The sequence below is a fragment of the Bradyrhizobium sp. WD16 genome, from assembly GCF_024181725.1.
In the GTDB taxonomy this organism is placed as follows: domain Bacteria; phylum Pseudomonadota; class Alphaproteobacteria; order Rhizobiales; family Xanthobacteraceae; genus Bradyrhizobium_A.
In genome coordinates, this window is the sequence record NZ_CP028908.1 from 5,272,348 (window position 1) to 5,329,510 (window position 57,163).

Consider the following 57,163-nt stretch of genomic DNA (forward strand, 5'->3'; position numbering starts at 1 on the left):
ACCGCGAAACGGAAACCAGCCCTCCCGGCGCAATCCTTCCACGATCTCGATGGTGGGGACGTAGACGTAACGCTCCGACCGGCTGTCATGCGCTTCGCGGGCGAACACTGAGGGGACGTGACGAAAAAGAGCTTCGTTGTCGAGGGCTTCGCGTCCGCTGATCTGGTGAGAGTTGCGGCCGAACCGGGTGGCGAGATGGTGATACATGATCTGTCTCCCTTGGGGCTGGGTTGGAGCGCAGCGCTGCGCTGCAACCCTGGCCGTCGCCGAGACCGGGGTAGCAAGGTGCAAGGGCGGCCGAGCCGGAGGGGGATCGCCCGGCCTGCACGCAATGAAATGGAGGAAGGCTGGGGATACCGGCCCGGACGAGCGCCAGCGATCCCTTGCACCGCGCGGGGGCGGAGCCCTTAGCCAAGCTCACCTGGCATGAGCAAAGCGGGTGCCTCGCTAAAAGATTGGATCGGGATGCGCGCAGCAACCGAACCTGAAAACCGCGCATCCTGATTTCCGCATTTCCTGAATGGCTGCCGTAGCAAGCGTGACGAAGCCCCGCGTGAGAGCGGGGCTTCGGAGGTGTTCGGCCTCAGTCGCCGTTGCGGCGGGACCAGATGAGGTTGTGAGTTTCGCCGCCCTCGTCCTCGACCAGGCTGGCGTAGATCGGGGCCGGGAAGCTCGGATCGTCCAGCTTGACCGAGAGATAGTCGCGGCCGGTCTCGCGGGCGGTCTTCTTCCACGCCGCGCCGAACTCGGTGGTGCCGGCGAAGATCCGATAGTCCGGGCCGCGCTCGCTGTCGCCCTCGGTGGGAACGAACTTGGCCTTGACGTTGAGGGTTAGGGTCTTGACCGTGCCGGTGATGTCGCCGTTCGCGGTCTTGGTGAAGGTGCCGATGGTCGCCATTGCCGTGTCTCCGTTCTTCGGGCCGCGCCTATCGCGACCTCGATGGTGGTCGTGCGACCGGGGACGATCGGCCCCGCACCCGGAGGGCTGAAACGAAGTGAAAGGCGGCCGGCGACGGCTTTTTTGCCTCGCGATGCAACGCCGAAGGCGGCGGAAAAAAGCTGGCGACGGGCGTTGCGAGAAGACGAGCGAGGCGCAGCCGGTCTTCGGTCAGACCCAATCCATTCGAGGACGCCGTGGGTGTGGCCGACAGAGAAATCCGGAGAATACGACACTGGTGGCGGTCGACCTCCGCAACAGACATGAAACGCTGGCGAACCTCCGGTCTCGTCAACCTTACCCCTGATCCTCAATGGCAAGGCTCGGCCATCGTCCACGGGGGACACGGGTGCTTCCCGATCTTTGTCTCCTTCGCAGCGCCGACATTGGCCGGCCGGAGACGATTGTCCGCCGAGCAGCGTGACTTCTCTCACGAACTGGCGACATGCCCTCACTTCCGGCCCGGGCGGGAAAGTCGGCCAGCTCTTCGGCGTCGCCGCGGGCGTGTTCGAACTCACCAAGATCGGCTCGCAGGCCTGGACGGTCGGCGCGCTCGTCTACTGGGACGATACCAACAAGCGCTGCACGACGGTTGTGACCGCCAACCTTCTGATCGGCGTCGCGGCGGCGGTCGCAGGCGGCGCGGGCAATCCACCGGCCGCGTTCGGCTCATTGCCTCGTTCCGGGCGAATGATCCGTGACGGACGCATTTTTGCTTCGACCATCGATGCGCTCTTCGCCGATCCCAATATCGGCGAGGACGCGCTGTGGAAGGCGGCAGCGTTGGCGCTGGCGTCGCCGTCCGCAAGTCGACCGACCGCATGGCGAAGTTCGGGGACAGCCGCGCCGTGTTGCCTACCGTCGGTATCGATATCCGCCGCTCGCAGGCCGCAACGATCACCGAGGGTGATCTGATCCTGATCGGCGCCGAGACGCTCAAGATCATCGGCGAACCGATGGGCGATGCGCTTGGATTGGTATTGCAATGCGAAGCAGCTAAATAAGCCTGACAGTGATCGAATTGCGAGGGAGCTTGTATGGCTACGAAGAAGAAAACGAATGTGCCTGGCGCAATTCTGGACAACAGAGTCCGAGAACAAATCGAACTTGAGGTCATATCCAGTGAGGCAAGGCTTCGTCTTACTCGCGTGCTTCGCCAGTCGGTCAGAACCAGTCACGGAGAAGATTCCCACCAGATCGAGTTGATTCGTATTAATCGGATCGTAAATCTGGCAAACACCGCCCTAGGCAGACCAATTTATACGCTTGAGCTTGGTGATTGGGATTATGAACCGGCTGAGTATGCATGGCACAATGGCGAGTTAGAACTTGTAATGAGACGGCCAGATACCGCTCAATTGGTAGAGATATTGGTCGATCTAGCAGATGCCGGATGCATTAGGGTCGGAGACGTAAATGCAATCTTGAAAGCCGATAGCAGTGGAATACGATTCAGCGAGGGCGATGACGGGACCGAAGTCGAACTGACAGACGTTGCCGATCTGCCAGAGGCTCCGCTGGCCACAGGCGAACATGCAAACGTTAGGAAGCTCGTCGAGCGCATGGATCGCGCAATGCAGGATCGGGACTGGTCACTTGTGCTGCATACAGGCGCGTCAATATTTGAGACGGTAGCCAAACAGGTCGTTCCCAACCCCAATGTCCAAAATCAGAGTTTAGGAAGCTGGTTCAGTCTTTATCGGAACCACTCGAAGCTCGCGACTCCACTTTTGGATACGATCGAGGGTATTTTCAAGCGGCGAAATATTGAGCCGCTTGCCGGTCATGGGTCCGCATCTGATCCCTCCATCACCGAGGAGGAGGCCGTTCAAGTTCGTGAACTTACGATAGCCTTCGTTCGATTGGAGAGAACGTTGGCAACCGTTACGGCAACCCGCCCTGCAACCGCCAAGAAAAAGCAGGGAACGCCCTGATACTCATCGTCACGACATCGGCCGTGTTATGCGCTTCACCATCCAACGGCCCGATCTCGGCAAAGCCCTTGCTGAAACCGAGAAGGATATCGAACGAGCGGTCACCTCGGGGATGCGCGACGCTGCCGACGGCCTGAAGCAGGATCTCCGCGAAGATGTCATCGCGGCCGGGCTCGGTGAACGGCTGTATCGGACATGGCGGGGAAAGACCTTCCCCGAGTTGGGCGAGAGCGCCGAAGCCGCAGCCTGTGTCTGGTCGCGCGCGCCGAAGATCTCCATAACCCTGATGACGATTGCCGTCATCGGACAGTCGAGGTCAACCGGTCGCGCGGTGAACGCCGCGCGACCGGAATTTTGTGTTGGACGGGGAGGAGGCCGGGACCGCTCGCACGATCCCGGCTCGTCCTCACTCGGCAGCTTGCACAAAAGCTTCGGCATCCGACTCCGTGTCTCGCGACACAGGCCGCGCGGTGCGCAGTACGGTCGGCAGCCAGCCGGTTCCAGCGAGAAGCTGTTCGGCAGCCTGCGCCATCTCTGACTTCTTCAAACCCGCGATCCGCTCGGCGGCGTCATGGCCGACCGCTTCCCGCACGGCGGCGAGAATGTGCGCCTTGGTCACGCGACCGAGATAGCTCTGCACGGTCGGGGTCCAGTGTGCCGCCATGTCCAGCGTCACCGCACTCGCCAGCTTTTCCGCCGTCGCGCGGGCATTGGGCTTCTGCTCCCACGGTAACCTGACTGCGTTGACGGTCAGCGCGGCGCAATGGGCGAGCAAGGCCATGACGCTCGCATTGTCCAGACCGGTGATGAAATCCCACAGGTCCGCCACATCGCGCGGCATGTCCGACGCCCACCCAGCGTGACGATCCGCCAGCGCCTTCGCGGCGGGCATATCCTCGATCCCGTCCGCGTGGGAGGCGAGAGAAGCGCTGGTCAACCGGACTTCGAGGCAAGAGGCTTCCTCGCCACGATAGAAGGTCTGCGCCGCCAGCGCATGGACTACAGCGACAAGCGCCATATCCGGCTGCTCGCCAAGGGCGAGGCGCAGACCCAGGGTGCGATGGGCGGTCAGGTCGCGGATGAGAAGCTCCGATAGCGGCTTCCCCGCATCCTCGGCTTCCTCGTCCTCCGGCTGCGGTTCGGCGTCCTCGCCGTTCCCCTCGTCCCCGATGATTTCGCCATCTTCCGTGATGGTCGCCCCCTCCACGTCCGTCGATTTCGGGGCCTCGTCTTCGGCGCGGATGAAGCCGCGTTCGATACGGGCCGTACCGTCGTGGTTCAGAATGACAAACACACCACCGCGCGCGATTTCGTCGGTGTCATAGGCGTGGCGCTTGGCGTCGATCCGCTCGATCTCCGCTTCAAGCTCGCCGAACCGCCGATCCGCCTCATCCGGCAGTTCTTCGTAACCCTCGTATTCCGACGACAGGCGGTCGTAGTCCTGCTGTGCCGCGCCATAGGCTGCAGCGTCTTCCTCCGACAGGTCCACCGGATGCGGATAGCTGCGGCGCATCCCATGCGCGTGGGGGAAGTCGATGTGAACGGAAGCCCACTTCCATCCCTCCGCTGCCTGCACCTCAGCCGCGATCCCTTCCAGCTTGTCGATGACCAGCCTGTCCAGCAGCGTGGCGTCCTCGAAATAGCCGCCTCGATCCTCGGTGAAGAGGTCGCGGATGATGGTGCCGCCCGCCTCGGCATAGGCGTCCGCGCCGACGAAGATCGCGCGCCGGTCGGTCGCCGCGACATTCATCCTGGTGAGGTCGCGCCGGATGGTGGATGGGTCGCGGTTCCACGACAGGTTCTCGTAGACCTGCTCTTGCCGGTCATGATCCTCGGTGATCGCGAAGGCCATGAGCTGGTCCAGCGACAAACCGCCATCCCTATAAACCTGCATCAGCTTGGTACTGACCGCGCCAAGGCGAAGCCGCTGCCGGACGACATGGGCGCTGATACCGAACCGGGCGGCGATTTCCTCCGCGCCCCATCCGCGATTGTCCGCCAGTTCGCGGAACCGCTCGAACTGGTCGGCGGGGTGCATGGCCTCGCGGGTAACATTCTCGTCGAGGCTGATCTCTGTCGCATCGTTCTCGGTATCCAGAACGCAGCGGATCGGCTCCGACTTCTTAATCTGCTTGCGCTTTACGCGCAGCAACTGCGCCAGCCTGCGGCCTTCGCCGATGGTCACGAAATAGCTGCCGGTCGGCTCGCCTTCGGCGTTCGTTTCCGGCTCCACCACCAGATTTTGCAGCATCCCCTTGGCAGCGATGCTCGCCGCCAGCGCCTCGATATGGGCTTCGCTGTGCGGGGTCTTACGGGCGTTGCGGGGCGACTTCTTCAACTTGTTCAGCGGCACGAACAGCACCGCGCCATTCTCGGTAGCGGAGGCTTCGGAAACAGTGGTGGTCGTTTCGATGATGTTGGTCATGGTCTTGATCCTTTGGCTTGGCTTGGGTTGGAGCGCAGCGCTGCGCTGCAACCCTGGCCGTCGCCGAGACCGGGGGGTGCAAGGTGCAAGGGCGGCCGGGCCGGAGGGGGATCACCCGGCCTGCACAAGCGGATCGAACCTATGGGCGGGCGTCTGAAACACGCATCCGCGCGGAAGGCCGGGGAAACCGTCCCGGTCGAGCGTCAGCGATCCCTTGCGCCGCGCCAGGGGGCAGCGCCCCCAAGCAACTGCCCGGCATGAGCCCCAGCGGGTGCCAAGCATGAAAACCGGATCAGGATGTGCAAAGTCGTAGAACCTGAAAGCCGTGCATCCTGATCGCCGTCTTTCCGCCTCCGGACGGATCATGAGCACGACGAAGCGCCCCGCCCAAAGGCGGGGCGCGGTTGTGATCGTCAGTCGGTGACGATCCTGCCGGATTGGCGGGCGCGCCCGGCATACCAACTCAGCGGATGCTCGGCCGTGAAGAAGAGGTCACGTTCGACCGGAAGCCGGAGCCGGCCGCGCACCGAGCGGATTTCGGCAAGACTGACGTAACCGAGTTCAGGTTCGCCAACACCGAGATCGCAGAGGCCGAACAGACGGTCGGGGTCTTCGGGATCGGCTTCGGTGAGAAGCCAGGTGGCACCAGCGTCCGGCATGAAGAGCTTGACGACGGGGCGCGGATCGATGTCCTCACCGGCGGCGCTGCGAGCACCATTGGCGAGAAGCCGAGCATAGAGGTCGTCGGTGAGGAGTGCTGCGGCCATGTCGGCCTCCATTCGATGTCACCCTCCGATCGAGGGCGAGGAGGCGTTCGGCCGGCGCAATCGAGCGGCGCGGTCAGGCCCTACACGGTCTGGTGCGGGCCGGGCTTGACCGTGTCGCGGCGGCGGCCAGCGTTACCCAAGCTCGTTGAGAGGGGAAGATCGAACCGGCCGCGACGAAGCGCTCCTGCGAATGGACTCGTGTTGCTGGTTCACTGCGCTTCGGCTCTGCAGGGCAGCGGTTGCGGATAACGCAGCAAGTTCTCGGCCATGAACGAGACGAAGGCGGACAATTTCGGCGACGGGTGGCGGCTTGCCGGCCACAGAATATGGAACGCACCCACATCGCGGATGTAGTCGTCGAGCGCGCTGACGAGCGTGCCGCGTGAAAGCTGAGTGCGCACGGCGAACTGCGGCAGACAGACGAGGCCAAAGCCTTCCTCGGCCAGGCAGATCTGGGGTTCCAGCGTGCTCGCCACCAGCGTGACCGGCAGAGCCATATCGAGGTCCACCCCGTCGCGCGCGAGCGGCCAGCGCTCAAGCTTGCCGGTCGAGGGATATTTGTGATGCAGGCAGGCGTGGCCGGCGAGATCTTCCGGCACCTTCGGCACACCATGCGCGGCGAAATAGTCCGGCGAGCCGACGATGCGGTGGGAGAAGGCGCCGACGCGGCGCATCATCAGCCGGCTGTCGCGCGCCTCGCCGGTGCGGATCACCGCGTCGAAGCCTTCGTCGATCACATCCACCAACCGGTCGGTGAAGTCGAGATCGAGCTCGATCTCGGGATAGGCGCGCATGAAGGCCATCACCGCCGGCATCATCAGCATGCCGATGAGTGGCAGGCTGACGCGCAGCTTTCCCCGCGGCGCCGCGCGGGTCTGCGACAGTTCGAGTTCCGCCGCCTCGATTTCGCAGAAGATGCGACGGCAGCGGTCGCGGAAGAGTTCACCCTCAGGCGTGAGGGTCAGCGACCGGGTCGAGCGGTGAAACAGGCGGACACCGAGCCGTTCCTCCAGTCGGGCCACCGCCTTGCCTACCGCGGACGCCGAAACGCCGAGCTTGATCGCAGCGGCGGCAAAGCTGCCGGCCTCGGCCGTCTGAACGAAGGCGTTGAGCGCGCCGAGGTGTTCCATTGGCAGCCTTCCGAGATTACGGACTCGCATGTCCGATATAAGCGGAATTTTAGCCTGATTATTCCGCAACGGCGATAGCCCTAATCTCATGGGCATGACAGAGACATGCTCCCACGACGTCCCCGGCCGCGTCCCGCCGACCTCGGCTCCATTCCCGTGGTCGAACCTTTTAGCGCTCGCGATGGCCGGGTTCATCACGATCCTGACCGAGGCGCTTCCGGCCGGTCTGCTGCCGCAGATCGGCGCGAGCCTGAGCGTCTCCGAAGCGCTCGCCGGGCAGCTCGTCACACTCTACGCCATCGGTTCGCTCGCCGCGGCCATTCCCCTGACCACCGCGACGCAAAGCATGCGGCGACGGCCGCTGCTTCTCCTCGCCATCTTCGGATTTGGAGTGGCGAACACGGTGACTGCGCTATCGGATAGCTATGAACTGACGCTCGTCGCCCGGTTCGTCGCCGGTGTTTCCGCCGGACTGCTCTGGGCACTGATCGCCGGCTATGCCGCGCGGATGGTGCCGGAAGGATCGAAGGGACGCGCCATCGCAGTTGCGATGATCGGCACGCCGCTGGCGCTGTCGCTCGGCATTCCGGCAGGAACGTACTTGGGCGCACTGATCGGATGGCGGGCTTCGTTCGGAGTCATGAGCGGCCTGACGCTGATCCTAATTGCCTGGGTGACGATGAAAGTCCCCGACTTCCCGGGACAGACCGAGGACAAGCGGCTTCCGCTCACGCGCGTCTTCGCCTTACCGGGAATCCGGCCGGTTCTATTCGTCACTCTGACTTTCGTGCTCGCGCACAACATCCTCTACACCTACATCGCCCCTTTGCTCGGCAGTGTTGGCGGGGCTATCAGGACCGATCTCACTCTGCTCGTCTTCGGGATTGCCGCGCTGGCCGGGATCTGGATCGTCGGCGTCCTGATCGACCGTCACCTTAGGAGCCTGACGCTGATCAGCATCGTGTCGTTCGGCCTCGCGGCGCTCGCGCTGGGTATCGCCGGTCATGCACCGCTCATCGTCTTGAGCGCCGCAGGGCTCTGGGGCCTCGCCTTTGGCGGCATCGCGACGCTGTTTCAGACTGCCCTCGCCAAGGCGGCCGGAGACATGCACGACCTCGCCCAATCGATGCTCGTCACCGCCTGGAACGCAGCCATCGCCGGCGGCGGCATCATCGGCGGGGTGTTGCTCGATCATTTTGGAGCCGATGCCTTTGCGCCCGTCGCGCTCTTGCTGCTGGCCGCAGCCTTTATCGCCGCACACCGCGCCTGCCGGCACGGATTTCCCATCTCCTTCGCCCCTTGACCCGAAACGGAGCTCCCATGCTCGAACGCCCCCTTCAGACCTCTTCCACCACACTTTCCACGAGACTCGATGCCGTCATCGATGGGGCGATTGCGGCCGAGCGCATTGTCGGCGCCGTCGTCCTGGTGCGCCAGAACGGCCAGCCGGTCTACACCCGTGCCGCTGGCTTGGCGGATCGCGAGGCCGGTTCCCCGATGCGCGATGATGCGCTGTTCCGCCTCGCCTCGGTCTCCAAACTCTTCGTCGCGGCAGCGGCCATGGCGCTGGTCGGGCAAGGCAAGCTCGATCTCGATCGGCCGATCACCGAATGGCTGCCGCACTTCAAACCGCGTTTCGAGGGCGAGCCCGCCGTCCTCTCGCTGCGCCACCTCCTCACCCACACCTCCGGTCTCGGCTATGGCTTTCTGGAGCCGGAAGACGGGCCGCTGCATCGAGCCGGCGTCTCAGATGGCATGGACCGAACCGGCATCACGCTCGCCGAGAACCTCTCCCGCCTCGCCCGAGTGCCGCTGTTGTTTCGACCGGGATCGCGCTTTTCGTATTCGCTCGGCCTCGATGTCGCGGGCGCCTTGATCGAGGCCGCGACGGGGTTGGCGCTGCCGCAGGCGGTGCAAATGTTGGTGACCGAGCCCCTCGGGCTGAACGACACCGGCTTCTCGGTTGCGGACCCGACCCGGCTGGCTGCGGCTTACGCCGACGACACCCCGCGCCCGCGCCGGATGCGCGAGCCCGATTTGGTGCCGTTTCTTCCCGATCTCCCAGGCCTGCGCATGGACCCGTCACGCGCCTTCGACGAGCAGGCCTTTCCGTCCGGCGGCGCCGGCATGACCGGCAGCGCCAGCGACACGATGGAGCTGCTCGAAGCGCTGCGATCGGGCGGCGGGCCGTTGATGCCGCCCGAACACGCGGCTGAAATGGCGCGCGATCAGATTGCCGGCCTCGATATCGAAGGCTCACCCGGCTGGGGCTATGCCCTCGGCTTCTCGATCCTGCGCGATGCGACGGCGGCTGGCGTAACCGAGTCTCCCGGCACTTGGCGCTGGGGCGGCGCCTATGGCCATAGCTGGTTCGTCGATCCCATAAGAGGCCTGACGCTGGTCGCCTTCACCAACACCGCGCTCGAAGGCATGTCGAATGGAGGACGCTTCTCTGCCGACCTCAGCCGGGCACTTTATGCCGCGATCGGACCATAGGGCGGAGCGACCCCTCCGAAAATCTCGCCATTGCCGCCGTTTCCCGCACGCCGACGCCCGATGCCTTCAATCCACGAGCAAGATGCATCACCTTGGTCGCAGTCATTCCACAGCGATCGAAGGCGATCGACATGCGACGCGAACAAGCCATTCCTCACGAAGATAAAGCTCTAGAAGTCGAGACCACGAAGCCTTCCGCCAATGGACCGGCCGAGAACACCTCTAAGCGGTTTCAGCCACCCGCGGACCTGTTCAAGCGCGTGATCCGCCGCCCGGAGCTTCGCAAGATCGTGCCACTCGCGGACACGACGATCTACGAGATGGAACAGCGAGGCGAGTTTCCCAACCGCTTCTTCCTGACCCCGCGCTGCGTCGTGTGGGATTTGGCGGAGGTCGAGATCTGGCTCGACGAACGGCGTCGCGCATCGGAAGCGGACACCTTGCGCAAAGCGCCTGCGCCGGATGTGCGCCAACGGCGCACGCGACCGGTCAAGGCGGCGCTTCGGCGAGTGTGAGTGGCGACGGTGCGAAAGCCTTCCTTCATGTCGGCGGAACTGCTTGAACTCACGATCTGGGAAGCACCAGCGATAAGAACAAGCAATCCCACACTGGCGGTCCTATTCTAGGATCGCTAATCTACCTTCCGAGCAGGGAGAGGGGCCTACATGCCATTCAAGGATATCACTGGAAAGCAGGAAGATGCTTTCATTTCTTCGCTTCGTGCTGGTCAATACAACCTTTTGCTCGGGGCCGGCTTCAGCTTGGATTCCAGGAACGCGAAAGGAAATTTGCCGAGCGGAGACACGCTCCTCGGCGAGCTGGCCGCTGCCACGTCCGCTCGAAAGAGCAGCCTGCAGCGTCTCTATCAGCTGCTCACTCCAGCGCAGGTGAAGGAGCTGATCACCGATAGATTCATTGATACCCAACCGGGCCCTACGGCCAAGCTGATGGCGTCCTTCGTTTGGAGGCGGGTGTTCACCTGGAACGTCGATGATGTACTCGAAAATCTCTATAAGGACGAGCATGCGCTTCAACGCGCTATCCCGAAGCATTTCAGTGATGTCTACACCGACCCTCAGAGCCTCGAGGAGCTCTTCCTCATCCATTTGCATGGCTTTGTGGGCCAGCCCCATAGAGGCTATGTCTTCTCGCGAGACCAGTACGTCAATCAAACCACCAAGGTGAACCCGTGGATGACGGTGCTCACGCAGCGCATGCTGTCGGAACCGGTGATCATCGCCGGCAGCACTCTGGACGAGGTCGATCTCGACCACTATCTGGCCCTGCGTACCGGCGAGAGCGCCCGCGATGATCGGGGCCCATCGATCCTTGTGGAAGCTGACGACCCCATAGCCACCATGCTGTGCGAGCGTCACGGCATGCTGCACTTCGTGGGATATTCGAAGGACTTCTTCGAATACTGCAAATCGGTCCTGCCCAACCCGCCGACCCCCATCGAGCTGATACCGCTGGCAACGCGCCAGCTTCTTCCTGCCGGTGTCAGCAAGTCGACGGCGATGTCGTTCAGCGCCGACTTCGAGCTGGTCCCCGGCGTGACGGCGCCTTCCACCAATTCGCGCTTCATGTACGGTCACTTCCCGAGTTGGGGCGATCTCGAGGCGAACAGAGACATAGCCAGACCTTTAGTGTCCGATGTCGTCGTGGATATCGAGAAACGTCTAGCCGATCCGATACATTATGCTCGGGTACTGATCATTTCGGAGACTTCTGGAGCAGGCAAATCGACTGTCCTGCGTCGCGTTGCCTTCGAACTGGCGAAGCGCGGCGTCAAGACATTGATGTGCTCCGCACTGAGCCGCATCGCAAACACGACCGCCGATGTCATCGACTTGGTCGACGGTCCAGTGGTCGTCGTGATCGACAATCTAGCCGAGCAAGCCACGGCGCTGCCGGACCTGCTCGACCGTCTGGAGAAGCCAGACGTGATCTTCGTCGGCGCCGAGCGCTCCTATAGAATGAACTATATCAAGCAGGTGCTCGCGGGACTGAAGTTCGATTTCATCGGCAAGCTGCCAATGTCCGTGGCACAGGCCCGTCGCTTGATAGAACACTACGCCGACGCCGGGGCGATTGGCGACCATACAGTGATCAAGCGGAAGGACGAGTTCGCCAGCCGAATCCAGGACGATCCGATCGCTGTGGCATGCTGCCGTATCCTGAATGACTTTCGCCCTCTCGATCGTATCGTGGACAGCATAACGGCCGATGCCTCCGAGCCTGCGCTGGCACGGTACCTGGGGGCCTCGCTGGCTCAGCACTGCTTCTACGGTGGCGTCCGCTATGAGATCCTGATCGCGGCCTTTGGGGCCGTTGGAGCCATGGACCAGTTCCAGGCCAGCTATCCTCTGCCGCTCGACTACTATGACGATGCCCGCCGGTTCGTCATTCCGGAGAACGCGACCCTCTCGGACAAGATTTTGGAGCGCTATGCTGCCCGCGATCCCGATCTCACCCTGTCGACTTTCATAAAGCTCGCAGACGAACTGGGCCCATGGGTCAATCGAGATACGATTATCGCCAGAGCGCCCGAGCCGCGGCTGTCAGGCCGCCTCTTCGACTTTGATTCGGTCGTTAGCAAATTTCTCGGCAGCAATGCCGAGGAATTCTATAAACGGGTGAAACCGGCATGGGAGTGGAACTCACGCTACTGGGAGCAGGTAGCTCTGCTGCACCTCGCTAGATACCAGACGTCCAGCAATCCTCAGGAGGCCATGGACTATCTGGAAGATGCTGTCACGCACTCCCGACACGCCGTGTCGGTCGAGCATCATCCGTTCCCTTTGACCACCTTGGGCAAGGTGCTCCTCTGTGAAATGCTGGCGCCAGGCATGAACATGAAAGGGTCGTTCGACGAGGCATTCGAACGGCTGTCTGAGGCCATATCGATCGAAGAGCGCCGACACCGCGTCGCGGCTCAACCATACAGCCTAATCTTCAACGGAGTGATCAACTATCTCCAAACTGGCGGCGACCTTACGCATCAGCAACGTGGACGGCTCAACGAGATTTTGACAAAGGCTGCGTCCAAATTGGCGTCCGATCAGGAAATGCAGCAGCAGGCGGCTACTGTCAGGCGGGCGCTCGGCTGAATTTCGACCTCATGCGTTCGGAGATGTTGGTGCAACTGCAGTTGCAAGACCTGCGCGCTTCAAACCTGCTGCTTGGAGCTCCCGTTCGAACTGCGGGAGGCCATTATCCGGAACCGCGAGAACGAACAAGTCTCCTGCTCTGGTAAGCACAACATATCCGAGAGCCCATCTTCTGTGCCGATGCCGTCCAGAAGTGCGCGAACGTGCAGTTTCTTCGCTACGTAGAGCACGGCAAGGCTCCCCCCTTGTCCACTAAACCGAGGGAGGGTCAGAGTCCGCTTAGCTGAGCATCGGTCCCAAACCCAGAATAGCGGGAGACGGCCAGTTTCTCCCACCGGTGAGATCGAGGCTCAATCGTATTGCCATCCGATTCCATCCGTTCCGGTTCGGCAAGGCGGCTCTAGGGCATAAGAGTCGTAGCGGGCCTTAGATAGCTGCGGCGTAGACATAGTTCCATCTTCATTGTTTCGGCTCGATTTCCGCGTAACATCAGGTGGACTCCGGTCACGACACCGCCTCAGCGCCCATGAACGGCATTGACTGCGGCAACAGCGTCGGCACGCGCTTTTGGCCGTTCACCCAGGCATCGATCATATCGGCCCATTCCTGGAGCATGTGGCGGCGCTGTGGTTCGTATTCCGCCTTGTTGTAGACACCGCGTGACGAGCGTCCATCCTCGTGGGCGAGGCACTTCTCGATCCAGTCGCTGTTGAATCCCATCTCATTCAACAGCGTCGAGCCGGTCCGGCGCAGATCGTGGACCGTGAACGGCTCCAGCGGCAGCCCCTCCTTCTTCGCCCGCACAACGACGGCCGTGGTCACGCGATTGAAGGTCGCGCGCGACATGGGCGCGTCGGCGTCGTAGCGGGACGGCAGCAGATAGCGCGAATTACCGGCGCAGGTCTTCAGGGCGATGAGGATGTCGAGAGACTGTTGCGAGAGATAGACGTTGTGCGCCTTCGACCGCTTCATGCGCTCCTTCGGAATGGTCCAGACGGCGTTCTCGAAATCGACCTCGTCCCAGACGGCATCGGTCAGCTCGCTCTTGCGCACCATCGTGAGCAGGATCAGGCGCAAGCCGAGGCGGATGGTCGGCAGGGTCGGCACGTGCTCGACCTGCTGGAGCATGATCTTGATCTCGGCCGGCGACAGCGCCCGGTCCTTCGGCTGGAAGGTTGCGATCGAAGCTGGCCCCACCTCGTCAGCCGGGTTCGGCACCTTCTCTCCGTGCAGGATGGCGAAGGCGAAGATCTGTTTGACGATGTCGCGGGCGTGGATGGCGGTCGCCGGGGCGCCGCGCTCCTTTACCTTGGCGCAGAGCTGTCGGAGATCGTCCGGCGTCACTTCGGTCAGAAGGCGGTTTTTCCAGGCGGGGAGGATGTCGCGATCGAGGATGGCCTTGCGCATCGAGCGGGTGCTTTCCGCCATGCGCGCTTCCTTAATCCATATGCCGCTCACCGCGCCGAAGCTGCGCTCCATGGCCTTGCGCCGCTTGTCACGCTGCTTCTCGTGGGCAGGGGAAAGCCCCTCCGCCACCAGCTTGCGAGCGGCGATGCAGCGTTCGCGCGCTTCGGCGAGCGTGAGGCCATCGGAGCCGTAGGGGCCGATCGTCAGCGTCTCCCGGCGGCCATTCAGACGGTAGTCGTACCGGAAGGTGATTTGGCCTGTCGTGGCGACGGAAACGTACATACCGTCACGGTCAGCCACCTTGTACAATTTATCCTTTGGTTTCAGCCTCTTGATGGCCATATCAGTGAGCATGGGAACGGCCTCGTTGACGATCGAAAACGCCTTTTTCAAGGTCAATTTTACCGTCAAATCTGATACCGTCAATCGATGAGAATAATCATTGTATATCAGTCTATTAGCCTGAGTTTTAACGGATCACTTCGGTTTTTTGCCTGACGGTAGGGTGAAAATCTGGCGGAACGCAAAAAACGCATACCGTCGCACACACCGTCAGAACCCGTCGCTTAAGGGCGATAGGCTCCGATAGTGAATGCTTGATTTTTTGTTTCAGTTCAGCTAGTTATGAGGATGTGGTGATAGTTCGCGAAACGCCGCGAACCACATCATTTCATTCCCACTCGATCGTGCCCGGCGGCTTGCTGGTGACGTCGTAGACGACGCGGTTGACGCCCTTGACCTCGTTGATGATGCGCGTCGCGGCGGCGCCGAGAAAGCGCATGTCGAACGGATAGAAGTCGGCGGTCATGCCGTCGGTCGAGGTCACGGCGCGCAGGCCGACGACGTAGTCGTAGGTGCGGCTGTCGCCCATCACGCCCACGGTCTTGACCGGCAGGATCACGGCGAAGGCCTGCCATATGTCGTCGTAGAGACCGGCGCGGCGGATCTCCTCGATGTAGATGTGATCGGCCTTGCGCAGGATGTCGAGCTTCTCCGGCGTGATCTCGCCGGGGCAGCGGATGGCAAGGCCCGGCCCCGGGAAGGGGTGGCGGCCGACGAAGACCGGCGGCAAGCCGAGCTCGCGGCCGAGCGCGCGGACCTCGTCCTTGAACAATTCGCGCAGCGGCTCGACGAGCTGCATATTCATGCGCTCGGGCAGGCCACCGACATTGTGGTGCGACTTGATGGTCACCGACGGGCCGCCGGTGAAGGAGACGCTCTCGATCACGTCGGGATAGAGCGTGCCCTGGGCGAGGAAATCGGCGCCACCGATCTTCTTGGCCTCGGCCTCGAACACGTCGATGAACAGGCGGCCGATGGTCTTGCGCTTCACTTCCGGATCGGTGACGCCGGCGAGCTCGCCGAGGAATTGTCTCGAGGCGTCCACATGCACCAGCGGGATGTTGTAGTGGTGGCGGAACAGGTCGACCACGGTCTCGGCCTCGGCGAGGCGGAGCAGGCCGTGATCGACGAAGACGCAGGTGAGCTGGTCGCCGATCGCCTCGTGGATCAGCACCGCGGCCACGGCGGAATCGACGCCGCCCGACAGGCCGCAGATCACCCTGCCCTTGCCGACCTGGGCGCGGATCTTCTCGATCGCCTCCTCGCGAAAGGCGCGCATGGTCCAGTCGCCGGTGAGGCCGGCGACCTTGCGGACGAAGTTGCGCAAGAGCCTCGCGCCATCCGGGGTATGCACCACCTCAGGGTGAAACTGCATGGCGTAGAACTTGCGCTTGTCGTCAGCGATCACCGAGATCGGCGAGCCGGCGGCGCTGGCGACGGCGCGAAAGCCTTCAGGCAGCCGGGTGACGCGGTCGCCATGGCTCATCCAGACGTCGTAGTGGCCGCCCTTCCGCCAGACGCCGTCGAACAGCGTGCAGTCGTCGGTGATCTCGAGGCTGGCGCGGCCGAATTCGCGGTGATGGCCGGCCTCGACGGTGCCGCCGAGCTGCTGGGCCATGGTCTGCTCGCCGTAGCAGATGCCGAGCACCGGCACGCCGGCGGTGAGGATCGCCATCGGCGCCGCGGGAGCATTGTCGTCGAGCACCGAGGCCGGCCCGCCGGACAGGATCACGGCTTTGGGCCTCATGCTCTGGAACGCCGCTTCCGCCTTCTGGTACGGCACGATCTCGGAATAGACCCCCTCCTCGCGGACGCGGCGGGCGATGAGCTGGGTGACCTGGCTGCCGAAATCGACAATCAGAATCTTTTCGTGGATCGGGGCCGCGGCGGCGACCGCGGAGCCGGCATCAGATTCGGAATTTGCTGCTGTCATGACCAGCCATTACGCGAGGTCGCGGCGCCGGGCAACCGGGTTGAAGGGCCCGCTCACAGGCTGGACATCGGCAATTAGGTAAGTAACACTGACCTAATAGCAAGAAGCCAATCCGGGAGAAAGCCATGCCGAAACACCACGCACCCGACCGCCTGCACGCGCTGGCCCGCGACTGGATCGCCGCATGGAATTGCCGCGATCTCGAGCGGGTCCTCGCTCTCTATGCCGACGACGCCGAGATGACCTCCGACATCATCGTCGCCCTCGGCTTCGCCGAGAGCGGCACGCTGCATGGCAAGGAGGCGCTGCGCCGCTACTGGAGCAAGGCACTGTCGCTGAATGCCGAGCTGCATTTCACCGTGATCGATACCTATGCCAGCCCGGATAGCGTGGTCGTGCACTACGCCAACCAGCGCGGCGCGCGGATCTGCGAGTATCTGCGGCTCAACGAGGCCGGCCTGATCAAGCAGGGCTCGGCCAATCACCTGGCGAAGTGATCGGCGGCAACAGGCTCGGCCACACTCTCCGTCGTCATGCCCATGACGATCTTGGCGCGGCAGCGCCACGCCCTATCCCAGCCGCCGCAGCACGCTGACGAAGAAGCCGTCGGTGCCAGTGCACCTCGGCGTCATCAGCAGACCTTCGTCGGCGATGCGCGCAGCGGCGGCGAAGGCCTCGGCCCTCTCGCCCAGCGGCGCCATCACCTCGCGCGGCGGCACCACCGCGAAGCCGGAGGTCCGACCGAGGAAGGCGCGGACCTGGTCGGCATTCTCCTCGGGCAGCACCGAGCAGGTGACATAGGCCAGCCGGCCGCCGGGTTTGACCATGAGCGCAGCCCGATCAAGCACTTGCGCCTGATCCTTCAAGCGCAATTCCAGCGCGCCAGGGCGCATCCGCCACTTGGCATCGGGGTTGCGGCGCCAGGTGCCGGTGCCGGTACAGGGCGCATCGACCACGACGAGATCGGCGCTCGCACGAATGTCGCTGAGCGGATCGGCGTCGCCCTTGGGGGCGCGAACCTCGGCATTGTGGACGCCGGCCCTCGACAGCCGATCATGAATCGGGGCGAGCTGGCGCTTGTCGCGGTCACTGGCGATCAGGCGGCCCTTGCCGCGCATCATCGCCGCCAGCGCCAGGGTCTTGCCGCCGGCACCGGCGCAGAGATCGATCACCTGCTCGCCGGGGCTCGCGCCCGAGAACAGCGCGGCGAGCTGGGAGCCCTCGTCCTGGACTTCCACCCCGCCCTTGATGAAGACTTCCTCGGCCTGGACGCCGGGGTTGCGGGCGTCGGCGGCGAGCGGAATCCGAAGGCCGAGCGGCGAGAACGGCGTCGCCGCGGCGCCGAGATGGGCGAGTTGGGCCAGCGCCTTCTCCCGCGTGGTCTTGAGCGTATTGACGCGCAGGTCGAGCGGCGCGCGGCTCGCCATGGCGGTGGCTTCCGCCACGCGATCCTCGCCGAAGGCGCGGGTCAGATGCGCATCGAGCCATTCCGGATAGTCGCCGGCGACGAAAGCCGGCGCACCGGCAAGCGTCCGCGAGTCGAGCGCAGCCCGCTCGGCCTCGGTCAGTGGCGCCGGCGAGAACCGCCCGCCGTCGCATAGCGCGGCGATCGCATCGGTCGACAGGCTGCGCTCCAGCCGCAGCGTGCCGAGCACGCGGCCGCGGGCGCTGTCGTCATCCAGCAGAAAGGCGCTGGAGGCGCGGCGGCGCAACACGTCGAAAACGAGGCCGGAGATGGCGGCGCGATCACCGGAGCCGGCGAAGCGATGGGCGGTGCCCCATTCCTTGAGCGCCTGGGCGGCGGGAATGCGCTGCGTCTCGATGGCAGTCAGAACCTCAATGGCCGCGGACAGCCGGGCAGCGGGTGTCATTAAACAACTTTCGTGGGAGGAATGGCCGGCCGCAACCCGTGCTTTTCACAGCACCGTCACGATCCTCAGCGCGAAATAGACCCACATGGCCAGCAGCACAAGGGCGGCGGCCGTCACGGCCGAGGTCTGGTGGCGCTCCCCGGCCACCGGCACGAGCCCCGAGACGAACAGCCGGGTCAGCACAAAAAACCAGGCGAGCAGCACCATGACAAGATCGGCGTGGCGCAGCGGCAGCGCCAGCGCGATCACGACATAGAACAGGACATCGACCTGCAACGCCGGGCCGGGCTCAGCGCCCCCTGCTCCGCTTGCCGCCAGGCCGCCGAACCGCGACCGCAGCGACATGAATTGCGGGGCCAAACTCAATGCCACCAGCAGGAAGACCGGCAGCAGAGTGCCTATGACCATCATTGGAGATTGCCCCGTTTCCCACCGGCGCGAAGTGCCGGCTTGGCAACCACAACGAGCAAGGGGCAGAACCGGTTCCATACCCTGCCTAGTGTGGCGTCTCGCAATTGCCTATGCCCTTCGCGGCAAGCCCCTGTAGGCAATCGCGAGACATAAGCCGCACTAGCTTTTTGATTTTGCTAGTGTCCTGATGTCTCCGAATGACCGTGCGAGGGTGAGGCAAATGAAGCGGTAATTCGGAGACAGGACACTAGGACCGGCGACGCCGAAGAGACGCATGCCCGGCACAAAGGCAGGGCATGCGAAAAGTCTGACACATTATCGAACAGGTCATGTCGGATCGGGGCCGACCCGCACCAGCTGCTTGCCGAAATTGGCGCCCTTGAGCAGACCCATGAAGGCCTCCGGCGCGCTGGCAAGGCCCTCGGTGACGAATTCGCGGTGCTTGACCTTGCCCTCGCGCAGCCATTTTGCCATGTCACGCAGGAAGGCGTCGTGGAGCGCGGCGAAGTCGCGGACGATGAAGCCGCGCAGCGTCAACCGCTTGACCAGGATCGCACGCATCAGCGCCGGCATCCGGTTCGGCCCCGGCGCGTCGCCGCCGAAGCTGTTGTAGTCGGCGATCAGGCCGCAGACCGGCACGCGGGCGAAGTTGTTGAGCCGCGGCACCACCGCCTCCCACACCTTGCCGCCGACATTCTCGAAATAGACGTCGATGCCCTTCGGGCAGGCCTCCTTCAGCCTCGCCGCGAGATCGGGAGCGCGGTGATCGAGGCATTCGTCGAAGCCGAGCTCCTCTTTCACATAGCGGCACTTCTCGGCGCCGCCGGCGATGCCGACCGCGCGGGCGCCGGCGATCCTGGCGATCTGGCCGACCGCCGAGCCGACCGCGCCGGACGCCGCAGCCACCACCAGCGTCTCGCCGGCCTTCGGCTTGCCGATCTCGTGCAGGCCGGTATAGGCGGTCATGCCCGGCATGCCGAGCACGCCGAGGGCGGTGGAGATCGGCGCGAGCTTGGGGTCGAGCTTGCGCAGGCCGCGGCCATCGGACAGCGCATGGGTCTGCCAGCCGCTGTGGGAAAGCACGATGTCGCCCTTGGAGAAATGAGCATTGTTCGAGGCGATGACCTCGGCGACGGTGCCGCCTTCCATCACGCCGTCGATCGGCACCGGCTCGGCATAGGACGGCCCCTCGCTCATGCGCCCGCGCATATAGGGGTCGAGCGACAGCCAGATCGTGCGCAACAGAACCTGCCCCTCCCCCGGAATCGGCACGGCCATGTCCTCGAGACGGAAGTCGGACGTCTTGGGTTCGCCGGCCGGCCGCGCGGCCAGCACGATGCGTTGAGCTTTGCTCGACATGTGCGCGTCTCCTCGATTGATTTTCGTTGAAGCTTAGACCATGGCGGCGGAGGTCGCCAGCGGACGGGCTGATATACCGCCCGCCGGGTGATCAGGTGCGGCCACACTCGCGGTCGACATGCCCGCGCTTGTCGCGGGCACCGACGTCTTCGCTACTGTTCAGCGCCTAGTGACGCCTGTGCGCCTTCTCACGCCCCGCCGGGATAATTCGGCGCCTCGCGGGTGATGGTGACATCGTGGACATGGCTCTCGCGCAGGCCCGCGCCAGTGATGCGCACGAACTGCGCCTTGGCGTGGAATTCGTCGATGGTCCTCGCACCGACATAACCCATCGCCGCGCGCAGGCCCCCAACCAGCTGGTGCACGACGTTGCTGACCGGCCCCTTGTAAGGCACCTGGCCCTCGATGCCCTCGGGCACGAGCTTGAGGGAATCCTTGATGTCCTGCTGGAAGTAGCGATCCGCCGAGCCGCGCGACATGGCGCCGACCGAGCCCATGCCGCGATAAGCCTTGTAGGAGCGGCCCTGCCACAGGAAGACTTCGCCCGGGGTTTCGTCAGTGCCGGCGAGCAGCGAGCCAACCATGGCGATGCTGGCGCCGGCGGCGAGCGCCTTGGCGAGGTCACCGGAGAACTTGATGCCACCATCGGCGATCACCGGGACGCCGGCCTTGGACGCGGCCTCCACCGAATCCATGATCGCGGTGAGCTGTGGCACGCCGACCCCGGCGACGATGCGCGTGGTGCAGATCGAGCCCGGGCCGATGCCGACCTTGATGGCGTCGGCGCCGGAATCAATCAGCGCCTGGGTGCCTTCGCGGGTGGCGACGTTGCCGGCCACCACCTGCACCGCATTCGACAACCGCTTGATGCGATTGACAGCTTCCAGCACCCGCGCCGAATGGCCATGGGCGGTATCGACGACGACGACGTCGACGCCGGCCTCGATCAGCTTTTCGGTGCGCTCGAAACCGGTGTCGCCGACCGTAGTGGCGGCGGCGACGCGCAGGCGGCCCTGCTCGTCCTTGGAGGCGAGCGGATAGGCCACCGCCTTCTCCATGTCCTTCACCGTGATCAGGCCGACACAGCGGTAGTCGGCATCGACCACCAGCAGCTTCTCGATGCGATGGTGGTGCAGGAGCCGCTTGGCCTCTTCCTGGCCGACCCCCTCGCGCACGGTGACGAGGTTCTCGTGCGTCATCAGCTCCGAGACCTTCTGACGCGGGTCGGTGGCGAAGCGCACGTCGCGGTTGGTGAGAATGCCGACAAGTTTGCCGGGCCGGCCATAGCCGCCACCGGTCACCACCGGAATGCCGGAGATGCCGTTCTCCTTCATCAGCAGCAGGGCATCGGCGAGCGAGGCGTCGGGCTCGATGGTCAGCGGGTTGACCACCATGCCGCTCTCGAACTTCTTGACCTGGCGGACCTGGGAGGCCTGGCCTTCGACGTCGAAGTTGCGATGGATGACGCCGATGCCGCCGGCCTGAGCCATGGCGATGGCCATGCGCGCCTCGGTCACCGTGTCCATGGCCGAGGCCATCAGCGGGATATTGAGGCGAATGCTGCGGGTAAGATTGGTGCGGACATCCGCCTCGGAGGGCATCACATCCGACAGACCGGGCTTGAGCAGCACGTCGTCGAAGGTGAAGGCCTCGTGCAAGCCAGGACGCTGAATGACAGCCATTGCCAACTCCATCAGGCGGCATGACGCCGCAATCGCTTATCGAACGCAGTCAAGCGTTGAAAGATCGGGCATTCGCCAGCCGGATCGGCCGCTGTCGAATCGTCGCCCTTCTTTCGGGTTGGCGGCGGTCAGTAGCATGGGAACATGACGAATCAAAGCGTTTTGGCAGTGTTTCCAAGGACCAATTTACGCATGGCCGGGCTGCGCCGCGCTCCCCACCATACCGCTGATCTTGCGCGTTTTTTCCGCGTGTTCGGCAAGTGCCCGGGGAGCGAGCGTGCCGGCTGCGCGATCCCGGCAACGGGCCACGGCGCCGGCGCTGTGGCTGGCCGGCGCAGCTTCGTCTAAACGGCTCGTGGACAACGCCTTCGGAACTCGTCCGAAGAGCTGCCGTTGCCCGTCGCACCTGCCCGCCGGTCGCCTCCTTCGACCGCCGCCCCTTATTCCTCATTCGACCAAGGCAAGCCGTCCGCGCATGCAGAAGGAACGCCTGATCCCGCTGATCGTGGCCACCGCCCTGTTCATGGAGAACATGGATTCGACGGTGATCGCGACCTCGTTGCCGGCGATCGCCGCCGATCTCGGCACCAGCCCGCTGACACTCAAGCTCGCCATCACCTCCTACCTCTTGTCGCTCGCGGTGTTCATTCCGGCAAGCGGCTGGACCGCCGACCGTTTCGGCGCCCGCAACGTGTTCAGCGCCGCGATCCTGGTCTTTCTCGCCGGATCGGTCGGGTGCGCCCTCTCCTCTTCGATCACGCAATTCGTTTTCGCCCGCATCCTGCAGGGCATCGGCGGTGCGATGATGACGCCGGTGGGACGGCTCGTCCTGCTCCGCACCATCGACAAGAAGGTGCTGGTCAACGCCATGGCCTGGCTGACGACACCGGCACTGATCGGCCCCGTGATCGGCCCGCCGCTCGGCGGCTTCATTACCACCTATTTTACTTGGCACTGGATCTTCCTGATCAACATCCCGATCGGATTGCTCGGCGTCGTCCTGGCACTGCGCTACGTGCCGCCGATCCGCAGCGACAAGCTGGAGCGCTTCGACCTCGTCGGCCTGGTGCTGGCCGGCGTCGGCCTCGCCGGGCTCGCCTTCGGCCTGTCGGTCGCAGGGCTCAACCTGCTGCCCTGGCCGATCGTCGTCGCCCTCATCGTCACCGGCGCCGTCGCCATGGCCCTCTACCTACGCCACGCCGCGCGCACCGCTTCGCCGGTGCTCGACTTCTCGCTGCTGCGCCTGACCACGATGTATTCCAGCATCGTCGGCGGCTTCATGTTCCGCCTCGGCATCGGCGCGCTGCCGTTCCTGCTGCCGCTGTTGATGCAGATCGGCTTCGGCCTGTCGCCGTTCCAGTCCGGGCTCGTCACCTTCGGCTCGGCAGTCGGCGCCATGGGCATGAAGACACTGGCGGCGCGGATCATCCGCACCTTCGGTTTCCGCAACATCCTCACCACCAACGCCCTGGTCAGCGCCTTCTTTCTCGGCGCCTGCACTTTCTTCACGCCGCAGACGCCGCTGCCGCTGATCCTGATCATCCTGATTGTTGGCGGCTTCTTCCGCTCGCTGCAATTCACTGCGATCAACACCATCGCCTATGCCGAGATCGAGCAGGCGCAGATGAGCCGGGCCACCACCCTCGTCAGCGTCAACCAGCAGCTGGCAATTTCCGCCGGCGTCGCCATCGGCGCGCTGTCGGTGGAAACCACCATGGTACTGCGCCACGCCGAGACCCTGTCAGCGCCCGATTTCTGGCCGGCATTCCTGGTGGTGTCGCTGTCGACGGCCGCCTCGGCCCTGTTGTTCTTCCGCCTGCCGTCGGATGCCGGTCACGAGATCTCCGGCCGCAAGGCCGGCGAGATCGCCTCGCGCCGCCGCGCCGAGACCGCCGCGGTCAAGAAGGCAAGTGAAAGCACCGCCGAGGCGCGGGACCAGAAGCTGTAAGTCGGCTCGTTCGATCAGCCTTCGGTCAGAGCACTGCGCTGGCGCGGCGGAAGCCGGTGGCGAGCAGATAGCGCTCCGAGGAATCCTGCCGACTCGCCGCCGGCTTGACGTGGCGCACGGTGGTGAAGTCGCGCTTGAGCTGGGCGAGCAGCGCGGCATCGGCGCCGCTCTGGAACACCTTGGCGAGGAAGCTGCCGCCCGGCTTGAGCACCTCGCAGGCGAAGGCGGCGGCATCCTCGACGAGGCCAAGGATACGCAACTGGTCGGTGGTGCGGTGGCCGGTGGTGTTGGGCGCCATGTCCGACATCACCATGTCGGCTCCGCCGCCGAGCATCTCGCGCAAGCGGTGCAGCGCATCTTCGGCGAGGAAATCGAGCTGGGCGAAGGCAACGCCGGGAATCTCGGGCATCTCGAGCAGGTCGATGGCGACGACCTTGCCCTTGCCCTCGGCGCTGCCGACCTTGCGCGCGGCGATCTGGCTCCAGCCGCCGGGCGCGGCACCGAGATCGATCACCGCCATGCCGGGCTTGAGGAGCTTGTACTTGTCGTCCATCTCCTTGAGCTTGTAGGCCGCGCGCGAGCGATAGCCCTCGCGCTTGGCTTTCGCCACGTAGGGATCGTTGAGCTGGCGTTCGAGCCAGAGCTTGGAGGACAGCTTGCGCTTGCCGCCGGTCTTGACGGTGACATGCAGCCGTCCGGTGTCATCCTTGGCCATGGCGGGGTTCTAGATCATTTTTGCAGCGGATGCTGCAGCGAATTGCGTGGCGTTCTCGAACGCGGCGCTGATGGCAATTTGGATCATCACGCTGCGATCACGCCGTCCTGCCGCATCATCTGGATCAGCATGCCTTCGCGCAGGCCACGGTCGGCGACCCGCAGCCGGCCCACCGGGAAGGCATTACGGATGGCGTCGAGAATGGCGCAGCCGGCGAGGACAAGGTCGGCCCGCTCCGCACCGATGCAGGGATTACCGGCCCGCTCGGCGTAGGTGGTGCCGAGCAGCCGGTCGATCACCGTGGTGACCTCGGCATTGTCCATCCAGATGCCGTCGATGCGGCGGCGGTCGTAGCGCACGAGGTTCTGGAAAACACCGGCCACCGTGGTCACCGTGCCCGAGGTGCCGAGCAGATGCATCTGCGTAAGATCGCCGCCGTGGCGCGCCCTGAACAGCCCGAGATGGCGGCCGACCTCATCGACCATCTCGGCATAGCATTCCCTCGTGACGGACTTGCCGCCGAAATGCTCGGCCAGGGTGACGACGCCGAGCGGGATCGAGGCCCAGCCGGCCATTTCCGGCGCGCCGTGCGCCCCCGTGCGCTCCAGCCGCACCAGTTCGGTCGAGCCGCCGCCGATGTCGAACAAAATGGCACCCCGCGCCTGCGGATCCACCAACGGCAGGCAACCGGTGACCGCCAGCGTCGCCTCGGTCTCGCGGTCGACCACTTCGAGATTGATGCCGAGTTCGCCGGCGACCCGCTCCCGGAAGGCATCGCCATTGGCGGCAGCCCGGCAGGCCTCGGTCGCGATCAGGCGCAACCGGCGCGCATCGCGCTGGACCATCTTCTCGCGACAGACGCCGAGGGCGGCCATGGCGCGTTCGATCGCCGCCTCGCTGATCAGGCCGGTGGAGGAGAGCCCCTCACCCAGACGGATGATGCGGGAAAACGAATCCACCACGCGAAAGCTCTCGCCAGCGGGCTTGGCGATCAGCAACCGGCAATTGTTGGTTCCGAGATCCAGGGCGGCATAAACGGCGGTGTCGGCCCCGAATGCCGGTTCCGCTCCCACCCCTCCATGACGCGCCGTCGCAGCGACATGGACGTCTGGCGCCGCGCCCGGCCGCGGGCCGGCGCGAAGCGCGATATTGTCCGTCATTCGTCTCCGTTCCCCGCCCGCGGACCGCGGCGGCGGATCAAAAATTGCTCTTTGTTACGAAGTCTATGCAGGGCCGGGCTGCGGCGCAATGGCGCGGCTCTCCAAGCCGATCGGCAAGGTTCCATCCCCTCAGCCGGCCGCCTGCCGCGGCACCGGTAATGGCGAGGTGATGGCAACGGGCCATCAGCCGCTCGCCATTGGCCACGATCACCCCGCCTGAGCTCGACGACCCCGTGGGTGGCCCTTGCGTTCGTAATTGCCGGCGATCCGGGCACGGACGGTCAATTCGTCGTCGTGAGCGGCGAGCCCGAGCAACGACTGCGTGCTGCCGAGGCCTTCGTGGGCATAGAGCCGTGCAACTGTTCTAACACCCGCAACCAAGGCCCAAGAGGAACGCGGATGTCGGAATCAGAGCAACAGGCGGGAAGGCAGGAGGTGCAAGGCAGCACCGGCGCGGTTTTTCCTCGCAATCGCCGGCCGGCCGGGGTAACCCACGACCGCAATGAGCCCAACCGATACGAGCCCGAGCCAGGGCAGCCCAAACCAGGAAGCGCGGATCTATATCGATGCCGACGCCTGTCCGGTGAAGGAGGAGATCTACCGCGTCGCCGAGCGCCATGGCGTGCCGGTCACGGTCGTCGCCGGCGGCTATATCCGGATCCCGCAGCATCCGCTGATCAGCCGCGTCGCCGCCGGCAGCGCGATGGATGCAGCCGACGACTGGATCGCGGCCCATGCCGACTGCGCCAGCATCGTCGTCACAGCCGATGTGCCGCTGGCGAGTCGCTGCGTCAAACAGGCAGCCACGGTGCTGGCGCCGACCGGCAAGCCCTTCACCGAGGATTCCATCGGCATGGCCCTGGCGGTACGCAACCTGATGACCGACCTGCGCTCGAGCGGCGAAATCACAGGCGGGCCGCGCGGCTTCTCGCCCCGCGACCGCTCCGTCTTTCTCTCGGCGCTCGACCAGGCCGTGCGCCGGGTCAAGCGCAACCTCCCCTCCCCGACCTGACAGACAACCGGACCGACATGGCCCCTCCGCTGATCCAGATGAAGGACATCGCGCTGACATTCGGCGGCACGCCGCTGCTCAGCGGCGTCGAACTCAGCGTCAGCGCCGGCGAACGCGTCTGCCTCGTAGGGCGCAACGGTTCGGGCAAATCGACCCTGCTCAAGATCGCCGCCGGCCTGATCGAGCCCGATCGCGGCGAGCGCTTCGTCCAGCCTGGCGCCACCATCCGCTACCTGCCCCAGGAGCCTGATTTCGACGGCTTTGCCACGACGCTGGCCTATGTCGAGGCGGGCCTCGGCCCGGGCGACGACGTCTACCAGGCGCGCTATCTGCTCGAACAGCTCGGGCTCACCGGCAACGAGGATCCGTCGCACTTGTCGGGCGGTGAAGCGCGCCGCGCGGCGCTCGCGAGGGTGCTGGCGCCCTCGCCCGACATCCTCCTGCTCGACGAGCCGACCAACCATCTCGATCTGACCACCATCGAATGGCTGGAATCAGAACTCGCCGGTCGGCGCAGCGCGCTGGTGCTGATCAGCCATGACCGCCGGTTTCTCGCCAACCTGTCGCGGATCACGGTCTGGCTCGACCGCGGCCGGGCGCGGCGGATCGAGCGCGGCTTCGCCGCCTTCGAAGAGTGGCGCGACGAGATGCTGGCCGATGAAGAGCGCGAACAGCACAAGCTCGACCGCAAGATCGTCGCCGAGGAACACTGGCTGCGCTACGGCGTCTCTGGCCGGCGCAAGCGCAATGTCCGCCGCCTTGCCGACCTCCATGCGCTGCGGGCCCAGCGCCGCGATTATCGCGGCGCCGCCGGCAACGCAACGCTCGCCGCAGCGACCGCGGAGAAATCCGGCAGTCTGGTGATCGAGGCTATCGGCATCAGCAAGAGCTATGGCGACAAGCCGGTCGTCGCCGATTTCTCTACTCGCATCCAGCGCGGCGACCGGGTCGGCATCGTCGGACCGAACGGCGCCGGCAAGACCACCCTGATCAGCCTGCTCACCGGCGCGATCGTGCCCGACAGCGGCAAGCTGCGATTGGGCGCCAATCTCGAAATGGCCACTCTCGACCAGCACCGCGAAAGCCTCGATCCGCGCTGGACGCTCGCCGAGGCGCTGACCGGCGGGCGCGGCGACCATGTCATGGTCGGCGGCAAGCCGCGGCATGTGGTCAGCTACATGAAGGACTTCCTGTTCAGCCAGGAGCAGGCGCGCACGCCTCTCGAAGTCCTGTCCGGTGGCGAACGTGGCCGGCTGATGCTGGCACGAGCGCTGGCGAAGCCTTCCAACCTCCTGGTGCTCGACGAGCCGACCAATGATCTCGATCTCGAGACCCTCGACGTGCTCGAGGAGCTGCTCGCCGACTACGAAGGTACGGTGCTCCTGATCAGCCATGACCGCGACTTCCTCGACCGCGTCGTCACCTCGGTGATCGCGCCGGAGGGCCGCGGACGCTGGGTCGAATATGCCGGCGGCTACAGCGACATGCTTGGCCAGCGCGGTGCCGATCTGCGGCGTGAGTCGCCACCTGCGACGGTGAAGGAGGCCGCCAAGGAAGCGCGGGAGCCGAAGCCGGTACCGGCGCCGGGGCCGAAGAAGCGGCTCAGCTTCAACGAGAAGCATGCGCTGGAGACGCTGCCGAAGGCGATGGCGAAGCTGCAGGGCGACATCGCCAGCTTTCAGCAGCGTCTCGCCGATCCGGCGTTATATGTCCGCGACCGCAAGAGCTTCGACGACATCTCGGCGGCGCTCGTCAAGGCGCAGGGCGAACTGCAGGCAGCCGAAGAGCGCTGGCTCGAACTCGAGATCCTGCGCGAAGAGATCGAAGGCGGCTGAGGACCGCCCGGTCGCGATCGCATCTGCCCGACAAGTTCCGTCGGTAACTGTTTGATCGATGGCCCTCTTCATCCGGGGCGCACGGTGCAATGTCACACCACTCAACTTCAGCTGTCTTGGCAAATCTGGCGCAACCTCCGTCTTGACGTACATCAATATGCTCAACCGGATTGATGGAAGTCTGAACTTGTCCGACGCAAGTTCACCCTGCCGGAGGCAGATATGCGCTCAACTTTGCTCAAAATCGCAGTTTCCGCCGTCTTCGCGGCTGGCGCACTGACCGTTGCGCAAGCGCAGCAAGCGAGCCCAGCAGCACCAAACGTCGATATCGGCAAGTCTGATTTCGAGACCTATTGCGCAGTCTGCCACAACAAGGACGGCAAGGGCGGCGGCCCGTTCAGCATGCTTCTCAACAAGAAGGTTCCGGACCTTACCGTGCTCGCCAAGAACAACGGCGGCGTCTTTCCGTTCAACCGCGCCTATGAAGTCGTCTATGGCATCGCCAATGTGCCGGGGCACGGCACACGCGAAATGCCGATCTGGGGCGACGTCTACAAGGAAAAGGCCCCGGGCGAACTCGGCCCCTATTACCAGCCCTCCGACAGCGCATCCTTCATCCGCGGACGCATCCTCGCCTTGATCGGCTACATCTCGACCCTCCAGGAGAAATAGTCACCGCTCCTGTCCAACATCAGGCTGGCTGACCCGCGGCAAGGCCGCCGCGTTCATGCTTCAGCCTTTTCCAAGGGTTCGAAACTCCCGATCCAGCGCATCGCGAAAGACCTCGATCGGCCGAGCGAACCTGCCGGCCGGCGGCCGGTGCACGACAAAGGCCCTGACCGCCGGATCGAAATCCTCCGTCCTGACGACCTTGACCTTGCTGCGCAGACGGCTGCGCGCAAGCGACACCGGCGTGGCGAGGCCGACGCCGAGGCCCCTCGCCACCAGTGACAGGCGTAGTTCCGTATCCAGCGCCTCCACGGCGATACGAAACGACAGATGCCTGGCGTCGAATGCGCGCTTGAGCGCCTGCCGAAAGCCGCAGCCGTCCTGATTGATGATCCACGGCATGGCGGCGAGATCCTCGAACCGGATGCGGCGCGGCATCCTCTGTTCGCGCGCGACCACAAACACCACCGGCTGGACGCCGAGATCGTCGTAGGCAAGGTCAGGCGACGGCGAGACGCCGTCCGGCAGGCAGATCGCGGCGGCGTCGAGCTCGTTGCGGCTGACGCGTGCCGCCTGGTCCGGCGACCATCCGGAGATGACGCGCAACGCCAGCCTGGGAAATGCGCCGCGCAATTCGTCCAGGGGCGCCGATAGACCGCTCTCGGCGAGATAAGGCGTGATGCCGAGCCGAAATTCGCCGCTGACGACGCCGTCGCCGGCAACGCCCGCGTGCAGTTCCTCGAGGCTGCGCAGCACGCGCCGTCCATGCTCATAGGCCTGCCGCCCGGCCGAGGTCGGCTTGAGCGGCTTCGACTGGCGGTCCAGCAGTTCGGCCCCGAGGACCTCCTCGAGATTCTGGATACGCCGTGTCACCCCCGGCTGCGTCAGGTTGAGACGCGCGGAGGCGGCGACGATCGATCCGGTCTCGACCACGGCGACGAAGGCGACGAGGTCACGGATATTCATAATAATCTCGCATATTGAATATCATTACATTTCAATTGTTGCATATTGTAGCCGGTGCATAAAGGCCTGTCGCTTCTCCTTGGCGAGAGTCCCGATGACCGCTTCCGAGACCACCTCCATCACCGACCGTTCCGGACTGACGCGCTCCTTCGTCTGGCTCGCGGCGACCGCAACCGGCGTCATCGTCACCAACCTGTTCGCGCCGCAGATCCTGGTCGGGCTGATCGGTCCGGCGCTCGGCATGTCGGCCCGCCAGGCCGGCATGATCAGCACGCTGACGCTGCTCGGTTATGCGCTCGGCCTGTTCCTCCTGGTACCGCTCGCCGACCTCATCGAAAACAAGCGGCTGATCCTGCTGACGCTGGCCGGCACTGTGATCGCCGCCCTCGGCACCGCCCTGGCGCCGGACGCGAAATGGCTGCTCGCCGGAGCGCTGGTCCTCGGTGCCTCCTGCGCGGCGATTCAGATGCTGGTACCGCTGGTCGCGGCCATGGCCGATCCCGCCGAGCGCGGCCAGGTCATCGGCGAGGTCATGAGCGGCCTGATGATCGGCATCCTGCTGTCGCGACCGCTGGCGAGCTTCATCGCCGATCTTTGGAGCTGGCGCGCGTTCTACGTCGTCTCCGCCGCCTCGGTCGCGATCTTAAGCCTTGCCTTGGGCTGGCGGCTGCCGCGGCTGCAGCCCGCCATCCGCGTCAGCTATGCCCGCCTGCTCGCATCATTCTGGACGCTGCTGCGGCAGGAACCGGTGCTGCGCGTGCGGGCCTGGACCGCGGCGCTGGTCATGGCCGCCTTCACCGCCTTCTGGGCGGCGGTGGCATTGCGATTGTCCGCGGCTCCGTTCGAACTGGGCGCCCGCGGCATCGGCATCTTCGCGCTGGTCGGCACCGCTGGCGCGGCCGCGACGCCTCTCGCCGGCCGTCTCGGTGATCGCGGCTGGGAGCGCGCCCTGCTCTATGGCGCCCACGTCCTTATCATCCTCGCCCAGGTGCTGAGTGTCGCAGCTGCAATCGTCGGCTCGCAAGCCTGTGCGCTCGTGCTTCTCGGCCTCGGCGCGGTGCTGCTCGACGTCGGCGTCACCATCGATCAGACCATCGGCCGCCGGGCGATCAACCTGCTGCGGCCCGAGGCGAGAGGCCGGCTCAACGGACTGTTCGTCGGCCTGTTCTTCATCGGCGGCGCAATCGGCGCCGCCGCAGCAGCGGTCGCCGGGCCGATCGGTGGCTGGACGACGGTCTGCACCGCCGCGGCGAGCTTCGCCGTACTGGCGCTGGTCACCGACGCGATCACGGAACACTAAATCGACCCTTTCAGCCTTGGATTTGACATTCGCTTCACGAGCCCGCGTCCAGGCGGAGCGCGAATGTCATATCCTCCCCGAGTGTTTCAGCCGATCAAGCGCCGCGCGCCCTGCGGCCGCGCCCGTGGCAAAGCAGGCCTGCAGCAGGTAGCCCCCGGTCGGCGCCTCCCAGTCGAGCATTTCGCCGGCGACAAAGACGCCGGGCCGTTGCCGCAACATGAAACTCTCGTCGGCCTCGTCGAGGGCAACGCCGCCGGCGCTGGAAATCGCCCTCACCAGCGGCGCCGTCCCGGTCAGGCGCAGCGGCAAGCCGTCGACGAGGGCGGCAAGTTCCGGGACAGAAAGCATCGTCAGCGACCGTCCCCCGGCGAGCGATGCCTCCTGCATCAGACCGATCGCCACCGGCGACAACGACAGCACCTTGCGGAGAAAATTGGTGAGCGTCTGCTTGCCGCGGGGCGTCGACAGGCGGTTCTCGATTGCGGCAGCGTCGAGATCGGGCCGCAGTGCGATGCGCAATTCGGCGACACCGTCGCGCGCAATGACGTCGCGCAGCGGCGCTGAAAGCGCGTAGATTCCCCCGCCCTCGACGCCGTCGCGGGTGATCACGATTTCGCCCCGGCTCTCCTGGCCGCCGGCCTTGACCGCGATGGTCTTGAGCGGTGCGCCGGCGAAGCGCTCGGCAAACACATCCGTCCAGTCGACCCGGAAACCGCAATTGGCCGGACGCAGCGGCGCCATGACGATGCCCCTCGCCCGCAGGATCTCGGTCCAGCCGCCGTCGGAGCCGAGCCGAGGCCAGCTCGCGCCGCCGAGCGCCAGCACGGTGGCTCCAGCATTCACCTCGACAGGCCCGTTGGGGCCGTCGAAAGCGAGCCCACCGCGATCGGTCCAACCCTGCCAGCGGTGGCGCGGCGCCAGCGTCACGCCGAGGCGATCGAGCCGGCGGAGCCAGGCGCGCAGCAGGGGCGATGCCTTGAGGGCCACCGGGAAAACCCTTCCGCTGGAGCCGACGAAAGTTGGCTGGCCCAGCGCCTCGCACCACGCGCGCAACGCTGCAGGCGGGAATGCCTCGATCGCCGCTCGCAGCCGCGGCGCCGCCGCCCCGTAGCGGGTCATGAACAGCTCGAACGGCTCACTGTGAGTGAGATTGAGCCCGCCTCGGCCGGCCATCAGGAGTTTGCGGCCGACCGACGGCATATGGTCGTAGACCGTCACCTCGGCCCCGTTCTGGGCCAATACCTCGGCCGCCATGAGCCCGGCGGGGCCGGCGCCAATCACGGCGGCACGCAAAGGAGTCTTGGTCGCGGTCGGGGCGGCAGACAGGTCAGTCACGGCAACGTTATCGACTGCCGGCACGCCGCTGCCAAGGGCTTCGTTGGTCGAAGCGCGGGAGGCGGAAAGCGAAAGCGCCCATCTTAGGAGGACGGGCGCATTGGCGCCGGTCAAGCCTGGTTCAAGACTTGGCCATGCAATCCTCGATGAAGAACCAGCGATCGTCGCCTCACCTCCTTGGGGCAGGCGGCCAGCTTGCCCTTGTTCTGGCTCCACCTGGCGCGCATTTCCTTGAGTTGCTCCAGCGTCAGCTTGAGGCGGGACGGCTTCGGCGCAGCAGGTGCCGGGGCCGCTGCCGACGCGGGGCGGGGCGGCGCAGCGGGTTGGGCGAACGCTGCGGAAACAAGGCCAGCCAAGGCAGCCGCGGCGGCAATGCAAAGCGCTTTGCGAAACTTCCTCAAATTCCTTCAAAAACCGATGGGAATAGAAAGAAACGAAACCGCGGGGCGAAACCGCCCCGCGACCACGGATGCGCTCTCAGAAGATCTTCAACGCATTCTTGAAGGTGATCCACACGCCCAAGGCGAGCGGAATGCCGACAAACGCCCAGTACACCAGCGCCGGCGCGTCCAGGCCGCCCTTGCCGATGCCGAAAGAACCCGACGGCACCGCCGCGGCACTGGAGGCATTGGCGGCCTGCAGCCTCGAGACCTCCTCCTGGCTCATGTACCATTTTGGATCGAGCGGCTTGACGAGATAGTTGCAGATCAGGCCCGCGACCAGCATGGCACAGAGGATGTACATGGTGGTGTTGTAGAGCTGGTCGCGCGGAACGCCGGCGGCGAGCTGGGCCTCGCGGATGTAGTTCACCACCACCGGGCCGATGATGCCGGCAGTGGACCATGCCGTCAGCAGACGGCCATGGATGGCGCCGACGAACTGGGTGCCGAAGATGTCGGCGAGATAGGCCGGCACCGTCGAGAAGCCGCCGCCGTACATCGATAGGATGATGCAGAAGGCGCTGACGAACAGCAGCTTCGAGCCCAGCGCCGCCGCGGTCGGTGCCAGCGCATAGAGCGCGATGCCGAGCAGGAAGAACGTGTAGTAGGTGTTCTTGCGGCCGATGTGATCGGACAGCGATGCCCAGAAGAAACGGCCGCCGATGTTGAACAGCGACAACAGCCCGGTGAAGCCGGCCGCGATCGCGGCGACGGCCGCCTTCTGCTCGATGCTCAGCGCATTGAACTTGACGTCCGGCGCACCGATCAGCGAGCCCGCGAAGATCTCCTGCAGCATCGGCGAAGCCATGCCGATGACGCCGATGCCTGCCGATACGTTGAGGCAAAGCACCCACCAGATCAGCCAGAACTGCGGCGTCTTGTGAGCGTCCCGCAGGTGCACATGATGCTGGGTGATCATCGACTTGGCGGTCGCCGGCGGCGTCCAGCCGTCGGGCCGCCAGCCGGCGGGCGGCAGGCGATAGCGGAAGGCGCCGATCATCATGAAGACGAAATAGATCGCAGCCATGGTGAGGAAAGTCTCCCACACCCCCGCCGAGGTCGGCGACTTGTAATAGGTCATCAGCATGTCGGCGAGCGGTGCGCCGATCATCGCGCCGCCGCCGAAGCCCATGATGGCCATGCCGGTCGCCATGCCGCGGCGGTCCGGGAACCACTTCACCAGGGTCGACACCGGCGAGATATAGCCGAGGCCGAGACCGACGCCCCCGATCACGCCGGAGCCGAGCCACAGGATCCAGAGCTGGTGGACATAGATGCCGATGGCGCCGAGCACGAGACCACCGCACCAGCACAGCGCCGCGACGAAGCCGGCCCTGCGCGGTCCGACCCGCTCGAGCCAGCCGCCCCACAGCGCCGCGGAGACGCCCAGCAGCACGAAGAACAGCGTGTACATCCAGCCGAGGCTGGCGACGCGCCAATCGCAGGTGGTGGTGAAGAGCTCCTGGACGATGCTGATGTCCGGGCAGGTCTTGGCCGAATTGACGCCGATGGCACGCGACAGCGGCAGCCAGAATACGCTGAAGCCGTAGGCCATGCCGATGCACAGATGAATGCAGAGCGCCGCGGGCGGCACCAACCAGCGATTGAACCCTGCCCGCGCGATGGTTCGTTCGCGATCCAGAAAGCCGACACCGGCGCCGGCAATGCTGCCAGTTCCCTCCAGAGTAGCCATATTTTTTATCTCCCCACGCGGCCGCCCTTGTTCGAACGGTCCGCCAGCCTCGTCAATGCGATCCTGGTTTCCTCAGCGCCGTCATGGCCTTTCGGACGATAGGGTTCAGCCCCTCCCCGCCAGCCTCCCAATGCGCCAGGATCGCGGAACGCATGCGAGGATTCCAGAATTTGTTGATGTGCTCGGCGATGCCATGCACGGCCTTGTCGTCACCCTGGCTCCGAAAGAAGCTGCCGATCTGGTTGGCCATATAAACCAGGCGCTGGTCATGCGACATCGGAAGAAGCTCCTGTGGGAACGCGCTGGGCGTGGGTGAAGATTTCGAAGCCATCGGCACGAGCAATGGCGCACAGTGTGATGTTCGCAGCCTCCGCCACGCGCACCGCCAAGGCGGTGGGCGCCGACACCGACACCATCACCGAGGCGCCGATCGCCGCGGTCTTCTGCACCATCTCGACGGATACGCGGCTGGTCAGCAACACGACGCCTTTGGTGCCGTCGATGCCCTGGCGCGCCAGCGCCCCAGCAAGCTTGTCGAGCGCGTTGTGACGACCGACATCCTCGCGGATCGCCATGATGCCGGCGTCGGGAGACCAGAACGCCGCGGCATGGACCGCGCGGGTCTCGATGTTGAGCTTCTGCAGCGGCGCCAATGCCGACATGGCCGTCATGATTTGCGCTGGAAGCACGGTGATGCCGGTGCCAACCACCGCGGCCGGCCGAACCGCCTCGGCGATCGAATCAATACCGCACAGACCACAACCGGTGGGGCCGGCGATGTAGCGCCGCCGCTCGACCAGATGGCCCGCCCGGTCGGAGGCGAGCCACATCCTGATATCGATGCCGTCGCACAGTTCAACCACGTCCAGGGACTGAATCTGGTCGCGGTGATCGATCACCCCTTCGGACAGGCTGAAGCCGACGGCGAAATCCTCCAGATCCCTCGGCGTCGCCATCATCACGGCATAACTGCCGCCTTCGTAGGACAGCGCGATCGCCGTCTCCTCGGGAATGGCGCGGTCGCCCGCGCTCAGCCCCGAGGCTTCGCGCCAGATCTGCCGGTGAGCGATAAAGACAGGGGCGGTCATGCTACTCCGCAGCTTCGAGCGGCGCGATTCGGCGGGATTGCCGCGCCTGCTCGTCATAACTCTTTTGCCAGTCGCTCGGTCCATTCGACGGCATCACCTGCACCGCCGTTACCTTATATTCGGGACAATTGGTCGCCCAGTCGGAATAGTCGGTGGTCACCACATTGGCCTGGGTCATTGGGTGGTGGAACGTCGTATAGACTACTCCGGGCGCGACGCGGTCGGTGATCAGGGCGCGCAGCGTGGTCTCACCCGCCCGGCTGGCGAGCCTGACCCAGTCGCCGTCGCGAATGCCGCGCTGCTCGGCGTCGTGCGGATGCATCTCGAGCCGGTCCTCGCCGTGCCAGACCACGTTGTCGGTGCGGCGCGTCTGGGCGCCGACATTGTACTGGCTGAGGATGCGTCCGGTGGTCAGCAGCAGCGGGAAGCGCGGCCCGGTCCGCTCGTCGGTTGGGATGTATTCAGTGAGGACGAACTTGCCCTTGCCGCGAACGAAGCCGTTGATGTGCATGGTGGGGGTGCCGTCCGGCGCCGCCTCGTTGCACGGCCACTGCACCGAGCCGAGTTCCTCAAGCTTGTCGTAGGAGACACCGGCGAAGGTCGGGATCAGCGTCGCGATCTCGTCCATGATCTGCGAGGGATCCTCATAATGCATCTCGTAGCCCATGGCCTTGGCAAAGCCGAGCGTGACCTCCCAGTCCCCCATGCCGTTCCGCGGCTCCATCACCTTGCGCACACGCTGGATCCGCCGTTCCGCATTGGTGAAGGTACCGTTCTTCTCCAGGAAGGTCGAGCCCGGCAGGAAGACGTGGGCGTAGTTGGCGGTCTCGTTCAGAAAAAGATCCTGGACGATGACGCATTCCATTGCGGCAAGACCGGCGGCCACATGCTTGGTATCCGGGTCGGACTGCAGGATGTCCTCGCCCTGAACATAGAGCCCCTTGAAATAGCCGTCCACCGCGGCGTCGAGCATGTTGGGGATGCGTAGGCCCGGCTCGTTGTCGAGCTTGACGCCCCATAGCGCCTCGAAGCTCTCGCGCACCGCATCGACGGAGATATGGCGATAGCCCGGCAATTCATGCGGGAACGAGCCCATGTCGCATGAGCCCTGGACGTTGTTCTGGCCGCGCAGCGGATTCACGCCAACGCCCGGGCGACCGATATTGCCGGTGGCCATGGCGAGATTGGCGATCGCCATCACCGTGGTCGAGCCCTGGCTGTGCTCGGTGACGCCGAGACCGTAATAGATCGCACCGTTGCCGCCGGTAGCGTAGAGCCGCGCGGCGCCGCGCACCAGTTGTGGATCGACACCGGTGAAGGTGGCCACCGCCTCGGGCGAATTCTGCGGCTGGGAGACGAAGGCCGCCCATTCCTCGAACTCGCTCCAGTCGCAGCGTTCGCGCACAAAGGCCTCGTTCACCAGGCCCTCGGTGACAATCACATGGGCGAGCGCGGTGAGCATCGCCACATTGGTTCCCGGCTGCAGCGCCAAGTGATAGGCCGCCTCGATATGCGGCGTGCGGACGAGATCGGTGCGGCGCGGATCGATGACGATCAGCCTGGCGCCCTTGCGCAGGCGCTGCTTGAGCCGCGAGCCGACCACCGGGTGGGCATCGGTCGGGTTGGCGCCGATCACGAGGATAACGTCGACCTGCTCGATCGAGTCGAAATCCTGGGTCCCGGCCGAGGTGCCGAAGGTCGTGGCGAGACCATAACCGGTGGGCGAGTGGCAGACCCGCGCGCAGGTGTCGACATTGTTGTTGCCGAATCCGGCCCGGATCAGCTTCTGGACCAGATAGGTTTCCTCGTTGGTGCAGCGGGACGAGGTGATGCCGCCGACCGCGTCCTTGCCGTAGGTCTTCTGAATGCGCTTGAACTGCGCCGCGGCAAAAGCGAAGGCCTCGTCCCAGCCCACCTCGCGCCAGGGCTCGGAGATCTTCTCGCGGATCATCGGCTTGAGAATGCGTTCGCGATGGGTCGCATAGCCCCAGGCAAAGCGGCCCTTGACGCAGGAATGGCCGTGATTGGCCTTGCCGTCCTTGTACGGCACCATGCGCACCAGTTCCTCGCCGCGCATCTCGGCCTTGAAGGCACAACCGACTCCGCAATAGGCGCAGGTGGTGACCACCGAGTGCTCGGGCTGACCGATCTCGATCACCGTCTTCTCGGTCAGCGTCGCGGTCGGGCAGGCCTGGACGCAGGCACCGCAGGAGACGCATTCGGAGCCGAGGAAGTCCTCGCCCATGCCCGGCGACACCCGGCTGTCGAAGCCACGGCCGGCGATGGTCAGCGCAAACGTCCCCTGCACGTCCTCGCAGGCGCGCACGCAACGCGAGCAGACGATGCACTTGGCCGGCTCATAGCTGAAATAGGGATTGGACTCGTCCTTGGGCAGCCACAACGGATTGTCGCCGACCGCCGATTGGGCGGCGACATGATTGTCGCCTGCGCCGTAGCGGACTTCGCGAAGACCGACCGCGCCCGCCATGTCCTGCAATTCACAGTCGCCATTGGCAGCGCAGGTCAGGCAGTCGAGCGGATGGTCGGAGATGTAGAGCTCCATCACCCCCTTGCGCAGCTGCTTGAGCCGTTCGGTCTGGGTGCGGACGACGAGTCCCTCCGCCACCGGCGTCGTGCAGGAAGCCGGAGTGCCGGCACGGCCTTCGATCTCGACGAGACAGAGACGGCAAGAGCCGAAGGCGTCCAGCATGTCGGTGGCGCAGAGCTTGGGAATCTGAGTCCCCGCCTCCATCGCCGCGCGCATGATCGAGGTGCCCTCGGGCACGGTGACGTGTGCGCCATCGATGGTCAGCGTCACCAGCTTCTCGGCTTTCGCGGCCGGGGTACCGAAATCGGTTTCATCAACGAGCGGCATTGTCGCCTCCGTTATTCAGCAGCCTGTAGCCGAGCAGCGGCCGGGCCGAAATCCTCGGGGAAATATTTCAGCGCGCTCATCACCGGGTAAGGCGTGAAGCCGCCCAGCGCGCAGAGCGAGCCGAACTTCATGGTGGCGCAGAGGTCCCGCAGCAGCGCCACATTGCCGGCCGGATCGATGCCGGCGCGGATGCGGTCCAGCGTTTCCACGCCTCGGGTCGAGCCGATCCGGCATGGCGTGCACTTGCCGCAGGATTCGAGTGAGCAGAACTCCATGGCAAAGCGCGCCTGATGGGCCATGTCGACCCGGTCATCGAACACGACGATGCCGCCATGACCGATCAGGCCGTCGCGGGCGGCGAACGCCTCGTAGTCGAACGGGGTGTCGAAGAGCGCCTGCGGGAAATAGGCGCCGAGCGGCCCGCCGACCTGGACCGCGCGGACCGCACGGCCGCTCGCCGTGCCGCCGCCGATGTCGTCGACCAGTTCGCCGAGAGTGACGCCGAAGGCGGTTTCGAACAGCCCGCCATGGCGCACGTTGCCGGCGAGTTGGATCGGCATGGTGCCGCGCGACCGCCCCATGCCGACATCGGCATAGGCCTTGGCGCCCTCCTCCAGGATGAACGGCACCGCGGCGAAGGACAGCACATTGTTGATCACCGTCGGCTGCCCGAACAGGCCATGATGGGCCGGCAGCGGCGGTTTGGCGCGAACCTGGCCGCGACGACCTTCCAGGCTTTCCAGCAGCGAGGTCTCCTCGCCGCAGACATAGGCGCCCGCGCCGGTGCGCACTTCGATGTCGAAGGCGTGGGACGAGCCACCGACCGAACCACCGAGCACGCCGCCGCGGCGTGCAGCCACGACCGCAGCCGTCATGGCGGCGATGGCATGGGGATATTCCGAGCGGATATAGATAAAGCCCTTGGTGGCGCCGACCGCGAGCCCCGCAATGGTCATGCCTTCGATCAGGATGAAGGGATCGCCTTCCATGATCATGCGGTCGGCGAAGGTGCCGGAATCGCCTTCGTCGGCATTGCAGACGATGTATTTCTGAGCGGCCTTGGCCTGCGCCACCGTGCGCCATTTGATGCCGGTGGGAAAGCCTGCGCCGCCGCGACCGCGCAGGCCGGACTTGGCCACCTCCTCGACGATCGCGTCGGCGCCGAGCGCCAGCGCCGTCTCGAGGCCCTTGAAGCCGCCATGAGCGCGGTAGTCGTCGATCGAACGCGGATCAATCACGCCGCAGCGGGCGAAGGTGAAACGAGTCTGGCGCTTGAGCCAGGCCATCTCAGCAGTCGCGCCGTGACGCAGCGGATGGTGCCCGTCGCCGAGCGCGGCATCCAGCAGCGAGGCAACGTCCGCCACCGTCACCGGACCATAGGCGATCCGCCCCGAAGGCGTCGCCACCTCGACCAGCGGCTCGAGCCAGAGCATGCCGCGCGAACCGGTGCGGACGAGATCGAGTTCGACACCGCGGGCGCGCGCGGCGGCGAGCAGCGCCATGGCGACGTCGTCGGCTCCGACCGCCACCGCGGCGGCATCGCGGGAAAGGTAGATGCGCAAACTGTTGCCCGAACCGCTCATCGGCGAACCTCCGCGACGAGGGCGTCAAGACGGGTTTCGTCGAGACGGCCGACCATTCGGCCATCGATCATCGCCGACGGAGCCACGGCGCAAAGTCCGAGGCAATAGACCGGCTCGAGGGTGACCTGACCATCGCGACTGGTCTCGCCCATGGCAATGCCGAGCGCCCTTTCCGCCCTCGCCGCAAGATCCTGACAGCCCATGGCCTGGCAGGCCTCGGCGCTGCAGATCTTGAGGACGTGTCGCCCGGCCGGTTCGCGGCGGAAGTCATGATAGAAGGTAACGACGCCGTGAACTTCGGCGCGCGACAGATTGAGCGCCGCTGCGATCAGTGGCACCGCGTCCTCGGGGACATAGCCGAAGGATTCTTGCAGAGCGTGGAGGATCGGCAGGGTCGCGCCGTCGAGCGACCTCAGCTCGGCGATGATCTCGCCGGCCCTCGCTTCGCTCCATGGCTCATAGCTGGGGCGGTTCGCCCCGCCCTCGTCGTCATGAAAATCCATTCCTTGCACCGCCTCGGCATTTCAACCCCGGCGCAAGCTGGAGAAGCACGATACTTCGATCAAGGGGGCGGAATTTATGCTGCGATAGCAAAATCAAATCGACGACCCGGCATTGACCGGAAAAATCTCCCAAGTCGGCATGCCCTGTCGTGTCCCCCGGGCCGGATCGCCGGGGGTTTTAGCCGCGAAAAGGAGCCCGGTGCCCCAGGTTCAGAGCTTGATGCCGAGCCGCGCCGCCGCCTGGGCGACGTATTTCTGGGTCTGCTGGAAGGCACCCTCCAGGGCCCTCGCCTTGCTCATGTCGGCGATGGCATCGAAATGCGCTGCCACGGCGTCGGGCGTCCATTCGGTTTCCGGCAAATTGACCCCCTCGCTCTCCAGAATCCGGATCACGGCGAAGGAGCCGGCACCGGCGCCCATGATGGTGCGGGTCGGCGCATTCTCGCTCAGCAGGAACAGCACGGCCGGGGTGATCGATTCCGGCCTGAGCAGCTGCAGCGCCTGGGGCGGCAGCAGTTCTTCGGTCATGCGCGTCGCCGCCGTCGGCGAGATGGTGTTGACGCGGACGTTGTTCTTGCGGCCCTCTTCGGCCAGAACGTTCATCAGCCCAGCCATGGCGGCTTTGGCCGCGCCGTAATTGGCCTGACCGAAATTGCCGAACAGCCCGGAACTCGAGGTGGTGATGACGATGCGGCCGTAATTGCGCTCGCGCATGCCGTTCCACACCGCCTTGCAGCAGTTGAAGGTGCCGATCAGGTGGACGTCGATCACCTTGCGGAAATCAGCCGGCTCCATCTTGGAGAACGATTTGTCACGCAGAATACCGGCGTTGGCGACCATCAGGTCGACCGCGCCCCATTTCTCGGTGGCCTTGGCCACCATGGCCTCGACCTGCTCGAAGCTGGAGACGTCGGCGCCGTCGGCCATTGCATCACCGCCGGCCTGGCGGATCTCCTCGACGACGGTTTCCGCTGGTCCGAGCGAGCCGCCGGTGCCGTCGCGCGCACCGCCGAAATCATTGACCACGACCTTGGCGCCACGCGCCGCAAGTCCCAGCGCGTGAGCGCGGCCGAGGCCGTTGCCGGCGCCGGTCACGATCGCCACCCGCCCGTCAAATCTGATCGTCATCTGTCGTCTTCCTCTTCTTCAAATTCCACGCCGACCGCCTTCAAACGAGCCGGATTCAGGTGAACACGGTCAGACCGAGCCAGTCGGCAACCAGGGCGGGCTTGTCCTCTCCTTCGATTTCAACCGTCACGCCGGTGCGCGCCAGCAGTTCTTTCGGCGTGCGCATGGTCGCGCCGGTGAGCGTAAAGCGACCGCGCACCCGCGAGCCCGACCTCACCGGCGACAGGAAACGCAGCTTGTCGAAGCCGTAATTGACCCCCATGGCCGCGCCTTCGAGCGAGGGCAGCACCTCGTAGGCGAAGACGCTGAGCAGCGACAACGTGAGGAAGCCATGGGCGATGGTGGTGCCGAACGGCGTCTTTCGCGAGCGCTCCGGATCGACGTGAATGAACTGGTGATCCTCGGTGACCTCGGCGAAGCGGTCGATGCGGGATTGGTCGATGAGATGCCATGGCGACACCCCGATCTCCTTGCCCACCAGCTTGAGATATTCGTCTCGCGAAATATTCGTCGCCATGGCGTTCCCCGTGCAGATTGCGGGCGCAGATTCCACCAATTGGCGGCTTTGTCCAGCCGTGCCCGATCAGGCCCGGGGCATTGTCCGGGCGATCAATCGCGCCTCCTCAGCAAGAGCCGCGGCGAGCGGCGTCATCGGTTCGCGATGCGGCAGCACAAGCCCGATGGAATGCACGGTCGACGGCTCGACAATGGGAATTGATCGCACCTTGTCGGTCAGTCCCAGCGTCTCGGCGAGGCGCGCGGGCATCACACTGGCCCAGCGGCCGGTGCGGACGTGGGCATAGAGCACGATCATGGAGTTCGATTCCAGGGTCGGCGATGCCGACGCGCCGGCCTGTTGCAGCAGTTGGTCGATGATGCGCCGGTTCTGCATGTTGGGTGTGAGCAGGCAGAGCGGAATCCTGCCGACCTCGGCCCAGCTCACCACGTCGCGATCGCCGAGCTCGCCGTCAGGTGCCGTCAGCAGCCGATACTCCTCGAAGTAGAGCGGCACGGTGGTGACATTGCCCAGCGGCTCGTTGTCGAGATAGGTCAGCCCGGCATCAACCTCGAGGTTTTCGAGCAGGCGCAGGGCCTCGATCGAAGTCGAGGAGATGATCGAGAACTTCACGCCCGGATGCTTGGCGCGAAACGGCGTTGTCAGCGTCGCGGTCATCGCCAGCGCGGTCGGGATCGCCGCCAGCCGGATATGACCGACGAGGCCGTGCTTGAGGGCATCGACATCCTCGCGCATGGCGCGGGCATCGCCGACGATGCGCCGCGCCCAGACCAGGACCCGTTCCCCCTCCGGGGTAAATCCCTGAAAGCGCGAGCCGCGATTGACCAGCAGCAGCCCCAGGGATTCCTCAAGCTGCTTGATCCCGGCCGACAGCGTCGGCTGGCTGACATTGCAGTATTCGGCGGCCCGGCCGAAATGCTGTTCGCGGGCCAGCGCAATGAGGAATTCCAGCTTGTCGATCATCGCGTTAGGGGCGTCGGAGGAAGGGAGGAGACAGCAAGCCCTGTTTCGGCGGCAAGCGCAAGATGGCAATGCGCCAGGCCGTCCTCCCCGAACCGGGCTCCCCGACGGAGAGGCACAACCGAAAATTACCCGCAAGACCGACGGGATCAGGTGTCGCCGGCGGCGCGGGCGGCGCGCAATTCGGGAAAATCGTCCTCGTGGAACTCGACGCCGCGCAACACGCTGGCGCGATCGCCCTCGTGCTCGAGGCGTCGCAGCTGCACCCGCCGGATCTTGCCAGAGATGGTCTTGGGCAGTTCGGCGACGATCTCCAGTCGGCGGACGCGCTTGAACGGCGCCAGCCTGGCCTGGACATGACGCAGGATCGACAGCGCGGTCTCCCGCGATGGGACTGCGCCGGAGGTCAGCATGACATAGGCCTTGGGCACTGCGAGCCGGATCGGATCCGGCGACGGTACCACCGCGGCCTCGGCCACCGCCTCGTGCTCGATCAGCACGCTTTCGAGCTCGAACGGGCTGATGCGGTAATCGGACGATTTGAAGACGTCGTCGGAGCGGCCGACGAAGGTGAGATACCCCTCGTCATCGACAAAAACGACATCGCTAGTGCGGTAGACCTCGCCCTCGGCGCCGCGAGCGGCGCCATCCTCGCCGAGATAGCCCTGCATCAATCCTGCCGGACGTGCCTCGCCGAGTAGAAGACAGACCTCGCCCTCCCGCGCCGGACGACCGTCGGCATCGCGCACCGTCACGCTATAACCGGGCAGCGGCCGCCCCATCGAGCCGACCTTGACCTTCTGGCCGGGCGAATTGCCCGCCAGCGCCGTGGTCTCGGTCTGGCCGTAGCCGTCACGAATGGTCAGGCCCCAGGCCACCTTGACCTGGTCGATGACCTCGGGATTGAGCGGCTCGCCGGCGCCGCAGACCTCGCGCAGCGCCATACGCCAGGCCGCCAGATCCTCCTGGATCAGCAGCCGCCACACGGTGGGCGGGGCGCACAGGGTGGTGACGCCACACCGCTCCACCGTCGCCAGCAGCCCCCTCGCGTCGAAGCGTGGCTGGTTGACCACGAACACCGTGGCGCCCGCATTCCACGGCGCGAAGACGCAGCTCCAGGCATGCTTTGCCCAGCCGGGCGAGGAGATGTTGAGATGAATGTCGCCCGGCTGCAGCCCGATCCAGTACATCGTCGACAGCGCGCCGACCGGATAGCTGCGCTGGCTGTGCCGAACGAGCTTCGGCTTCGCCGTGGTCCCCGAGGTGAAATAGAGCAGCAAGGGGTCGTCGGCGCCGGTCGGCCCGTCCGGCGAGAAGGTGTCGGCAAACCCCGCCGCCGCCTCATAGGGCTCCCAGCCTTCGTCGCCGCCCGCACCGACCACGATGCGCGTCAGGCCCCCTGCCCCGAGCCCGTCGAATTTCGCCACCTGATCCTGCGCCGCCACCACCGCCCGGGCGCGGCCGCGCTCCAAGCGGTCGCGCAACTCGTCGGCAGTTAGCAGCGTCGTCGCCGGAATGACGACGACACCTAGCTTCATCGCCGCCAGCATGGTCTCCCACAGCGGCGCCACGTTGCCGAGCAGCAAAAGCAGGCGGTCGCCGCGCCGCAGACCCCGCGCCCGCAGGAGATTGGCGAGCCGATTGGAGCGCCGCGACAGTTCAGCGAAAGTCAACTTGGTCTCGGCGCCGGTCGCGGCGACGTCGACGATCCACAGGGCCAGACGGTCACGGCTGTCCGGCGCGCGCGCCAGGGCGGCATCGAACCAGTCGAGCGCCCAGTTGAACTCCACTTCATCGGGCCAGCGGAAGCCGGCCACCGCTGTCGCATAATCAGTGCGGTTCTCCAGCAGAAAGGCGCGTGCCTCCGGGAACGTAGTCATCAGGTTCTCCGGTCGGGGGCAGCAAGATCGCGCAGGTGACGGATGATACCTGAAAAATCGACGCCGCCATTCCCGGCGCCGTCGAAAGCGGCATAGATCTGTTCGGCATGGGCGCCGAGCGGCGTCGCGGCGCCGGTGGTGGTCGCGGCCGCCTGGGCGAGACGCAGATCCTTGAGCATCAAGGCCGCGGCAAAACCGGGCTTGTAGTCATTGTTGGCCGGCGACGCCGGGACCGGTCCCGGCACCGGGCAGTAGCTCGTCAGCGACCAGCACTGGCCCGACGAGGTCGCGGCGACATCGAACAGCGCCTGGTGGGACAAACCGAGCTTCTCGGCGAGAGCGAAGGCCTCGCAGACGCCGATCATCGAGATGCCGAGGATCATGTTGTTGCAGATCTTGGCCGCCTGGCCGGCGCCGGCGGCGCCGCAGTGAACAATCTTCTTGCCCATGGCCTCGAGCACGGACTTCGCCCCGGCGAAGGCATCCGCCTCACCGCCCGCCATGAAGGTCAGCGTCGCGGCCTTGGCGCCACCGACCCCGCCGGATACCGGCGCGTCGACGGACTTAAGGCCGGCCGCGCGGGCGAGCCCGTGCGCCTGCCGCGCACTGTCGACGTCCACCGTCGAGCAGTCGATCATCAAGGTGCCAGGTGCCGCCGCCGGCACCACCTCGCCCCACACCGACACCACATGTTTGCCGGCCGGCAGCATGGTGATGACGACGGAGGCGCCCTTGATGGCGACGGCGGCAGACGGGGCGATGGTCACGCCCGCGGCCTTCGCTGCCTCGCAGGACGCCGGCACCAGATCGAAGCCGGTGACCTGATGACCCGCCTTGACCAGATTGTCGGCCATCGGGCCGCCCATGTTGCCGAGACCGATGAATGCGACTTTCGCCATGGCGTGCTCCTCCGGCGCGCGTATTGCGCATGCTGTATTGTCGTGACCGGGCTGACGGAGATGTCAGTCCGGGAAAGCCAGTTCGTCCGCGCGCGGCGAGAAATAGGCGTCGACGATGCTCGGCGTCACGTCTTCCAGGCGGGACGGCACCCAGCGCGGGTTACGGTCCTTGTCGATGATCGCGGCGCGAACGCCCTCGACGAAATCGGCGCTGGCAAAGACCTGCAGGGCAGCCCGGTATTCGCGAACGAGGCATTCCCGCAGCGACGTCAGCCGGCGCGCCTCGCGCAGCAGCCGCAGCGTCACCTTCAGTCCACGAGGCGATTTCTCGCCGATGGTCTTGAGCATCGCCCGGGCGAAATCACTGTCGTCGGCGCGGAGCGCGGCGACGATCTCCTCCACGCTGTCGAAGGCGAACAGGTGGTCGATCTCGGCGCTGCGCGCCGCGATCGGCCCATCGCTCCGGGCAACCGCGGCCGCGGCGACCACCGCCCGCACCTCATCATGCCCGGCACCGCGCGGCAGCCGGGTCAGGGCGGCCCGCAGATCGGGCAAGCCGGCCGCCGGCACCATGGCGTCGGCAAGGCCGGCAAACACCGCATCGGCGCCGCCGGTGGTGTCGCCGGTCAGCGCCAGATAGGTGCCGGTTTCGCCCGGGGCGCGCGACAGCAGGAAGGTACCGCCGACATCCGGAAAAAAGCCGAGCCCGGCTTCCGGCATGCTGATCCTGGTTCGGTCGGTGGCGACGCGGTGGCTGCCGTGGCAGGCAAGCCCGACGCCGCCGCCCATGACGATGCCGTCCATGAAGGCGACATAGGGCTTGGGGTAGTCCTTGATGCGGGCATTGACGACGTATTCCTCGGCCCAGAACACCCTGCCGAGATCGCCGCCGATCTTGGCGCTGTCATAAAGCGAACGAATGTCGCCGCCGGCGCACAGCCCACGCTCGCCGGCGCCCTCCAGCAGCACCAGGGCGACCTGCGGATCAGCGGCAAAACGGTCGAGCGCGCCGTCGATGATCCGCACCATGTCGAGCGTCACCGCATTGATGGCCTTGGGACGATTGAGGCGCAGGATGCCGGCAGCCCCTTCGCGCCGGACGATGACATCGGCCTCCACGGCCGCGGTCATCGCGCGCCCTCGATCAGTTTGCGGGCGACGATTAGCCGCATGATCTCGTTGGTGCCCTCGAGGATCTGGTGGACGCGCAGATCGCGGACGATCTTCTCGATCCCGTAGTCGGCGAGATAGCCGTAGCCGCCATGGAGCTGCAGAGCCTGGTTGGCAACCTCGAATCCGATGTCGGTGCCGAAGCGCTTGGCCATGGCGCAGAGTTTGGTGGCGTCCGGGTCCTTGCGGTCGAGCGCCGCGGCCGCGCGCCACAGGAAAGTGCGAGCCGCCTCAAGTTCTATCGCCATGTCGGCGAGACGAAACTGCAGCGCCTGAAACTCGTCGAGCCGTTTACCGAAGGCGCGCCGCTCTTTCATGTAGGCCAGCGCCTTGTCGAGCGCCGCCTGGGCGCCGCCGAGCGAACAGGCCGTAATATTGAGACGACCGCCGTCGAGACCGGCCATGGCGATCTTGAAGCCGATGCCCTCATCGCCGAGGCGGTTGACAACCGGCACGCGCACGTTCTCGAAGATCACCGCACGGGTCGGCTGGGCATTCCAGCCCATCTTGCGCTCCTCGGCGCCGAAGCTGAGGCCCGGTGTGCCCGCCTCCACGATCACCGTGGAAACGCCACCGGCGCCGTCGCCGCCGGTCCGCACCATCACCACGTAGAGATCGCTGGTGCCGGCGCCGGAGATAAACTGCTTCTGGCCGTTGATCACGTAATGGTCGCCGTCGCGCACGGCGCGCGTGCGCAGCGCCGCGGCGTCCGAGCCCGCGCCGGGCTCGGTCAGGCAATAGCTCGCCACCAGTTCCATGGTGCAGAGCTTCGGCAGCCATTGCCGCCGCTGCGCCTCGGAGCCGTAGGCGTCGATCATCCACGCCGCCATGTTGTGGATCGAGATGAAGGCCGCTACCGTCGGACAGCCGGTGGCCAGCGCCTCGAAGATCAGCGCCGCGTCGAACCGCGTCATGCCCGAGCCGCCGACATCGTCGCGGACATAGATGCCGCCGATGCCCAGCGTCGCCGCCTCGCGAATGACGTCGAGCGGCAGATACTTGCGGGCATCCCAATCCAGCGCGTGCGGCGCGATCCTGTCGGCGGCGAAGCCGCGCGCCATGTCGCGGACCGCGATCTGGTCCTCGGTCAGGGCGAACTGCATGGCCGCAGCGCGCCTATTTCATCGTCGGGATCGAGAATTCGGCGCCCGCCCTGATACCCGACGGCCAGCGCGAGGTGACAGTCTTGGTCTTGGTGTAGAAGCGGATCGAGTCTGGCCCGTGCTGGTTGAGATCGCCGAAGCCCGAACGCTTCCAGCCGCCGAAGGTGTAATAGGCGATCGGCACCGGGATCGGAACATTGATGCCGACCATGCCGACATTGACCTTGGCGGCAAAGTCGCGGGCTGCGTCGCCGTCGCGGGTGAAGATCGCGACGCCGTTGCCGTATTCGTGCTCGGACGGCAGCCGCAGCGCCTCGTCATAGTCCTTGGCGCGCACGACTGAGAGCACCGGCCCGAAGATCTCCTCCTTGTAGATGGTCATCTCCGGCTTGACCTCGTCGAACAGGCAGCCGCCGAGATAGAAGCCGTTCTCGTAGCCCTGCATCTTGAAGCCGCGGCCATCGACCGCGAGCTTGGCTCCCTCGCGCACCCCGGTCTCGATATAGGCCTTGACCCGATCCACTGCCGCGCGGGTCACCAGCGGACCGTAATCGGCGCTGGCATCGGTGGACGGCCCGATCTTCAACGCCTCGACCCGCGGGATCAGGCGCTCCATCAGCTTGTCCGCGGTCGCCTTGCCGACCGGCACCGCCACCGAGATCGCCATGCATCGCTCGCCGGCGGAGCCGTAGCCGGCGCCGATCAGGGCGTCGACCGTCTGGTCCAGATCGGCGTCTGGCATGACGATGGCGTGATTCTTGGCGCCGCCGAAGCACTGGCAGCGCTTGCCGGTCGCCGCAGAGCGTTCATAAATGTATTGCGCGATCGGCGAGGAGCCGACGAAGCCGATGGCGCGAATGTCCGGATCGTCGAGGATGGCGTCCACCGCCTCCTTGTCGCCGTTGACGACGTTGAGCACGCCCGGCGGCAGGCCGGCCTCGATCATCAACGCCGCCAGCATCATCGGCACGCCCGGATCGCGCTCGGAGGGCTTGAGGATGAAGGCGTTGCCGCAGGCGATCGCCGGGGCGAACTTCCACATCGGGATCATGGCGGGGAAGTTGAACGGCGTAATGCCGGCGACCACCCCGAGCGGCTGGCGCATCGAATAGATGTCGATGCCGGGACCAGCGCCCTCGGTATATTCACCCTTCATCAGGTGCGGGATGCCGATGGCGAATTCGACCACCTCCAGCCCGCGCTGAATGTCGCCCTTGGCGTCGGGCACCGTCTTGCCGTGCTCGCGCGCCAGGCAGTCGGCCAGCTTGTCGTAGTCGCGCTGGGCGAGCTCGAGGAATTTCATCATCACGCGGGCGCGACGCTGGGGATTGGTTGCCGCCCAGCCGACCTGGGCCGACTTGGCATTGAGCACCGCCTCGCGCAGTTCGGCCTTGCTGGCGAGGGCGACCTGGGCCTGGACCTCGCCCGTCATGGGCTCGAACACGTCGGCAAACCGGCCTGACTTTCCCTTGACTTCCTGCCCGCCGATGAAGTGTCCGATCTGACGCATGCTGATCCTCCTGCAGTCAATCCGAGACTTTTTGACCTGCGTTTTATAACATTCAACTCCAAGACTTTGCAGGATAGATGTGCACAAATGCCGGATCAAGCCGACCCAGACTGGGACGATTTCCGCTTCGTGCTGGCGATCGCGCGGGGCGGCACGGTGTCGGCCGCCGCCAAGCAGCTCGGGGTCGACCACACCACGGTGATCCGGCGCATCGACCGGCTCGAGCGCCACCTCTCCGCCAAGCTGTTCGACCGGCGCAAGACCGGCTATCTGCTGACCGAGGCCGGCCACCGCGTCGCCGCCAATGCCGAGGCAATAGAATCGACCGTCATCGCCAGCCAGAATCAAATCGGCGGCTCACGGGCGCGGTTGACGGGCACCGTGCGGATCGGCGCGCCGGACGGCTTCGGAACCTATTTTCTCGCCCCGCGCCTCGTCGAATTCGCCGACCGCTATCCCGATCTCGACCTGCAGATTGTCGCCACCGCGCGGCTGTTCAGCCTGTCCAAGCGCGAGGCCGATATCGCCATCAGCCTGACACTGCCGACTGAAGGGCGTGTAGTCGGCCGCAAGCTGACCGATTACGGCCTCGGGCTCTATGCTGCACCGCTCTATCTCGACCACCACGCCAGGATCACGGGGCGCGACGATCTCGCCGGCCACCGCTTCGTCGGCTATATTGAGGAGCTGCTCTACACGTCCGAGCTGGATTATCTGCCGCTGGTGTCGCCGCGGATCTCGCCGCGCCTGCGCAGCGCCAACTTGATCGCCCAGTTCAACGCAACCGTCGCCGGCTTCGGCATCGCCGTGCTGCCGCATTTCATGGCGCGCCGCGACCCCCGCCTCACCGCCGTCCTGCCCGGTCGTATCGAGATCCGGCGCAGCTTTTTCCTGTTGATGCACGCCGACAGCAAGGATCTCGCGCGGATCCGCGCAACGGCCGATACAATCTATGAACTAGTCGAACGCGAGCGCCACCTGTTCGATCCGGGTCTGGGCGCTGCCCCCTCATAACCGGGGCGCGCCGCCTTCCGCCGTTACGGCTCGCGCCGATACCTCAGAACTTTAGATCAAAAAATCCGTCCAATCAGGAACGAGCGGCGCTACCGCGATTGGAACGGCGCTGTGCTGCGACAGGCTGCGTCCGGGGCTTGGTCTCGGCACGCTGCGATCGCCGGCGCCGGGGGCTCGGTCCCGCACCGCCTCCTCCGATTCCGGCCAGTGCCGCAGCGCGACCGGCCTCAAGAACTTCGCGCGACAAGGCGCCCTGCCCTGTCGCGCGGGCGAGCAGCAACGTTCCGACCAGGGTCACGAGCGTGCCGATGGTGCGGCGTCGCGCCGCAGCGCTCCCCTTCGCCGCCTCGGCAGCGAACACCTCAATCATCTCTTCGATCTTATCGGCGAACATTCGCCGCGACTTGCCGCCCTCGCGAGCCACATCGGCCCCGAGCGCGGGAATGACGCACCCGCGACCGGCATTATCCCGGTGCTGCGGCGTCAGATAATTGTCGACCAGCAGAGCCAGCCGCTCCTCGAGCGGCTTACCCTCGACGAGCTGGCTCCAGGAGGCATTGGTATTGTCCAGCGCATGCGCGATCGCCTCGACCACGAGATCGTCCCGCGAGGCGAAATGCGCGTAGAAACCGCCATGGGTGAGCCCGGCTTCCTTCATCAGGTCGGCGACGCCAACGCCCTGCGTTCCCTTCGCCCGCAATTGAAGTGAAGCATGCCTGACGATCCGGGCGTGCGTTTCGGCCTTATGCTCCTTGGGATACCGCATGTGAGCGCACCGTTATGATGCCGGGAGCGGCCGCCCCGAAAGGCGCTGTTGCGAGCCATTATCGAAGACTTGATCCTCGACACGATCGGTCGCAGCTCGACTCCGCTGTCGGCAGAATGATTGCTGTCATGTGAAGCGACCGCGCGTCATATACTATGGGCTGATAGTCGGGACAACTGCAAGATGATCGCTGACACAAACTATTGCAGAATTACACACGAAGATCGCGGCGTTGCCGACCTGACATTCTGCAACTCTGAGTCATTGAATATCAACGGAACGCCGACGATCGCCGGCGTGACCGCCGCCATCAGCGAAATGTCCGGCAATGATTCGGTCCGTGCACTGGTTCAGGCCTGAGAGATCGAGCAAGCTTTCATCGGCGGCGCCGACATATACGAGATGGCACGGCTGGAACCTCACACAGCGCGACGCTTCATCACAGGCCACTCCGGCTTGTGCGATGCGATCCGGTCGATTCCGGCTCCTGTCCTCCACGGATCCCGGGTTGGTGCCCGGGCCGTAACCGGGAAGTTGCGGCAGCGCGCGACATTCGCCTTTCGAGCCCTGCCGCGCGCTTTGCCGTGCTGGAAGTCAAGATCGGCACCCCCTCCGTCATCCATGCGGCGCTGCTGCCGCGCCTGATCGGCGCCGGCCGGGCGTGCTCGAGCGTTGTCCCGCGAATTGGATACTGGTTCGCGCGAAGAAAACGCGTCAAAACAGAAAGCTAGTGCGGCTTATGTCTCGCAATTGCCTACAGGGGCTTGCCGCGAAGGGCATAGGCAATTGCGAGACGCCACACTAGTGTCCCTTTGGTTCTAACGTTCGTGTAAGTGCTCGCGGCAAAGAGATACGAACGTTAGAACCGGGACACTAGTGCGGCAATGGGACGAACTGCCGCTGTCCGACTGCGTCCGCAACACCATCGCCGTCTTCGGCGACGCTTTCGTCACGGGCGAGCCGCAGCAGCGGATGCAGGCTTTTCTGGACTGCAGGCTCGCGCCGCCTTCGGCATAGCCGGGCCTCTCGACTTATTATAGCCCGCCCGTTCGACATGGCATGCCCTTGGCCGGCTCCCCGCCGCCGTGATACTCTCGCCGCAATCATATTATTCGTGTCATCCCACATGATGCGCGGATGGTGCTCCGCTCGAAAGGATCCCTATGTCACAATCAGGTCATCGACGACGTGTCGTGGTCACCGGCCTCGGCGCTGTGTCACCGCTCGGCTGCGGTGCGCCTGCAGGGTGGTCGCGGCTGCTCGGCGGCCGCTCCGGCCTGCGGCTGCTGGCGCCGGCGCAGGCCGGCGACCTGCCGCCGATGGTGGTCGGCCAAGTCCCCGACCTCGCCGAAGACGCCGAGGCCGGCTTCGATCCCGACCGTGCGGCGCCGCGCAAGGAGCTGCGCAAGATGGATCGCTTCATCCAGTTCGCGCTTCTTGCCGCCGACGAGGCCATCGCCCAGGCCGGCTGGCAGCCGAAGACCACACAAGAACAGGAGCGAACGGCGACCATCATCGCCTCCGGCATCGGCGGCTTCCCGGTCATCGTCGAGGCGGTGCGCACCGTCGACACCCGCGGCACCCGTCGCCTGTCGCCCTTCACAGTGCCGGCCTTCCTCGTCAACCTCGCCGCCGGCCAGATCTCGATCCGGCACGGCTTCAAAGGGCCGCTCGGCGCGCCGGTCACGGCCTGTGCCGCCGGCGTCCAGGCGATCGGCGACGCCGCCCGACTGATCCGCGCCGGCGAAGCCGATGTCGCGATCTGCGGCGGCGCCGAGGCGTGCATCGACCGCGTCAGCCTTGGCGCTTTCGCCGCAGCCCGCGCCCTGTCGACCGGCTTCGCCGCCGAGCCGACGCGCGCCTCGCGACCATTTGACAGCGACCGCGACGGCTTCGTCATGGGCGAAGGCGCCGGCGTCTTCGTCATCGAAGCGCTCGATCATGCGCAGGCACGCGGCGCCAAGCCCATTGCGGAGGTCGTGGGCTACGGCACCACCGCCGATGCCTATCATCTCACCGCCGGACCGGAGGACGGCGACGGCGCCGGCCGTGCCATGACCATCGCGCTGCAACAAGCGGGCCTGTCACCCGGGGATATTCAGCACCTCAACGCCCATGCGACATCGACGCAGGTCGGCGACCTCGGCGAAATCGCCGCGATCCGCAGGGTGTTCGGCGCCGACGGCGGCGTGGCCGTGAGTTCGACCAAATCGGCCACCGGCCACCTGCTCGGCGCAGCGGGCGGCATCGAGGCTGTGTTCTCGGTGCTGGCGCTGCGCGACCAGATCGCGCCGGCAACTCTCAACCTGGACAATCCCGATCCAGCCGCCGACGGAATCGATCTCATCCGAGGCGAAGCACGCCGGATTCGCATCGAACACGTGCTGTCGAACGGCTTCGGATTCGGCGGCGTCAACGCCAGCGTCATCTTCCGCGCGATCTGACAAGCCGCAAGAACTGCGCGGCCGCTCAGCCGGCGGCCACCGCCATGGCCCACACGAAGTCAGTCAGATGATGCAGCGCCTGATCGATGCCGATCAGCCACCAGAAGCCGCTCCGCTCGGGACCGAGCTTGAGGCGCATTACACTCAGGCCCTTGGCCCGGTCGATGAGAAAATGCAGGACAAAATCGATCGGCCCGAGAAACCACAACCGAGGCACGAGCAGGGCGAAAAGAGCGGTGGCGATCATGCCGTGGATCAGGCAATGCACGGTGAGCGGCAGCAGCCATCCTTCGCGCGAATCCTTGCCGCGCGCCATCCAGGCGTTCTGCAGCAGAAAGTCGGCGACCACATGCTTGGTGGTCAGAATTAGCATCCAGGTCACCAGCGGGGCAACCGCGACCGATGCCGACCATTGGGGAAAGATCATCAAACCTCAAACCTCCGAACGTCGCGGCCACCTGGCCAGGAGTGGTGGCGAATCAAACGCAGCCATGGACGCCTGCCCGCCGAAACGAAGCTGCGCAAAAAACAAAATCACGATGCCGCACGGGCAGCTCTCTCACGAATGACCGCGATCTCGAGCCGGATCGCGTCGCCAGTCCTGTCCGTTGCAGCGATCTGGCGCAGGCGCGCCAGATCGGCGGACAGTCCTGGCACAACGATATCCCCGTCGAACACCGGTTTGGCGAGCTTGTTGATGATGAGCAGCCAATTGCGCAGCGCACGCCCGTAGCCATCACCGTGACCACGCAGCAGCACGGCACTCTCGATCACTTCGCGTGTGGCCTCCGGTTGTTTCGTCAGCGATCTATCAACCATATGTAACCAGCGCTCGACAAGCGCCTTCTCCTCGCCGTAGCGCACCGACATCGGCCGCAGCCGCCGCAAGAGGCTCAAACAGTAAGCCGCGACACGACCGCGCCGGGTTCGACCCGTCAGAACGATTTCTAGTGTGACATCCGTCCATCCTACAACCTCAAGGGCGCCGAGCAGCGAGCCCGCGACGCTCTCGGGCAGGAGCCCGGCAATTTCGCGCAGGCTTGGCCGCACCACCCCACCGGCTGGCAGACCCGCCGCAGCGGGCGTGCCGGGTCCGGACAGCACTTGCTGGGCGTGCCAGATCAGGTCGTCATAGGCCATGCGGTCGCCAAGAAGCCGGGCGATGGCCTCAAGCATCGGAGCATCGACCCCGTTGCGGTGCACGAAGCGCCCCAGCCGGCTCATATAGAGCCGAGCATAGTCCGCGTTCTGGTACTCCGTAAGGCGGCGGACGTTCTCGACCGCGATGCTTTCGATGCCGGTAGGCAGCCCCTCCGGCACGGCCGGCGCACGCCGGTCGTCGTCCCCTAGAATATAGGCTGCGAGAAGGCTGACGAAGCGCCGCTGCTGCATGCGCGCCTACACCTTGGCGGACGCTGCGGAATCGGCCTCCCGGGCATCGAGCCTTGCCTCCATGCGTCCGAGATTTTCGAACAGGCGCGCGCTCACCAAGCGCAGGAAATAGAAGCCGAAGGAGGGATTCTGGACGTAAAGCTCCTCGACCTGGCGATACGAGACGCTGAGGACGACACCGTCCGACAGACACTCGAGGGTCTGGGTGCGGGTGTTGGAGGGCGACAGCATACCCATCTCCCCGGTGATGATGCCGGTGGGCAGGTCCAGCCCCATTTCGACCAGACGGAAGCGACCACTGACGATGTAGAACATCTCCTCGGCCTTTTCGTCCTTGTAGAACAGCACATCGCCCGCCTTGCAGGGGCGCTCGGTCATGAACGGCTTCAGCCAGTTCATCGAAAGATCGCTATTCACCGACTTCTTCACGTCCCGCACCAGTTGCAGCATCTGGTGCAGCCGGTAGACATTGAGCGGCAGCAGCACGCCGTGCAGCAGAGCCGTCGCATAGGCATGGGTCGGCAGCGCATAGGCGAGGATCACCACATTGGTGAGAATGCCGAAGATGCGCAGCGGAATCATCGTCCGCATGGTGTAGGTCGCCACCACGAAGATCGAGGTGAACAGACTTGCGGCGTTATGGGCGGCGTCTGTGAATTCCATGGCGATCAACCCGGGTCTGGCGCCGGGCCGGCTCCTGTTGCCCGGCCGTCGGCGCAGTGGCGCCGACGAGACCGCCGGCGCGGCAAATATAGCCCCTGGTTCTCCTGCCCCGCCAGCTTTCCGATCCCGGGACAAGGCGGCGTTGACGCCACTCGGCCAGCCGGGCATCAATAGCACAAGGCTCCGCAGCATCCCCTCCGGGAAAGCCCAGCGGCGAGGACCCATTTGCCGGACCCATCCAGGCCCTCCGTGATCCAGCGTCCAATGGCCGAAAACCGCGGCGCGATCCGCGGGCTGCCGGGCCGCGCGACCCATCTCGCCCTGGCGCTCGGCATCGCCGCCCTGCTGGTCCTCACCATCGAGCCAATCTATGCCCGCGGCCGGATCTGGATCGAGGGCATCCTATGGTGTTGCCTGGCTGTCTTCGCCTGGGAATGGATCGCCCATCTCACCTCGGCGCCCACTGTCCGCAGGAAACTGCGATACCTCGCCTCCCCCGGCGGACTGATCGACACCGCCTCGGCCCTCGCGGTGCCGAGCGCCCTCAGCTTCGGCGTGTCGCCGAAATCGGCCTGGCTGTTCGGCGCAGTCTGGCTGCTCAAGCTGGCGCCCGAAATGAGCGGGCTGCGCCAGTTGCGGCGAGTGATCGTGCGGGAAGCCGGACCGCTCGCCAGCGTTCTCGCCATCTTCCTGCTGGTGCTCCTGGTCGCCTCGATGCTGGTCTATCTCGCCGAACGCGACGAGCAACCGGATGTATTCGGCAGCGTACCGGCGGCGCTGTGGTGGGCGGT

General features: G+C 65.3%; 48 protein-coding genes and 3 pseudogenes (2 of these 51 running past the window's edge). 18 read left to right on the forward strand and 33 right to left on the reverse strand.

From position 1 onward, the window contains the following. Together DB459_RS24415 and DB459_RS24420 are read right to left on the reverse strand one after the other, a co-directional pair. Positions 1–207 (reverse strand): annotated as a pseudogene (locus DB459_RS24415) (DUF932 domain-containing protein) (it extends 634 nt beyond the left edge of the window). 376 nt (positions 208–583) lie between these two features. Further along, on the reverse strand, positions 584–898 hold the full coding sequence (locus DB459_RS24420) for a DUF736 domain-containing protein (protein ID WP_253709073.1): 315 nt from the start codon (positions 896–898) through the stop codon (positions 584–586). A gap of 543 nt (positions 899–1,441) precedes the next feature. Here DB459_RS24420 and DB459_RS24425 point away from each other — a divergent pair. The 4 genes and pseudogenes from DB459_RS24425 to DB459_RS24440 all read left to right on the forward strand — a co-directional run. Further along, positions 1,442–1,525: pseudogene (locus DB459_RS24425) on the forward strand (DUF2190 family protein); the annotation flags it as partial. Positions 1,526–1,704: 179 nt separating this feature from the next. Beyond that, positions 1,705–1,941 carry a hypothetical protein gene (locus DB459_RS24430; protein WP_253713757.1) on the forward strand — a complete coding sequence of 79 codons (237 nt, stop codon included), beginning with the start codon at positions 1,705–1,707 and terminating at the stop codon, positions 1,939–1,941. A 33-nt stretch (positions 1,942–1,974) separates the two neighbouring features. Further along, positions 1,975–2,871 carry a hypothetical protein gene (locus DB459_RS24435; protein ID WP_253709075.1) on the forward strand — a complete coding sequence of 299 codons (897 nt, stop codon included), beginning with the start codon at positions 1,975–1,977 and terminating at the stop codon, positions 2,869–2,871. Positions 2,872–2,899: 28 nt separating this feature from the next. Then, positions 2,900–3,088: pseudogene (locus tag DB459_RS24440) on the forward strand (DUF6441 family protein); the annotation flags it as partial. 189 nt (positions 3,089–3,277) lie between these two features. Here the strand turns inward: DB459_RS24440 and DB459_RS24445 are convergent. The 3 genes from DB459_RS24445 to DB459_RS24455 form a co-directional block, all read right to left on the reverse strand. Continuing rightward, on the reverse strand, positions 3,278–5,296 hold the full coding sequence (locus tag DB459_RS24445) for a ParB/Srx family N-terminal domain-containing protein (protein WP_253709078.1): 2,019 nt from the start codon (positions 5,294–5,296) through the stop codon (positions 3,278–3,280). A gap of 413 nt (positions 5,297–5,709) precedes the next feature. Continuing rightward, positions 5,710–6,063, reverse strand: coding sequence for a DUF2958 domain-containing protein (locus DB459_RS24450; protein WP_253713686.1), 354 nt, complete (start codon positions 6,061–6,063; stop codon positions 5,710–5,712). Between the two features lie 209 nt (positions 6,064–6,272). Further along, positions 6,273–7,193: a LysR substrate-binding domain-containing protein gene (locus DB459_RS24455; protein WP_253713687.1), complete on the reverse strand. Its 921-nt coding sequence runs from the start codon at positions 7,191–7,193 to the stop codon at positions 6,273–6,275. A gap of 181 nt (positions 7,194–7,374) precedes the next feature. Between DB459_RS24455 and DB459_RS24460 the strand changes: the two genes are divergently transcribed. The 4 genes from DB459_RS24460 (at position 7,375) to DB459_RS24475 (ending at position 12,799) form a co-directional block, all read left to right on the forward strand. After that, complete coding sequence (locus DB459_RS24460; protein ID WP_253709081.1) at positions 7,375–8,496, forward strand: MFS transporter; 1,122 nt, start codon at positions 7,375–7,377, stop codon at positions 8,494–8,496. 17 nt (positions 8,497–8,513) lie between these two features. Further along, positions 8,514–9,689: a serine hydrolase gene (locus DB459_RS24465; protein ID WP_253709084.1), complete on the forward strand. Its 1,176-nt coding sequence runs from the start codon at positions 8,514–8,516 to the stop codon at positions 9,687–9,689. Between the two features lie 248 nt (positions 9,690–9,937). Then, the gene (locus DB459_RS24470) at positions 9,938–10,204 is read left to right on the forward strand and encodes an AlpA family transcriptional regulator (protein WP_253713688.1); all 267 of its coding nucleotides are present in this window, start codon (positions 9,938–9,940) and stop codon (positions 10,202–10,204) included. 150 nt (positions 10,205–10,354) lie between these two features. Then, positions 10,355–12,799 carry an SIR2 family protein gene (locus DB459_RS24475; protein ID WP_253709086.1) on the forward strand — a complete coding sequence of 815 codons (2,445 nt, stop codon included), beginning with the start codon at positions 10,355–10,357 and terminating at the stop codon, positions 12,797–12,799. Positions 12,800–13,303: 504 nt separating this feature from the next. On the opposite strand, the gene DB459_RS24480 is transcribed toward DB459_RS24475, so the two are convergent. Then, positions 13,304–14,560, reverse strand: a complete 1,257-nt coding sequence (locus tag DB459_RS24480; protein WP_253709090.1) for a tyrosine-type recombinase/integrase — start codon at positions 14,558–14,560, stop codon at positions 13,304–13,306. A gap of 316 nt (positions 14,561–14,876) precedes the next feature. After that, the gene (gene guaA / locus DB459_RS24485; protein WP_253709094.1) at positions 14,877–16,481 is read right to left on the reverse strand and encodes a glutamine-hydrolyzing GMP synthase; all 1,605 of its coding nucleotides are present in this window, start codon (positions 16,479–16,481) and stop codon (positions 14,877–14,879) included. 125 nt (positions 16,482–16,606) lie between these two features. On the opposite strand from guaA, the gene DB459_RS24490 reads away from it, so the two are divergent. Then, complete coding sequence (locus DB459_RS24490; RefSeq protein ID WP_253709097.1) at positions 16,607–16,978, forward strand: nuclear transport factor 2 family protein; 372 nt, start codon at positions 16,607–16,609, stop codon at positions 16,976–16,978. A gap of 72 nt (positions 16,979–17,050) precedes the next feature. Here the strand turns inward: DB459_RS24490 and DB459_RS24495 are convergent, their stop codons facing one another. The 4 genes from DB459_RS24495 to guaB all read right to left on the reverse strand — a co-directional run bounded on the left by DB459_RS24495 (position 17,051) and on the right by guaB (position 21,804). Next, positions 17,051–18,352, reverse strand: a complete 1,302-nt coding sequence (locus DB459_RS24495) for an RsmB/NOP family class I SAM-dependent RNA methyltransferase (protein WP_253709099.1) — start codon at positions 18,350–18,352, stop codon at positions 17,051–17,053. Between the two features lie 45 nt (positions 18,353–18,397). Further along, positions 18,398–18,763, reverse strand: coding sequence for a hypothetical protein (locus tag DB459_RS24500; RefSeq protein ID WP_253709101.1), 366 nt, complete (start codon positions 18,761–18,763; stop codon positions 18,398–18,400). Positions 18,764–19,090: 327 nt separating this feature from the next. Further along, a complete protein-coding gene (locus DB459_RS24505; protein ID WP_253709103.1) occupies positions 19,091–20,122 on the reverse strand; it encodes an NADP-dependent oxidoreductase in 1,032 nt (343 codons plus the stop codon). A 188-nt stretch (positions 20,123–20,310) separates the two neighbouring features. Continuing rightward, on the reverse strand, positions 20,311–21,804 hold the full coding sequence (gene guaB / locus DB459_RS24510) for an IMP dehydrogenase (protein WP_253709105.1): 1,494 nt from the start codon (positions 21,802–21,804) through the stop codon (positions 20,311–20,313). Positions 21,805–22,279: 475 nt separating this feature from the next. Here guaB and DB459_RS24515 point away from each other — a divergent pair, with 475 nt between their 5' ends. Further along, positions 22,280–23,752 carry a DHA2 family efflux MFS transporter permease subunit gene (locus DB459_RS24515; RefSeq protein ID WP_253709107.1) on the forward strand — a complete coding sequence of 491 codons (1,473 nt, stop codon included), beginning with the start codon at positions 22,280–22,282 and terminating at the stop codon, positions 23,750–23,752. A 25-nt stretch (positions 23,753–23,777) separates the two neighbouring features. On the opposite strand, the gene DB459_RS24520 is transcribed toward DB459_RS24515, so the two are convergent. Together DB459_RS24520 and DB459_RS24525 are read right to left on the reverse strand one after the other, a co-directional pair. Next, positions 23,778–24,467 carry an RlmE family RNA methyltransferase gene (locus DB459_RS24520; protein ID WP_253709109.1) on the reverse strand — a complete coding sequence of 230 codons (690 nt, stop codon included), beginning with the start codon at positions 24,465–24,467 and terminating at the stop codon, positions 23,778–23,780. Between the two features lie 86 nt (positions 24,468–24,553). Next, positions 24,554–25,627 (reverse strand): Ppx/GppA phosphatase family protein, encoded by a 1,074-nt coding sequence (locus DB459_RS24525; protein WP_253709124.1) that lies wholly within the window; start codon positions 25,625–25,627, stop codon positions 24,554–24,556. A gap of 502 nt (positions 25,628–26,129) precedes the next feature. Between DB459_RS24525 and DB459_RS24530 the strand changes: the two genes are divergently transcribed. The 3 genes from DB459_RS24530 (at position 26,130) to DB459_RS24540 (ending at position 29,146) form a co-directional block, all read left to right on the forward strand. Further along, the gene (locus DB459_RS24530) at positions 26,130–26,639 is read left to right on the forward strand and encodes a YaiI/YqxD family protein (protein ID WP_253709126.1); all 510 of its coding nucleotides are present in this window, start codon (positions 26,130–26,132) and stop codon (positions 26,637–26,639) included. Between the two features lie 17 nt (positions 26,640–26,656). Continuing rightward, positions 26,657–28,474 carry an ABC-F family ATP-binding cassette domain-containing protein gene (locus DB459_RS24535; protein ID WP_253709128.1) on the forward strand — a complete coding sequence of 606 codons (1,818 nt, stop codon included), beginning with the start codon at positions 26,657–26,659 and terminating at the stop codon, positions 28,472–28,474. A gap of 222 nt (positions 28,475–28,696) precedes the next feature. Further along, on the forward strand, positions 28,697–29,146 hold the full coding sequence (locus DB459_RS24540) for a cytochrome c (RefSeq protein WP_253709131.1): 450 nt from the start codon (positions 28,697–28,699) through the stop codon (positions 29,144–29,146). A gap of 60 nt (positions 29,147–29,206) precedes the next feature. Here DB459_RS24540 and DB459_RS24545 read toward each other — a convergent pair whose 3' ends face one another. Then, complete coding sequence (locus DB459_RS24545) at positions 29,207–30,109, reverse strand: LysR family transcriptional regulator (RefSeq protein ID WP_253709133.1); 903 nt, start codon at positions 30,107–30,109, stop codon at positions 29,207–29,209. 94 nt (positions 30,110–30,203) lie between these two features. On the opposite strand from DB459_RS24545, the gene DB459_RS24550 reads away from it, so the two are divergent. After that, positions 30,204–31,409: an MFS transporter gene (locus DB459_RS24550; RefSeq protein ID WP_253709134.1), complete on the forward strand. Its 1,206-nt coding sequence runs from the start codon at positions 30,204–30,206 to the stop codon at positions 31,407–31,409. Positions 31,410–31,475: 66 nt separating this feature from the next. On the opposite strand, the gene DB459_RS24555 is transcribed toward DB459_RS24550, so the two are convergent. From DB459_RS24555 to DB459_RS24630, 15 genes are all read right to left on the reverse strand, one after another. After that, complete coding sequence (locus DB459_RS24555) at positions 31,476–32,702, reverse strand: TIGR03862 family flavoprotein (protein ID WP_253713689.1); 1,227 nt, start codon at positions 32,700–32,702, stop codon at positions 31,476–31,478. A gap of 519 nt (positions 32,703–33,221) precedes the next feature. Further along, positions 33,222–34,877: an OFA family MFS transporter gene (locus DB459_RS24565; protein WP_253709136.1), complete on the reverse strand. Its 1,656-nt coding sequence runs from the start codon at positions 34,875–34,877 to the stop codon at positions 33,222–33,224. Positions 34,878–34,929: 52 nt separating this feature from the next. Continuing rightward, positions 34,930–35,154 (reverse strand): formate dehydrogenase subunit delta, encoded by a 225-nt coding sequence (locus tag DB459_RS24570; protein WP_253709138.1) that lies wholly within the window; start codon positions 35,152–35,154, stop codon positions 34,930–34,932. Continuing rightward, complete coding sequence (gene fdhD / locus DB459_RS24575) at positions 35,144–35,965, reverse strand: formate dehydrogenase accessory sulfurtransferase FdhD (RefSeq protein WP_253709141.1); 822 nt, start codon at positions 35,963–35,965, stop codon at positions 35,144–35,146. Before fdhD ends, DB459_RS24570 begins: the two co-directional genes overlap by 11 nt. 1 nt (position 35,966) lies before the next feature. Next, positions 35,967–38,840, reverse strand: coding sequence for a formate dehydrogenase subunit alpha (gene fdhF, locus DB459_RS24580; RefSeq protein WP_253709143.1), 2,874 nt, complete (start codon positions 38,838–38,840; stop codon positions 35,967–35,969). A gap of 11 nt (positions 38,841–38,851) precedes the next feature. Beyond that, a complete protein-coding gene (locus DB459_RS24585; protein ID WP_253709146.1) occupies positions 38,852–40,423 on the reverse strand; it encodes an NADH-ubiquinone oxidoreductase-F iron-sulfur binding region domain-containing protein in 1,572 nt (523 codons plus the stop codon). Next, positions 40,420–40,926, reverse strand: a complete 507-nt coding sequence (locus tag DB459_RS24590; protein WP_253709148.1) for a formate dehydrogenase subunit gamma — start codon at positions 40,924–40,926, stop codon at positions 40,420–40,422. The genes DB459_RS24585 and DB459_RS24590 overlap by 4 nt, the downstream gene beginning before the upstream one ends. Positions 40,927–41,136: 210 nt before the next feature. Next, entirely contained in the window at positions 41,137–42,054 is a 918-nt protein-coding gene (locus tag DB459_RS24595; RefSeq protein ID WP_253709151.1) for an SDR family NAD(P)-dependent oxidoreductase, read from the reverse strand. Between the two features lie 55 nt (positions 42,055–42,109). Then, a complete protein-coding gene (locus tag DB459_RS24600; protein ID WP_253709154.1) occupies positions 42,110–42,571 on the reverse strand; it encodes a MaoC family dehydratase in 462 nt (153 codons plus the stop codon). Positions 42,572–42,637: 66 nt separating this feature from the next. Beyond that, positions 42,638–43,534, reverse strand: coding sequence for a LysR family transcriptional regulator (locus DB459_RS24605; RefSeq protein WP_253709157.1), 897 nt, complete (start codon positions 43,532–43,534; stop codon positions 42,638–42,640). 146 nt (positions 43,535–43,680) lie between these two features. Then, positions 43,681–45,411 carry an AMP-binding protein gene (locus tag DB459_RS24610; protein WP_253709160.1) on the reverse strand — a complete coding sequence of 577 codons (1,731 nt, stop codon included), beginning with the start codon at positions 45,409–45,411 and terminating at the stop codon, positions 43,681–43,683. Further along, a complete protein-coding gene (mmsB, locus tag DB459_RS24615) occupies positions 45,411–46,310 on the reverse strand; it encodes a 3-hydroxyisobutyrate dehydrogenase (RefSeq protein WP_253709162.1) in 900 nt (299 codons plus the stop codon). Before mmsB ends, DB459_RS24610 begins: the two co-directional genes overlap by 1 nt. A 63-nt stretch (positions 46,311–46,373) precedes the next feature. Then, the gene (locus DB459_RS24620; RefSeq protein WP_253709165.1) at positions 46,374–47,441 is read right to left on the reverse strand and encodes an enoyl-CoA hydratase/isomerase family protein; all 1,068 of its coding nucleotides are present in this window, start codon (positions 47,439–47,441) and stop codon (positions 46,374–46,376) included. Continuing rightward, positions 47,438–48,583, reverse strand: coding sequence for an isobutyryl-CoA dehydrogenase (locus DB459_RS24625; protein ID WP_253709167.1), 1,146 nt, complete (start codon positions 48,581–48,583; stop codon positions 47,438–47,440). Before DB459_RS24625 ends, DB459_RS24620 begins: the two co-directional genes overlap by 4 nt. Before the next feature lie 13 nt (positions 48,584–48,596). After that, positions 48,597–50,093 (reverse strand): CoA-acylating methylmalonate-semialdehyde dehydrogenase, encoded by a 1,497-nt coding sequence (locus tag DB459_RS24630; protein ID WP_253709169.1) that lies wholly within the window; start codon positions 50,091–50,093, stop codon positions 48,597–48,599. A gap of 87 nt (positions 50,094–50,180) precedes the next feature. On the opposite strand from DB459_RS24630, the gene DB459_RS24635 reads away from it, so the two are divergent. After that, positions 50,181–51,107, forward strand: coding sequence for a LysR family transcriptional regulator (locus DB459_RS24635; protein ID WP_253709171.1), 927 nt, complete (start codon positions 50,181–50,183; stop codon positions 51,105–51,107). Between the two features lie 73 nt (positions 51,108–51,180). On the opposite strand, the gene DB459_RS24640 is transcribed toward DB459_RS24635, so the two are convergent. Beyond that, positions 51,181–51,873 (reverse strand): TetR/AcrR family transcriptional regulator, encoded by a 693-nt coding sequence (locus DB459_RS24640; protein WP_253709173.1) that lies wholly within the window; start codon positions 51,871–51,873, stop codon positions 51,181–51,183. 183 nt (positions 51,874–52,056) lie between these two features. Here DB459_RS24640 and DB459_RS24645 point away from each other — a divergent pair, with 183 nt between their 5' ends. Then, positions 52,057–52,233 (forward strand): hypothetical protein, encoded by a 177-nt coding sequence (locus DB459_RS24645; protein ID WP_253709176.1) that lies wholly within the window; start codon positions 52,057–52,059, stop codon positions 52,231–52,233. Between the two features lie 803 nt (positions 52,234–53,036). Beyond that, positions 53,037–54,317 carry a beta-ketoacyl-ACP synthase II gene (gene fabF / locus DB459_RS24650; protein WP_253709179.1) on the forward strand — a complete coding sequence of 427 codons (1,281 nt, stop codon included), beginning with the start codon at positions 53,037–53,039 and terminating at the stop codon, positions 54,315–54,317. Positions 54,318–54,342: 25 nt separating this feature from the next. Here fabF and DB459_RS24655 read toward each other — a convergent pair whose 3' ends face one another. The 3 genes from DB459_RS24655 to DB459_RS24665 form a co-directional block, all read right to left on the reverse strand. Further along, complete coding sequence (locus DB459_RS24655) at positions 54,343–54,744, reverse strand: DUF3307 domain-containing protein (protein ID WP_253709182.1); 402 nt, start codon at positions 54,742–54,744, stop codon at positions 54,343–54,345. A gap of 107 nt (positions 54,745–54,851) precedes the next feature. Next, the gene (locus DB459_RS24660; protein WP_253709184.1) at positions 54,852–55,709 is read right to left on the reverse strand and encodes a DUF6537 domain-containing protein; all 858 of its coding nucleotides are present in this window, start codon (positions 55,707–55,709) and stop codon (positions 54,852–54,854) included. Positions 55,710–55,715: 6 nt separating this feature from the next. Then, entirely contained in the window at positions 55,716–56,381 is a 666-nt protein-coding gene (locus tag DB459_RS24665; protein WP_371926815.1) for a Crp/Fnr family transcriptional regulator, read from the reverse strand. 255 nt (positions 56,382–56,636) lie between these two features. Here DB459_RS24665 and DB459_RS24670 point away from each other — a divergent pair, with 255 nt between their 5' ends. Then, on the forward strand, positions 56,637–57,163 hold the beginning of the coding sequence (locus tag DB459_RS24670; RefSeq protein WP_253709190.1) for a cyclic nucleotide-gated ion channel. It continues 571 nt past the right edge of the window; only the first 527 of its 1,098 coding nucleotides appear in the window; its start codon is at positions 56,637–56,639; its stop codon lies beyond the right edge, outside the window.

What these genes read in the sequence shown, in the direction of transcription:
- DB459_RS24420 (WP_253709073.1), bottom strand. Translation starts at nt 898, where the DNA reads ATGGCGACCATCGGCACCTTCACCAAGACCGCGAACGGCGACATCACC.
- DB459_RS24435 (WP_253709075.1), top strand. Translation starts at nt 1,975, where the DNA reads ATGGCTACGAAGAAGAAAACGAATGTGCCTGGCGCAATTCTGGACAAC.
- DB459_RS24445 (WP_253709078.1), bottom strand. Translation starts at nt 5,296, where the DNA reads ATGACCAACATCATCGAAACGACCACCACTGTTTCCGAAGCCTCCGCT.
- DB459_RS24450 (WP_253713686.1), bottom strand. Translation starts at nt 6,063, where the DNA reads ATGGCCGCAGCACTCCTCACCGACGACCTCTATGCTCGGCTTCTCGCC.
- DB459_RS24455 (WP_253713687.1), bottom strand. Translation starts at nt 7,193, where the DNA reads ATGGAACACCTCGGCGCGCTCAACGCCTTCGTTCAGACGGCCGAGGCC.
- DB459_RS24460 (WP_253709081.1), top strand. Translation starts at nt 7,375, where the DNA reads ATGGCCGGGTTCATCACGATCCTGACCGAGGCGCTTCCGGCCGGTCTG.
- DB459_RS24465 (WP_253709084.1), top strand. Translation starts at nt 8,514, where the DNA reads ATGCTCGAACGCCCCCTTCAGACCTCTTCCACCACACTTTCCACGAGA.
- DB459_RS24475 (WP_253709086.1), top strand. Translation starts at nt 10,355, where the DNA reads ATGCCATTCAAGGATATCACTGGAAAGCAGGAAGATGCTTTCATTTCT.
- DB459_RS24480 (WP_253709090.1), bottom strand. Translation starts at nt 14,560, where the DNA reads ATGCTCACTGATATGGCCATCAAGAGGCTGAAACCAAAGGATAAATTG.
- guaA (WP_253709094.1), bottom strand. Translation starts at nt 16,481, where the DNA reads ATGACAGCAGCAAATTCCGAATCTGATGCCGGCTCCGCGGTCGCCGCC.
- DB459_RS24490 (WP_253709097.1), top strand. Translation starts at nt 16,607, where the DNA reads ATGCCGAAACACCACGCACCCGACCGCCTGCACGCGCTGGCCCGCGAC.
- DB459_RS24495 (WP_253709099.1), bottom strand. Translation starts at nt 18,352, where the DNA reads ATGACACCCGCTGCCCGGCTGTCCGCGGCCATTGAGGTTCTGACTGCC.
- DB459_RS24500 (WP_253709101.1), bottom strand. Translation starts at nt 18,763, where the DNA reads ATGATGGTCATAGGCACTCTGCTGCCGGTCTTCCTGCTGGTGGCATTG.
- DB459_RS24505 (WP_253709103.1), bottom strand. Translation starts at nt 20,122, where the DNA reads ATGTCGAGCAAAGCTCAACGCATCGTGCTGGCCGCGCGGCCGGCCGGC.
- guaB (WP_253709105.1), bottom strand. Translation starts at nt 21,804, where the DNA reads ATGGCTGTCATTCAGCGTCCTGGCTTGCACGAGGCCTTCACCTTCGAC.
- DB459_RS24515 (WP_253709107.1), top strand. Translation starts at nt 22,280, where the DNA reads ATGCAGAAGGAACGCCTGATCCCGCTGATCGTGGCCACCGCCCTGTTC.
- DB459_RS24520 (WP_253709109.1), bottom strand. Translation starts at nt 24,467, where the DNA reads ATGGCCAAGGATGACACCGGACGGCTGCATGTCACCGTCAAGACCGGC.
- DB459_RS24525 (WP_253709124.1), bottom strand. Translation starts at nt 25,627, where the DNA reads ATGACGGACAATATCGCGCTTCGCGCCGGCCCGCGGCCGGGCGCGGCG.
- DB459_RS24530 (WP_253709126.1), top strand. Translation starts at nt 26,130, where the DNA reads ATGAGCCCAACCGATACGAGCCCGAGCCAGGGCAGCCCAAACCAGGAA.
- DB459_RS24535 (WP_253709128.1), top strand. Translation starts at nt 26,657, where the DNA reads ATGGCCCCTCCGCTGATCCAGATGAAGGACATCGCGCTGACATTCGGC.
- DB459_RS24540 (WP_253709131.1), top strand. Translation starts at nt 28,697, where the DNA reads ATGCGCTCAACTTTGCTCAAAATCGCAGTTTCCGCCGTCTTCGCGGCT.
- DB459_RS24545 (WP_253709133.1), bottom strand. Translation starts at nt 30,109, where the DNA reads ATGAATATCCGTGACCTCGTCGCCTTCGTCGCCGTGGTCGAGACCGGA.
- DB459_RS24550 (WP_253709134.1), top strand. Translation starts at nt 30,204, where the DNA reads ATGACCGCTTCCGAGACCACCTCCATCACCGACCGTTCCGGACTGACG.
- DB459_RS24565 (WP_253709136.1), bottom strand. Translation starts at nt 34,877, where the DNA reads ATGGCTACTCTGGAGGGAACTGGCAGCATTGCCGGCGCCGGTGTCGGC.
- DB459_RS24570 (WP_253709138.1), bottom strand. Translation starts at nt 35,154, where the DNA reads ATGTCGCATGACCAGCGCCTGGTTTATATGGCCAACCAGATCGGCAGC.
- fdhD (WP_253709141.1), bottom strand. Translation starts at nt 35,965, where the DNA reads ATGACCGCCCCTGTCTTTATCGCTCACCGGCAGATCTGGCGCGAAGCC.
- fdhF (WP_253709143.1), bottom strand. Translation starts at nt 38,840, where the DNA reads ATGCCGCTCGTTGATGAAACCGATTTCGGTACCCCGGCCGCGAAAGCC.
- DB459_RS24585 (WP_253709146.1), bottom strand. Translation starts at nt 40,423, where the DNA reads ATGAGCGGTTCGGGCAACAGTTTGCGCATCTACCTTTCCCGCGATGCC.
- DB459_RS24590 (WP_253709148.1), bottom strand. Translation starts at nt 40,926, where the DNA reads ATGGATTTTCATGACGACGAGGGCGGGGCGAACCGCCCCAGCTATGAG.
- DB459_RS24595 (WP_253709151.1), bottom strand. Translation starts at nt 42,054, where the DNA reads ATGACGATCAGATTTGACGGGCGGGTGGCGATCGTGACCGGCGCCGGC.
- DB459_RS24600 (WP_253709154.1), bottom strand. Translation starts at nt 42,571, where the DNA reads ATGGCGACGAATATTTCGCGAGACGAATATCTCAAGCTGGTGGGCAAG.
- DB459_RS24605 (WP_253709157.1), bottom strand. Translation starts at nt 43,534, where the DNA reads ATGATCGACAAGCTGGAATTCCTCATTGCGCTGGCCCGCGAACAGCAT.
- DB459_RS24610 (WP_253709160.1), bottom strand. Translation starts at nt 45,411, where the DNA reads ATGACTACGTTCCCGGAGGCACGCGCCTTTCTGCTGGAGAACCGCACT.
- mmsB (WP_253709162.1), bottom strand. Translation starts at nt 46,310, where the DNA reads ATGGCGAAAGTCGCATTCATCGGTCTCGGCAACATGGGCGGCCCGATG.
- DB459_RS24620 (WP_253709165.1), bottom strand. Translation starts at nt 47,441, where the DNA reads ATGACCGCGGCCGTGGAGGCCGATGTCATCGTCCGGCGCGAAGGGGCT.
- DB459_RS24625 (WP_253709167.1), bottom strand. Translation starts at nt 48,583, where the DNA reads ATGCAGTTCGCCCTGACCGAGGACCAGATCGCGGTCCGCGACATGGCG.
- DB459_RS24630 (WP_253709169.1), bottom strand. Translation starts at nt 50,093, where the DNA reads ATGCGTCAGATCGGACACTTCATCGGCGGGCAGGAAGTCAAGGGAAAG.
- DB459_RS24635 (WP_253709171.1), top strand. Translation starts at nt 50,181, where the DNA reads ATGCCGGATCAAGCCGACCCAGACTGGGACGATTTCCGCTTCGTGCTG.
- DB459_RS24640 (WP_253709173.1), bottom strand. Translation starts at nt 51,873, where the DNA reads ATGCGGTATCCCAAGGAGCATAAGGCCGAAACGCACGCCCGGATCGTC.
- DB459_RS24645 (WP_253709176.1), top strand. Translation starts at nt 52,057, where the DNA reads ATGATCGCTGACACAAACTATTGCAGAATTACACACGAAGATCGCGGC.
- fabF (WP_253709179.1), top strand. Translation starts at nt 53,037, where the DNA reads ATGTCACAATCAGGTCATCGACGACGTGTCGTGGTCACCGGCCTCGGC.
- DB459_RS24655 (WP_253709182.1), bottom strand. Translation starts at nt 54,744, where the DNA reads ATGATCTTTCCCCAATGGTCGGCATCGGTCGCGGTTGCCCCGCTGGTG.
- DB459_RS24660 (WP_253709184.1), bottom strand. Translation starts at nt 55,709, where the DNA reads ATGCAGCAGCGGCGCTTCGTCAGCCTTCTCGCAGCCTATATTCTAGGG.